Annotated in this window: 61 protein-coding genes and 2 pseudogenes; 44 read left to right on the forward strand and 19 right to left on the reverse strand. The window is 45.4% G+C overall.

The genetic code is table 11. The annotated features are described in order from the left end of the window. Positions 1 to 10: 10 nt before the first annotated feature. The 3 genes and pseudogenes from PL85_RS05200 to PL85_RS05210 all read right to left on the reverse strand — a co-directional run. Positions 11 to 982: pseudogene (locus tag PL85_RS05200) on the reverse strand (tyrosine-type recombinase/integrase); the annotation flags it as partial. A 92-nt stretch (positions 983 to 1074) separates the two neighbouring features. Beyond that, positions 1075 to 1407, reverse strand: a pseudogene (bcp, locus tag PL85_RS05205) (thioredoxin-dependent thiol peroxidase); the annotation flags it as partial. Between the two features lie 13 nt (positions 1408 to 1420). Beyond that, the gene (locus PL85_RS05210; RefSeq protein WP_017042763.1) at positions 1421 to 1963 is read right to left on the reverse strand and encodes a glycine cleavage system transcriptional repressor; all 543 of its coding nucleotides are present in this window, start codon (positions 1961 to 1963) and stop codon (positions 1421 to 1423) included. 282 nt (positions 1964 to 2245) lie between these two features. On the opposite strand from PL85_RS05210, the gene dapA reads away from it, so the two are divergent. Together dapA and bamC are read left to right on the forward strand one after the other, a co-directional pair. After that, positions 2246 to 3124 (forward strand): 4-hydroxy-tetrahydrodipicolinate synthase, encoded by an 879-nt coding sequence (gene dapA, locus PL85_RS05215; RefSeq protein ID WP_026028067.1) that lies wholly within the window; start codon positions 2246 to 2248, stop codon positions 3122 to 3124. Positions 3125 to 3175: 51 nt separating this feature from the next. Then, positions 3176 to 4195, forward strand: a complete 1020-nt coding sequence (bamC, locus tag PL85_RS05220; protein WP_088729052.1) for an outer membrane protein assembly factor BamC — start codon at positions 3176 to 3178, stop codon at positions 4193 to 4195. A 43-nt stretch (positions 4196 to 4238) separates the two neighbouring features. On the opposite strand, the gene PL85_RS05225 is transcribed toward bamC, so the two are convergent. From PL85_RS05225 to PL85_RS05240, 4 genes are read right to left on the reverse strand one after another with little or no spacing between them, the layout of a single operon-like run. Beyond that, a complete protein-coding gene (locus PL85_RS05225; protein ID WP_170906945.1) occupies positions 4239 to 4418 on the reverse strand; it encodes a DUF2897 family protein in 180 nt (59 codons plus the stop codon). A gap of 1 nt (position 4419) precedes the next feature. Next, positions 4420 to 5103: a M15 family metallopeptidase gene (locus PL85_RS05230; RefSeq protein WP_088729051.1), complete on the reverse strand. Its 684-nt coding sequence runs from the start codon at positions 5101 to 5103 to the stop codon at positions 4420 to 4422. 3 nt (positions 5104 to 5106) lie between these two features. After that, on the reverse strand, positions 5107 to 6240 hold the full coding sequence (gene dapE, locus PL85_RS05235) for a succinyl-diaminopimelate desuccinylase (protein ID WP_010320483.1): 1134 nt from the start codon (positions 6238 to 6240) through the stop codon (positions 5107 to 5109). Positions 6241 to 6256: 16 nt separating this feature from the next. After that, positions 6257 to 6604 (reverse strand): ArsC family reductase, encoded by a 348-nt coding sequence (locus tag PL85_RS05240; protein WP_017047857.1) that lies wholly within the window; start codon positions 6602 to 6604, stop codon positions 6257 to 6259. A 203-nt stretch (positions 6605 to 6807) separates the two neighbouring features. On the opposite strand from PL85_RS05240, the gene PL85_RS05245 reads away from it, so the two are divergent. After that, the gene (locus PL85_RS05245) at positions 6808 to 7095 is read left to right on the forward strand and encodes a winged helix-turn-helix domain-containing protein (RefSeq protein ID WP_010318729.1); all 288 of its coding nucleotides are present in this window, start codon (positions 6808 to 6810) and stop codon (positions 7093 to 7095) included. Between the two features lie 21 nt (positions 7096 to 7116). Here the strand turns inward: PL85_RS05245 and PL85_RS05250 are convergent, their stop codons facing one another. Then, a complete protein-coding gene (locus PL85_RS05250) occupies positions 7117 to 7470 on the reverse strand; it encodes a DUF4156 domain-containing protein (RefSeq protein ID WP_115339200.1) in 354 nt (117 codons plus the stop codon). A 4-nt stretch (positions 7471 to 7474) separates the two neighbouring features. Then, positions 7475 to 7816: a DUF2956 domain-containing protein gene (locus PL85_RS05255; protein WP_115339199.1), complete on the reverse strand. Its 342-nt coding sequence runs from the start codon at positions 7814 to 7816 to the stop codon at positions 7475 to 7477. Between the two features lie 179 nt (positions 7817 to 7995). Between PL85_RS05255 and PL85_RS05260 the strand changes: the two genes are divergently transcribed. From PL85_RS05260 to flhB, 27 genes are all read left to right on the forward strand, one after another. Then, entirely contained in the window at positions 7996 to 8463 is a 468-nt protein-coding gene (locus PL85_RS05260) for a DUF2919 domain-containing protein (protein ID WP_115339198.1), read from the forward strand. 66 nt (positions 8464 to 8529) lie between these two features. Next, the gene (locus PL85_RS05265) at positions 8530 to 9432 is read left to right on the forward strand and encodes a Dyp-type peroxidase (protein WP_017048866.1); all 903 of its coding nucleotides are present in this window, start codon (positions 8530 to 8532) and stop codon (positions 9430 to 9432) included. Positions 9433 to 9561: 129 nt separating this feature from the next. Further along, entirely contained in the window at positions 9562 to 10695 is a 1134-nt protein-coding gene (locus PL85_RS05270) for a flagellin (protein WP_115339197.1), read from the forward strand. Positions 10696 to 10938: 243 nt separating this feature from the next. Beyond that, entirely contained in the window at positions 10939 to 12072 is a 1134-nt protein-coding gene (locus tag PL85_RS05275) for a flagellin (protein WP_019281599.1), read from the forward strand. Positions 12073 to 12357: 285 nt separating this feature from the next. Continuing rightward, on the forward strand, positions 12358 to 13488 hold the full coding sequence (locus PL85_RS05280) for a flagellin (RefSeq protein WP_026028066.1): 1131 nt from the start codon (positions 12358 to 12360) through the stop codon (positions 13486 to 13488). 74 nt (positions 13489 to 13562) lie between these two features. Then, the gene (flaG, locus tag PL85_RS05285) at positions 13563 to 13991 is read left to right on the forward strand and encodes a flagellar protein FlaG (protein WP_013856302.1); all 429 of its coding nucleotides are present in this window, start codon (positions 13563 to 13565) and stop codon (positions 13989 to 13991) included. A 22-nt stretch (positions 13992 to 14013) separates the two neighbouring features. Then, entirely contained in the window at positions 14014 to 16014 is a 2001-nt protein-coding gene (gene fliD / locus PL85_RS05290) for a flagellar filament capping protein FliD (protein WP_115339196.1), read from the forward strand. Between the two features lies 1 nt (position 16015). Further along, entirely contained in the window at positions 16016 to 16321 is a 306-nt protein-coding gene (locus PL85_RS05295) for a flagellar protein FliT (RefSeq protein WP_013856304.1), read from the forward strand. 10 nt (positions 16322 to 16331) lie between these two features. Next, positions 16332 to 16742 (forward strand): flagellar export chaperone FliS, encoded by a 411-nt coding sequence (fliS, locus tag PL85_RS05300; RefSeq protein WP_010318718.1) that lies wholly within the window; start codon positions 16332 to 16334, stop codon positions 16740 to 16742. 248 nt (positions 16743 to 16990) lie between these two features. Further along, positions 16991 to 18457: a sigma-54 dependent transcriptional regulator gene (locus PL85_RS05305; RefSeq protein WP_017045739.1), complete on the forward strand. Its 1467-nt coding sequence runs from the start codon at positions 16991 to 16993 to the stop codon at positions 18455 to 18457. Positions 18458 to 18586: 129 nt separating this feature from the next. Then, complete coding sequence (locus PL85_RS05310) at positions 18587 to 19645, forward strand: sensor histidine kinase (protein WP_013856306.1); 1059 nt, start codon at positions 18587 to 18589, stop codon at positions 19643 to 19645. Next, positions 19645 to 21054, forward strand: coding sequence for a sigma-54-dependent transcriptional regulator (locus PL85_RS05315; protein ID WP_026028065.1), 1410 nt, complete (start codon positions 19645 to 19647; stop codon positions 21052 to 21054). Before PL85_RS05310 ends, PL85_RS05315 begins: the two co-directional genes overlap by 1 nt. Before the next feature lie 84 nt (positions 21055 to 21138). Beyond that, positions 21139 to 21450, forward strand: coding sequence for a flagellar hook-basal body complex protein FliE (fliE, locus tag PL85_RS05320; RefSeq protein WP_026028064.1), 312 nt, complete (start codon positions 21139 to 21141; stop codon positions 21448 to 21450). Between the two features lie 14 nt (positions 21451 to 21464). Continuing rightward, complete coding sequence (gene fliF, locus PL85_RS05325) at positions 21465 to 23207, forward strand: flagellar basal-body MS-ring/collar protein FliF (protein WP_017042743.1); 1743 nt, start codon at positions 21465 to 21467, stop codon at positions 23205 to 23207. Next, positions 23200 to 24243 carry a flagellar motor switch protein FliG gene (gene fliG, locus PL85_RS05330; RefSeq protein ID WP_017042742.1) on the forward strand — a complete coding sequence of 348 codons (1044 nt, stop codon included), beginning with the start codon at positions 23200 to 23202 and terminating at the stop codon, positions 24241 to 24243. Before fliF ends, fliG begins: the two co-directional genes overlap by 8 nt. A 30-nt stretch (positions 24244 to 24273) precedes the next feature. Further along, positions 24274 to 25077 carry a flagellar assembly protein FliH gene (gene fliH, locus PL85_RS05335; RefSeq protein WP_017042741.1) on the forward strand — a complete coding sequence of 268 codons (804 nt, stop codon included), beginning with the start codon at positions 24274 to 24276 and terminating at the stop codon, positions 25075 to 25077. After that, a complete protein-coding gene (fliI, locus tag PL85_RS05340) occupies positions 25077 to 26399 on the forward strand; it encodes a flagellar protein export ATPase FliI (protein ID WP_013856312.1) in 1323 nt (440 codons plus the stop codon). Before fliH ends, fliI begins: the two co-directional genes overlap by 1 nt. A gap of 3 nt (positions 26400 to 26402) precedes the next feature. After that, positions 26403 to 26855, forward strand: coding sequence for a flagellar export protein FliJ (gene fliJ, locus PL85_RS05345; RefSeq protein WP_010318709.1), 453 nt, complete (start codon positions 26403 to 26405; stop codon positions 26853 to 26855). A gap of 172 nt (positions 26856 to 27027) precedes the next feature. Then, entirely contained in the window at positions 27028 to 29079 is a 2052-nt protein-coding gene (locus PL85_RS05350; protein WP_115339195.1) for a flagellar hook-length control protein FliK, read from the forward strand. 33 nt (positions 29080 to 29112) lie between these two features. Continuing rightward, positions 29113 to 29610 (forward strand): flagellar basal body-associated protein FliL, encoded by a 498-nt coding sequence (gene fliL, locus PL85_RS05355; protein WP_017042738.1) that lies wholly within the window; start codon positions 29113 to 29115, stop codon positions 29608 to 29610. 7 nt (positions 29611 to 29617) lie between these two features. Next, the gene (gene fliM / locus PL85_RS05360) at positions 29618 to 30670 is read left to right on the forward strand and encodes a flagellar motor switch protein FliM (protein ID WP_017042737.1); all 1053 of its coding nucleotides are present in this window, start codon (positions 29618 to 29620) and stop codon (positions 30668 to 30670) included. A 17-nt stretch (positions 30671 to 30687) separates the two neighbouring features. Next, entirely contained in the window at positions 30688 to 31098 is a 411-nt protein-coding gene (gene fliN / locus PL85_RS05365; protein ID WP_010318705.1) for a flagellar motor switch protein FliN, read from the forward strand. 33 nt (positions 31099 to 31131) lie between these two features. After that, positions 31132 to 31512, forward strand: a complete 381-nt coding sequence (gene fliO, locus PL85_RS05370) for a flagellar biosynthetic protein FliO (protein WP_013856319.1) — start codon at positions 31132 to 31134, stop codon at positions 31510 to 31512. Continuing rightward, positions 31499 to 32398, forward strand: coding sequence for a flagellar type III secretion system pore protein FliP (fliP, locus tag PL85_RS05375; protein WP_038171200.1), 900 nt, complete (start codon positions 31499 to 31501; stop codon positions 32396 to 32398). The genes fliO and fliP overlap by 14 nt, the downstream gene beginning before the upstream one ends. Positions 32399 to 32409: 11 nt before the next feature. Beyond that, positions 32410 to 32679, forward strand: coding sequence for a flagellar biosynthesis protein FliQ (gene fliQ / locus PL85_RS05380; protein WP_013856321.1), 270 nt, complete (start codon positions 32410 to 32412; stop codon positions 32677 to 32679). 8 nt (positions 32680 to 32687) lie between these two features. Continuing rightward, positions 32688 to 33470, forward strand: a complete 783-nt coding sequence (gene fliR, locus PL85_RS05385; RefSeq protein ID WP_017042735.1) for a flagellar biosynthetic protein FliR — start codon at positions 32688 to 32690, stop codon at positions 33468 to 33470. Between the two features lie 9 nt (positions 33471 to 33479). Beyond that, positions 33480 to 34610, forward strand: coding sequence for a flagellar biosynthesis protein FlhB (gene flhB, locus PL85_RS05390; RefSeq protein WP_017042734.1), 1131 nt, complete (start codon positions 33480 to 33482; stop codon positions 34608 to 34610). Positions 34611 to 34666: 56 nt separating this feature from the next. Here flhB and smrB read toward each other — a convergent pair whose 3' ends face one another. Then, positions 34667 to 35197 (reverse strand): endonuclease SmrB, encoded by a 531-nt coding sequence (smrB, locus tag PL85_RS05395; RefSeq protein ID WP_013856324.1) that lies wholly within the window; start codon positions 35195 to 35197, stop codon positions 34667 to 34669. A 63-nt stretch (positions 35198 to 35260) separates the two neighbouring features. Here smrB and prmB point away from each other — a divergent pair, with 63 nt between their 5' ends. Next, positions 35261 to 36193: a 50S ribosomal protein L3 N(5)-glutamine methyltransferase gene (gene prmB, locus PL85_RS05400; protein WP_013856325.1), complete on the forward strand. Its 933-nt coding sequence runs from the start codon at positions 35261 to 35263 to the stop codon at positions 36191 to 36193. 184 nt (positions 36194 to 36377) lie between these two features. Beyond that, positions 36378 to 37463, forward strand: a complete 1086-nt coding sequence (aroC, locus tag PL85_RS05405) for a chorismate synthase (protein ID WP_026028357.1) — start codon at positions 36378 to 36380, stop codon at positions 37461 to 37463. A 151-nt stretch (positions 37464 to 37614) separates the two neighbouring features. On the opposite strand, the gene PL85_RS05410 is transcribed toward aroC, so the two are convergent. Beyond that, complete coding sequence (locus PL85_RS05410; RefSeq protein ID WP_026027295.1) at positions 37615 to 38238, reverse strand: trimeric intracellular cation channel family protein; 624 nt, start codon at positions 38236 to 38238, stop codon at positions 37615 to 37617. 234 nt (positions 38239 to 38472) lie between these two features. Here PL85_RS05410 and PL85_RS05415 point away from each other — a divergent pair, with 234 nt between their 5' ends. The 3 genes from PL85_RS05415 (at position 38473) to PL85_RS05425 (ending at position 39941) form a co-directional block, all read left to right on the forward strand. Continuing rightward, on the forward strand, positions 38473 to 39003 hold the full coding sequence (locus tag PL85_RS05415; protein WP_017042731.1) for an elongation factor P hydroxylase: 531 nt from the start codon (positions 38473 to 38475) through the stop codon (positions 39001 to 39003). Positions 39004 to 39035: 32 nt separating this feature from the next. Beyond that, entirely contained in the window at positions 39036 to 39299 is a 264-nt protein-coding gene (locus tag PL85_RS05420) for a YfcL family protein (RefSeq protein ID WP_013856329.1), read from the forward strand. Positions 39300 to 39416: 117 nt separating this feature from the next. Beyond that, the gene (locus tag PL85_RS05425; protein WP_026027294.1) at positions 39417 to 39941 is read left to right on the forward strand and encodes an NADPH-dependent FMN reductase; all 525 of its coding nucleotides are present in this window, start codon (positions 39417 to 39419) and stop codon (positions 39939 to 39941) included. 114 nt (positions 39942 to 40055) lie between these two features. Here the strand turns inward: PL85_RS05425 and mnmC are convergent, their stop codons facing one another. After that, positions 40056 to 42083 (reverse strand): bifunctional tRNA (5-methylaminomethyl-2-thiouridine)(34)-methyltransferase MnmC2/FAD-dependent 5-carboxymethylaminomethyl-2-thiouridine(34) oxidoreductase MnmC1, encoded by a 2028-nt coding sequence (gene mnmC, locus PL85_RS05430; protein WP_115339194.1) that lies wholly within the window; start codon positions 42081 to 42083, stop codon positions 40056 to 40058. Between the two features lie 127 nt (positions 42084 to 42210). On the opposite strand from mnmC, the gene fabB reads away from it, so the two are divergent. The 3 genes from fabB (at position 42211) to PL85_RS05445 (ending at position 45791) form a co-directional block, all read left to right on the forward strand. Next, positions 42211 to 43422, forward strand: coding sequence for a beta-ketoacyl-ACP synthase I (fabB, locus tag PL85_RS05435; RefSeq protein ID WP_115339193.1), 1212 nt, complete (start codon positions 42211 to 42213; stop codon positions 43420 to 43422). Between the two features lie 226 nt (positions 43423 to 43648). Then, the gene (locus PL85_RS05440) at positions 43649 to 44794 is read left to right on the forward strand and encodes a 4-phosphoerythronate dehydrogenase (protein WP_115339192.1); all 1146 of its coding nucleotides are present in this window, start codon (positions 43649 to 43651) and stop codon (positions 44792 to 44794) included. Beyond that, positions 44778 to 45791: an aspartate-semialdehyde dehydrogenase gene (locus PL85_RS05445; RefSeq protein ID WP_115339191.1), complete on the forward strand. Its 1014-nt coding sequence runs from the start codon at positions 44778 to 44780 to the stop codon at positions 45789 to 45791. Before PL85_RS05440 ends, PL85_RS05445 begins: the two co-directional genes overlap by 17 nt. A 115-nt stretch (positions 45792 to 45906) precedes the next feature. Here PL85_RS05445 and fcrX read toward each other — a convergent pair whose 3' ends face one another. Then, positions 45907 to 46356, reverse strand: coding sequence for a ferric iron uptake transcriptional regulator FcrX (gene fcrX, locus PL85_RS05450; protein WP_010318689.1), 450 nt, complete (start codon positions 46354 to 46356; stop codon positions 45907 to 45909). 214 nt (positions 46357 to 46570) lie between these two features. On the opposite strand from fcrX, the gene PL85_RS05455 reads away from it, so the two are divergent. Continuing rightward, a complete protein-coding gene (locus PL85_RS05455) occupies positions 46571 to 47089 on the forward strand; it encodes a DUF4442 domain-containing protein (RefSeq protein WP_115339190.1) in 519 nt (172 codons plus the stop codon). Here PL85_RS05455 and PL85_RS05460 read toward each other — a convergent pair. After that, positions 47086 to 47970 (reverse strand): LysR family transcriptional regulator, encoded by an 885-nt coding sequence (locus PL85_RS05460; protein ID WP_026028359.1) that lies wholly within the window; start codon positions 47968 to 47970, stop codon positions 47086 to 47088. The two genes, PL85_RS05455 and PL85_RS05460, sit on opposite strands and share 4 nt — an antisense overlap. A 117-nt stretch (positions 47971 to 48087) precedes the next feature. Here PL85_RS05460 and PL85_RS05465 point away from each other — a divergent pair, with 117 nt between their 5' ends. Further along, on the forward strand, positions 48088 to 48534 hold the full coding sequence (locus tag PL85_RS05465; RefSeq protein WP_115339189.1) for a CidA/LrgA family protein: 447 nt from the start codon (positions 48088 to 48090) through the stop codon (positions 48532 to 48534). Then, the gene (locus PL85_RS05470; RefSeq protein ID WP_013856339.1) at positions 48531 to 49232 is read left to right on the forward strand and encodes an LrgB family protein; all 702 of its coding nucleotides are present in this window, start codon (positions 48531 to 48533) and stop codon (positions 49230 to 49232) included. Before PL85_RS05465 ends, PL85_RS05470 begins: the two co-directional genes overlap by 4 nt. Before the next feature lie 70 nt (positions 49233 to 49302). On the opposite strand, the gene fldA is transcribed toward PL85_RS05470, so the two are convergent. From fldA to PL85_RS05485, 3 genes are all read right to left on the reverse strand, one after another. After that, positions 49303 to 49836, reverse strand: coding sequence for a flavodoxin FldA (gene fldA / locus PL85_RS05475; protein WP_013856340.1), 534 nt, complete (start codon positions 49834 to 49836; stop codon positions 49303 to 49305). 48 nt (positions 49837 to 49884) lie between these two features. Beyond that, positions 49885 to 50106 (reverse strand): DUF2788 domain-containing protein, encoded by a 222-nt coding sequence (locus PL85_RS05480; RefSeq protein WP_010318683.1) that lies wholly within the window; start codon positions 50104 to 50106, stop codon positions 49885 to 49887. 108 nt (positions 50107 to 50214) lie between these two features. Further along, on the reverse strand, positions 50215 to 50985 hold the full coding sequence (locus PL85_RS05485) for an alpha/beta fold hydrolase (RefSeq protein WP_017045728.1): 771 nt from the start codon (positions 50983 to 50985) through the stop codon (positions 50215 to 50217). 92 nt (positions 50986 to 51077) lie between these two features. Between PL85_RS05485 and seqA the strand changes: the two genes are divergently transcribed. Then, the gene (gene seqA / locus PL85_RS05490; protein ID WP_010318681.1) at positions 51078 to 51623 is read left to right on the forward strand and encodes a replication initiation negative regulator SeqA; all 546 of its coding nucleotides are present in this window, start codon (positions 51078 to 51080) and stop codon (positions 51621 to 51623) included. Positions 51624 to 51733: 110 nt separating this feature from the next. Further along, positions 51734 to 53380, forward strand: coding sequence for a phosphoglucomutase (alpha-D-glucose-1,6-bisphosphate-dependent) (pgm, locus tag PL85_RS05495; RefSeq protein ID WP_115339188.1), 1647 nt, complete (start codon positions 51734 to 51736; stop codon positions 53378 to 53380). A gap of 68 nt (positions 53381 to 53448) precedes the next feature. Here the strand turns inward: pgm and PL85_RS05500 are convergent, their stop codons facing one another. Continuing rightward, complete coding sequence (locus PL85_RS05500) at positions 53449 to 54207, reverse strand: DUF1853 family protein (protein WP_017048880.1); 759 nt, start codon at positions 54205 to 54207, stop codon at positions 53449 to 53451. 86 nt (positions 54208 to 54293) lie between these two features. On the opposite strand from PL85_RS05500, the gene PL85_RS05505 reads away from it, so the two are divergent. After that, complete coding sequence (locus tag PL85_RS05505) at positions 54294 to 55049, forward strand: Nif3-like dinuclear metal center hexameric protein (protein WP_115339187.1); 756 nt, start codon at positions 54294 to 54296, stop codon at positions 55047 to 55049. A gap of 85 nt (positions 55050 to 55134) precedes the next feature. On the opposite strand, the gene PL85_RS05510 is transcribed toward PL85_RS05505, so the two are convergent. Next, positions 55135 to 56424 (reverse strand): citrate synthase, encoded by a 1290-nt coding sequence (locus PL85_RS05510; RefSeq protein WP_115339186.1) that lies wholly within the window; start codon positions 56422 to 56424, stop codon positions 55135 to 55137. Positions 56425 to 56532: the final 108 nt, after the last annotated feature.

Genomic DNA, 56532 nt, shown 5'->3' on the forward strand with positions numbered 1-56532 from the left:
AATTTTAGTTGACCACTACATTACGAGGCTTACTGCCTTTTGTGCGAGTAATTTTGATTGGTACTGAGTCCAAATCACTGTAGTCAGCCTTTCCTATGTCGTGAGCGGGGAAGTGAATGGCTTCGTCAATTCTGAGTCCCGCGTCGGCGCATAGCCGATAAATTAATTCTGTCGACTTTGGGAGTGACGTTACATGTTCATTAAATAAAGCCTTGTGCTCAGGGTGCATGGGCTTGAGCTTTTTATGGGCGGGTGTGTTCTCTTTTTTAGGAAATATCCTCATGATATTGGAGGTTTCATAAGTACGTTCAGAGCCTGATTTTGTGTGAGCCAACATATCGTGCTGGTTTAACTCTTGATGCACAGTTCCAGTTGTGTAGTGGGTAACAACATTCCGATCGTTATTTTTGATGTAGCCGTATTTTTGCATCCATTTATAGAATCCAATCACGGCACTCATGTAACTTCTAGCGGTAGATAAACTAAAAGCTTCATCGCCATTAGCACCTTCAATATTATTGCAGTTCGCAAGCAGAAACTCAGCAAATCGCCAAGGTGCTCCTTCTTCCTCATATTTGGTTAAAGATTTATAGCTCAAATATTCAGGAGGAATGATATTCCCATCTTCGTCTTCTTGCTCTACGCAGGTTGAATCTAAGAATCGAGTAAAGGCGAGTAGACCCTTAGCAATTGAACTAGTGTCTTTTACTTTTGCTTCACCGCGTAACTTAGACACTAGGTATAGGGATTGAGGATAGACAACCAACCCATTACGACCAATGATGATATTGGTTTCTTTGATGAACTGCTTTAAGGTGGATGGATCTAATGAGGATGGTTCTAATAAGGCTGAAAAAGCAACTTCTCCTGATTCAGTATCAGTGCTGCTTCTTATTTTGAGCTTGGCTAACGTATCAACCTTTATTGGTAATAACCAACAGTCATCATAAATGTCTAAGTATGTATTATTAGTTTCTATCAAAAAACAACCCTCAATATGTTTACTCACATATTAAAGATAGTTTTGTCATAAAAACCAATCAAGGTTATTTGTCATGAAAATTAACTAAGGGTAAACTTCTTCTCACCCCATACGCCGAACTGTTCAGCAACCACGTGGTCTTCATCGGATAATAAAGTAAAGTTTAAGTGATCACGTTCAATGAATTTACCTAAACGCTTCACGGGATCGGTGCTGACTCCGAGTACCACTACGTTATGAGCATCGAGTTCTGCTTTTACATCTCGAAGGCCTTGAGCCTGAACAGTACAACCTGGTGTCATGGCTTTAGGATAAAAGTAGAACAACACCTTTTTCCCTGAGAAATCAGCAAGGGAAACGGTATTTCCATCTTGATCTAAAAGTGAAAAAGCAGGTGCTGGCGTGCCTGCAGTAAGCGTTTTCATTATTCTTCCTTTTTTATTGACTGTTTTTTATAAAGTTAAGAGAACCTTGTACATCCAGTGTCTTGCATAAACTGTCAAATTCTTCTTGTAGTTGCATTAAGTTACACCCTGAATCGACACTGGCGGTAATGGCAATATGAAATTGGTCGTGATCAAGGCGTAACTTTGATTTATGAATCGTCTGCGCACTCAGTGAAGCCATACCAATATTACGATTGGCAAAAAATTGAGTGAATTTCTCTGTTAGGCCAATTTTGTCTTCAGACTCAACAAACACTTCAACCGTATAGGCATTATCTTGATAATCATGAGGTGATGTACGTTTCATGATGGTGATGAGATCATGTTGTTGGCCTAATAAAGGTAAGGTTGTCTCTACTCGGGTGATGTGGTTTGTATTGCCAGAGACCAGCATGATGAGCGTGAACTCTTTGCCAAACAAAGCAATTCGGCTATCGATGATATTGCAGCCTGATTGCGTAACTAAACGTACCACTTCATTACAGATACCAGGGCGGTCTGTCCCTACAGCAGTGATCACTAGATGCTGAGTCATAATATCGCTTCACTTTTATCGTTTTGGGCATGTTATCACAGTTAAATTATAGAGGAACGGTGGTGGAATAGCTTTTTAAGAACTCCGTCTTGAAAATAACGTGTTGTTGACATCGACATATTCAGATCCGCTATAAAGTTTGCCCTTAATTGATGTTGTTTGTTAAACCTCTAACATCTGATAAATATTCATCCAAATGGGCTGATTAAGCGAATTTAATCCCTTGTGTTTTTCAATCGCCTTACAGTACCATGCAGAAAGTAACAAATTAGGGAGATGGACATGTTTTCAGGAAGTATCGTAGCGCTCATTACACCGTTTAATCATGATGGTGAGGTTGATTTTGTTAGTTTGAAGAAGCTGGTGGACTTTCACGTGACAGCCGGAACTGACGCCATTGTTGCCGTCGGAACAACGGGTGAATCTGCCACGCTAACCGTTGAAGAGCATGTCAAAGTTGTCGCAAAAACCGTCGAGTTTGCCGAAGGACGTATTCCTGTGATTGCGGGAACGGGTGCGAATGCTACTCATGAAGCGGTAACGTTTAGCCGTTTATTAAATAATACAGGTATTGCTGGCTGTTTAAGTGTGACTCCTTATTACAATAAACCAACCCAAGAAGGTTTATTTCAACACTACAAAGCAATTTCTCAAGAGACTGATATCCCTCAGATTCTCTATAATGTACCAGGCCGTACAGCGGTTGATTTGCGTCCTGAAACCGTCGCTCGCCTTGCTGAAATTAAAACGATTGTCGCCTTAAAAGATGCAACGGGTGATTTGAGCCGAGTGGCTCTGCATCGTGAACTTTGTGGAAAAGACTTTATCTTATTAAGTGGTGATGACGCGACAGGTTTAGAGTTCGTTAAATTAGGTGGACAAGGTGTTATTTCGGTGACGAATAATATTGCCGCTAAAGATATGGCGCAGATGATGCACTTAGCATTAGAAGGCCGGTTCGACGAGGCTGAGCTTATTAATCAACGTTTGATGCCTTTGCATAAAGGTCTATTTGTTGAGTCGAGCCCGATCCCAGTGAAATGGGCTGCTCACAAAATGGGATTGATTACAAATGGTGATCTACGTCTACCTTTGACTGAACTGTCTGAACCTGTACGTTCAACGGTTGCCCAAGCCATGACCGAAGCTTGTATCTTCTAAATCGATTCAATATTGTGCCGAGGCTTTTTCCTCGGCAGTCTAGGAGTTTGAATGAAATTTACTCATCAGCTAGTTATCAGTTCACTAGCTGTTTTTGTTTTAAGCGCATGTGCTGGTAACGCTTCTCAGCGTCGCCAAGCAAAAGATGATTTTGCTTATTTAGAAACCCCGGCTCTAAAAGAGTGGCAACTTCCTGAAGGAGCCACTCCGCAGTTTTATCTTAACTACCAAATACCAGAAGGTGACTTCCAAGGTGGCATTGGCCGTACTGTGGATATTCGTCCTCCTCAACAAGTATTAGAATTGATCCCTGGCGCGCGTGCCGAGCGCCAAAATGGCGAAGTGACATTATGGATGATCAAGCAAGATGAAGCCGACAAGGTGTGGCAAACTGCGTTAGCCATGCTTAAAGAGCGAAACATTGGTATCGCTGCACAAAGTGAAAACCAGATTGATACTGATTGGGTGACTTGGGTTTCTGAAGATGAAGAAGTTGAGATTGGTAGCCGCTACCAAATCTCACGAGTGATGGCGAATAATCGTTTTGGCTTTAAGATTTCATTGACTGGTTGGCGTGAAGGTGGCAAAGAGATGCCAGTGAGTGCTACCAATAAAGAGCGTTATAATGCGTTCATGACCAATTTGGTCACGGCTCGTTACGATACCGATCTACGTCAAGAAGCAGCACGTAAAGCTCAACAGTTGGTTAAACAGATCCCCATTACGATGGGCAGTGACCGTAGTGGTTTCCCTGTCATTATTGCTCGTACCTCTTACGATGTTCTGTGGCAACGTTTGCCTAATCTTATGCCGCAGTTCGGTTTTACGCTCGAAGAGCGCAACCAATCTCAAGGTACAATAAAAGCGAAATACTCCGCGCCAGATGACGCCTTTTGGCAAGACATTGGCGTGAAACCTATCTCGCTGAAAAGTGGAACTTACACCTTCTTGTTAGGTGATCTAGGTAACCGTACCTCGATCAACGTGACCAATTCAGCTGGCAAACCGGTGGAAGAGGAGCTATTGAAAGATATGGTGCCTGTACTGTCGGCGATTGCCGAGCGTCAGTAATTGTGATGACGAATCCATGAAAAATAAAGGGACGAAAGTCCCTTTATTTTTGCTCTGAATCTGAGTCTTCGTGCTTATCAAGTTCGTTGAGTTTATCCAGATCACTCTTCTTCCCTTTCAAGCCAAATTTCATGTTAGCCGTGTATTTCAGCGCGGCAATATTACCGATAAACACCGCTAAGATTACAATAGTGATAACCCAAGGGTTGGTAATGAATTCCATATCAGGACTCCGGTTGGCTGATGTTAACAATGTACTGAGTGTAGATCCGATCTAAGTTCTCTTGTACCGTCGACACACCTAGGAGCGGCATGTTTTCAAGCTGTGTCGCCAATACGCTTGGCGTCAACAGGTCAAGGCAGTCTTTAGCCGCTGTTTTGTGGCTAATATGCCAAGGTTCAAACGCAACACCGCCTTTCTTTCCTTGGTAGGGGAAGAAAAAACCAAACTTAGGTAAATGCTTTTTCATCCATTGATAAAAAGGAGCTTGGTGGCCTGAGAGATATTCCCACGGTTCAAGCTTGAGCGTGACACCTGTCGGTAATGCTTTGCGATCAAAAACATCAAAGTCACAACCCCAATGGTGGCGACTGCTACCGGGCAGCGCTGACCAGCGCAAAATCGTGAATATCTTTTGTTCTTCGCTTAACTGAGCAGGGTTTACCGGTTGACTGTTATTATCAAGTAATTCGGCTTGCCCTGACATTTTCCGATTCCAGATGTTCAACTGGCGTTCAAAATCACGAAACCCACTGGCGATATGGAAATCAAAACCAGCATCGTCAGCCGCTTGCTTTAAATCGAGCAAATCTTGGATCACCCCGGGGTGAACCAAGAAAGATTTCTGCCCAATCAGCACTGATGTTAAATGGGAGTCGGTTTGTCCGGTCAACTGCTCTGGAGTCATGGGTTACACCAATAAATTCTCTAAGGTTTTTTGGTACATATCCGTCAGTTTCTCTAAATCGGCGATCTTAACGCACTCGTTAACTTTATGAATTGTCGCGTTAACAGGACCAAGTTCGACCACTTGTGCGCCCATCTGGGCAATAAAGCGTCCATCAGATGTGCCCCCTGTCGTCAATAGCTCTGGGGATTTGTGGTTCACCTCATCGACGGCTTTAACGACGGCAGTCAGTAATGAACCCGTATCGGTCAAGAAAGGTTGGCCGCTTAATGTCCAGCGTAATTCATAATCCAATCCATGGGCATCTAAGATAGAATGCACGCGGCGCTTGATCTCTTCATCGGTTAACTCGGTACTGAAACGGAAGTTAAACTGCACGTCAAACTCACCGGGGATGACGTTTGATGCCCCCGTACCAGCTTGCAAGTTTGGAATTTGGAAGCTGGTCGGTGGGAAATAAGCGTTCCCTTCATCCCATTTTATTGCCGCAAGTTCGGCTAGCGCAGGCAAGGCTTGGTGAATCGGGTTATTAGCAAGGTGAGGATAGGCAACGTGTCCTTGAATCCCTTTTATCTGTAGATCGCCTGTAATTGAACCTCGACGGCCATTTTTTATCACATCGCCCACATTTAATGTACTCGATGGCTCACCGACGATACACATCTCAATTGGCTCATTACGCGCCATTAACGTATCGACTACGCGAGTGGTGCCATTGATGAATGGCCCTTCTTCATCTGAAGTGATCAAAAAGGCAATCGAGCCTTGATGGTTAGGGTGCTGTTCAATAAAGCGCTCGACAGCGACAACCATGCAAGCAAGCGAGCCTTTCATATCTGCCGCCCCGCGCCCATGTAAATAACCATCAATTACAGTCGGTTCAAACGGCGCTGTATGCCACTGCGCTAAAGGGCCCGCGGGAACCACATCCGTATGGCCAGCAAAGGCAAAAAGAGGCGATTGAGTACCGCGGCGAGCCCAAAAATTAGTGGTATCTTCAAAGACCATTGTTTCCACTTCAAACCCTAGCGCTTGTAAGCGTTTAATCATCAGGTCTTGGCAACCTGCATCCTCAGGAGTTACTGATTGGCGACTAATGAGATCTTTTGCGAGCGCCAGTACAGGGCTGTCTGTCATCCTTGAAATCCTTGTATTAAGAGAAAATAGCAGCGTATTGCTGAGCATTAAAACCGAGATGGTAATGGGTATCGACCAATAAGATAGGTCGTTTGATCATAGCTGGTTGTTCAACCAACAAAGTCACAACACTGTGAGCATCTAACGACTCTTTTTGTGACGGCGTGAGCTGACGAAAGGTTGTACCGCGTTTATTGAGTACATTTTCCCAACCAAGCGCTTGGCAAAACTGAGCCACGAGCTCGGCATCAATACCTTGTTTGCGGTAGTCATGGAATTGGTAATCCACCCCCGCAGCTTCCAACCATTTCCGTGCTTTTTTAATGGTGTCGCAGTTGGGAATGCCATACATAGTGATCGTCATAAAAATCCTTGTTGAGGCGTATTATTTTTTTAATGGTCAAATCCTATCAGGAAGCGCTGTGGCTTACAAAATAGAGATGCTTTTATTTCGTTGTTTAAAAAAAATGTGTTTCAGTTGCTTACGATTGGAAAGTTATTGATCGAACGCAACACTCTAAATGTGAAAACAGAAATAATGAAGCGGCACAGTAATAGGAGGTGTCAATGGAACTGAGTCCTGTTTTTGCAAGGCGACTGTATTTAGCTTTGTTAGTAGAAAGCCTTGAAAGACCAAACGTGCCCAAACTCATCGAAAAAACGGGGTGGCCTCGCCGTACGATTCAGGATGTCCTGAAAGCACTGCCAGGAATAGGGATTGAACTGATGTTTGTTCAAGATGGAAGGCGTCACAATGATGGTTACTATCAACTCTCTGATTGGGGGCCATTTGATAGTCAATGGGTATTAGATCGTCGCTGTGATATTGCGACTAGCCTTGGATTTAGTGCATAAGCCAGCATTTGCTGGCTTTTTTTATGGTGTTTTCATATCCACATTGGGTAAGCAACGATAAACAGTACCGAAAATCGTGACAGAGGTTTTGAAATAATTGGAGTAGTCGAGCGTTACTGTATCGCCTCCCAGTTGATGAGCGTGAGTTTTTAGCTCGTTTACCGCCCTTCGAATCAATCTGTCATTGGGAATGAGCCAAGAGCTGAACCAGTAACCTTCACTGCCTGTCACATCCCCTAACCAGTCACACTGACCAGCATCAAATCCGGCATCAGTACGAATCTGAATGCGATCTGCATCGTTTGGGAGTGGGCTGTGTGATGAGCTACAGCCTATCATTAGCGCTGCCAGTAATAATATAGACAGTCTTTTCATCAGTTTAACCTTTCAGAACTAGATAAGAGATAAAACCAAGCCAGCTCACGATCAGCAGTGCCCAAGGTAACCATGAGGTCGATACCAAGCTGGATGACGTTTCAATATGTGTGGGTTCTTCTTCTGTATTTTGTGCGGTTTTCTTTAGCTGCAATGCTCTTTTTTTGGCTTTATCTGCCTGTCGGCTTTTCTCTTTTTGCTGCTTTTTATACAAGGCTATGCCTTTCTCAATGCCTTGAGCGATCAGCTTGGTTTGTTCTTTCGTTTGCCCTTGCTTTTGAGTGGCTAAGGCGACTTTCATGGCTTGTTGCTGAGTTTGTTCTGAGGGAATAATCGTTTTATTCATAACGTTTACAAGCGGCTATAGACAGGCGCTCACCCTATCACGTATCGTCATCCTTCACTATTGAGATTGATCACTATGCGTGATGTTCAAGTTAGAAACTGGTCAAGAGCAAAAGATCTGGCTAGCTATTTGAAATCGATTCGCTAAAGTAAAAACGTTTTTTTAAAAGAGCGAAGGTATTGATGCGTTATGCGTTAGAGCGATACGACCAGCATGGTTTTCTTAAAGCCCCTAAACTTATCTGGCTTGGTTGGTTATTTTTGGCAAAAGCTTGGATTGTTTTCGTGGTGGCAGGAGCAAGCCGAGATAATGGCACGACGATTTTAACCATTGTTTACCCAGACCATTCGATGCTTTATTTGGGGTTGATTATGGGGTTGCCAAGTATCATTCTGATGTGGCTTATCAGCTTACGTGCTCCTGAACGATCGTGGCTAAACCGCATCGTCAGCATGGGAAAACCGCTGACGTTACTTATGGTTATCTTGCAATTTATACAAACGCTTTATCATATCCATTTAGAGTACGGCGTTTTTAATTGGGCCAATGCAAGCACACTGTTGGTGCTGTTATGGTTTGGTCTATATCTACTGAAGAGTAAAAGTGTGCGTGATTGTTTTTCTATCCCGCTCATAGACAAGGCGTGATCCCAATCAAGGTCGCCCCAAAAAACTGAATTACACTGAGCAAAAATAAGTAAGTGAGGATATTTTATGACACAACCTCAAACCGCGATTCTGCCTGAAGCAGGTCCGTTTGCACTGTTTAGCCTTTTAAAAGTAAAGCAAAATCCGGCGCATGTTTTAGCGCAATTGAAAGCATTGCCCGCTTTAGTCAATGAGATAAATCAACATCAACCCGGCGCTGAATTAACCGTGTCGGTCGCGTTTACTCGCACCTTTTGGCAGCGTTTAAACCAAAGCATACCACAAGAGCTGATTGATTTTCCTGAGCTTGGTAAAGGCGAAACCATAGCACCAAGTACCGAGGTAGATGTGTTGATTCACTGTCATTCTCAGCGTCATGACTTGCTGTTTTATGTGTTGCGTAAATGGATGGAACCCGTGGCTGAGTTGGTTGAAATGGTGGATGAAACCTATTCATTTCGTTACCTCGATGCGCGAGATATGACGGACTTTATCGATGGCACTGAAAACCCTAAAGCCGAAAAACGTCAAGAAGTGGCACTGATTGCTGATGGTGAATTTGCTGGCGGCAGTTATGTGATGTTGCAGCGTTTTGTGCATAACCTTCCAGCGTGGAATCGCTTAAATGTGGCGGCGCAAGAAAAAGTGATTGGGCGCACTAAGCCTGATTCGATTGAGCTTGATAATGTACCTGCAGCGTCTCACGTTGGCCGTGTCGATATCAAAGAAGAGGGGAAAGGGCTGAAAATTGTTCGTCATAGCTTACCTTACGGTACGGTGAGTGGTGAGCACGGTTTACTATTCATTGCTTATTGCCATACGCTGCATAACTTTAAAGTGATGTTGGAAAGTATGTATGGTGTGGCGGATGGTAAAACAGACCAACTGCTGCGCTTTACCAAAGCCGTAACGGGTGCGTACTTTTTTGCCCCTTCAGCTGAGATGCTGCAACATCTTGAACTAAAGTAAGTTTCAATACTGACCTACTATCGGACCGAGCCTTGTGCTCGGTTTTTCTTTTTTAAGCATTTTATGTAAAGAAAAGCGTCTACTGTCCGATAAAGAGATCATTCATTCATTCTATGGCATGGGTCTGTTATGGCAATTACCGTTAATACCAATGTTTCCGCTTTGATTGCGCAGCGCCACTTAGGCTCAGCAAGCGAAATGTTGAATCAATCTTTGGAGCGTCTTGCTTCCGGGAAGCGTATTAATAGTGCCAAAGATGATGCTGCGGGTTTACAAATTTCGAATCGCCTTGAGTCGCAAATGAGGGGCTTAGATGTCGCTGTACGCAATGCTAATGATGGCATTTCAATCATGCAGACTGCTGAAGGTGCAATGCAAGAGACCACCAGCCTGCTTCAGCGTATGCGAGATCTCTCTTTGCAGTCGGCGAATGGCGCGAACAGTAAAGCGGATAGGCAAGCTTTACAGGAAGAAATGAGCGCCTTGAACGATGAATTAAACCGAATCGCTGAAACCACCTCTTTTGGTGGTCGTAAGTTACTGAATGGTTCGTTTGGTCAATCCTCATTTCAGATAGGGGCGAGCTCTGGCGAAGCTGTGCAAGTTTCGTTAAAAAACATGCGTTCAGACAGTTTGGATATGGGGGGCTTTAGCTATGTTGCGGCAGGCATGGCGGATAGCCAGTGGCGGGTGACACAAGATAATCGGCAGCTCACCATGAGCTATACCGGCGCCAAGGGAAAACAGCACAATATTCAAATCCAAGCAAAAGTAGGGGACGATATTGAAGAGTTGGCAACCTACATCAATGGGCAAACCGATAAAGTATCGGCGTCAGTCAACGACAAAGGACAGCTACAGCTGTTCATGGCGGGTAAAGAAACCTCTGGGACTATTGATTTTAAAGGTAGCTTAGCCAATCAGTTGCAAATGAATGTGACGGGATATGAAGCAGTAGACACTCTTGATATTACCGAAGTCGGTGGTGCGCAGCGGGCGGTTGCCGTCATTGATACCGCAATGCAGTACGTTGATAGCCATCGCTCTGAGTTAGGCGCGTTGCAAAACCGTTTTAACCACGCCATCAACAACCTCGACAACGTACATGAAAACCTTGCTTCTTCAAACAGTCGAATTAAAGATACTGACTATGCGAAAGAGACCACCCAAATGGTAAAACAGCAAATCCTACAACAAGTCAGTACCTCTATTCTTGCGCAAGCCAAAAAACAGCCAAACCTAGCATTGGCCTTACTTCGCTAGCGATAAAAATCAACAATTATCGACCTTTATCAACAACTCTTTAGCGAAATTATTACCTTTTTGGTGGGTTTTTGACCTCTCGTCCTGTTTTTTACACTAAACACATTTTTTTTAAGAAAATTGAAAAAAAATCCTCAAGCTTTGGAAAATACCGCCGTTATAAAAAGTAACTTTGAGAGAACTATTTGGTTTTCCGAGACGTCGGAAACCGGAAACATCGGAAAATCAATTGGAGTAATCACCATGGCAGTTAATGTAAATACCAACGTATCAGCGATGACAGCACAGCGTTACCTAAACAGCGCTAGCAATGCACAACAAACATCAATGGAACGCCTATCTTCTGGCTTTAAAATCAACAGCGCAAAAGATGATGCGGCAGGCCTACAAATCTCTAACCGTTTGAATGTTCAGAGCCGCGGTCTTGACGTAGCAGTACGTAATGCGAATGACGGTATTTCTATTGCACAAACCGCTGAGGGTGCGATGAATGAAACGACCAACATTTTGCAACGTATGCGTGACTTGTCACTGCAATCAGCTAACGGTTCAAACTCAAAAGCAGACCGTGTAGCGATTCAAGAAGAAGTCACCGCTCTGAATGACGAGTTAAACCGTATCGCAGAAACCACATCATTTGGTGGTAACAAATTACTTAACGGTACTTTTGAAACTAAGTCATTCCAAATCGGTGCGGATAACGGTGAAGCCGTCATGCTTAGCCTAAACAACATGCGTAGTGACAATGCTATGATGGGCGGCACAAGCTACCAAGCGGCGAACGGCAAAGATAAAGATTGGTCAGTTCAAGCCGGCAGCAACGATCTACAAATCACCCTGAAAGATACTTCAGGTACAGATCAGACTATCAATATCTCAGCTAAAGAAGGCGATGATATTGAAGAGTTGGCGACTTACATCAACGGCCAAACTGATATGGTGAAAGCATCAGTTGATGATGAAGGAAAACTACAAGTCTTCGCTGGCAGTAATAAAGTAGAAGGCCCTGTAACATTCGCAGGCGGTCTTGCTGGTGAGCTCGGCATGCAAGCTGGTCAAGCTGTTACCGTAGATGTCATTGATGTGACCTCTGTGGGTGGCGCTCAAGAATCGGTTGCCATTGTTGATGCTGCACTGCAATTTGTAGATAGCCACCGCGCACAATTAGGTGCATTCCAAAATCGCTTTAGCCATGCAATCAGCAACTTAGATAACATTAACGAAAACGTGAGTGCTTCTAAGAGCCGTATTAAAGATACTGACTTTGCCAAAGAAACAACAGCGCTTACTAAGTCGCAAATTCTTTCTCAAGCATCAAGCTCAGTGCTGGCTCAAGCAAAACAAGCGCCACAAGCGGCACTTAGCTTACTTGGCTAAAAGAGCCCAATAGCTCAAGAGTTACCCTTAATGAAAATCCAGCCTCGGCTGGATTTTTTTGCTTAGCGGCAAAGTGGAAAAAGTGTTAGTTGATGCAGCATTATCTTTCTTACTTTTTGACGCTAATCACATTTCTCATGCTCGCTGCATAAATTTTAAAAAAAGGCTTATTTTTTTCTAAAGGATATAAATCTTTCGCCGTTAAAGGATACGAGAGAAATGAGGTGTACCTACGTGAGGTGAGAGACACGGAAGTACATCAACACAATGCCTAAGGAGATCAATATGGCAATTAATGTAAGCACTAACGTGTCTGCAATGACCGCACAGCGTTATTTAAATAACGCCGCTGATGGTACGCAGAAATCGATGGAGCGTCTGTCATCGGGCTATAAAATCAATAGCGCGCGTGATGATGCAGCGGGTCTACAAATCTCAAACCGTTTAACGTCACAAAGCCGTGGCTTAGATATGGCGGTAAGAAACGCAAATGATGGTATCTCCATTGCACAAACCGCAGAGGGTGCAATGAATGAAACCACCAACATCTTGCAACGTATGCGAGATCTTTCTTTGCAATCAGCAAACGGTTCTAACTCAAGTTCAGAACGCCAAGCGATCCAAGAGGAAGTCTCAGCACTCAATGATGAATTAAACCGTATTGCTGAAACAACCTCGTTTGGTGGTAATAAACTGCTAAATGGTTCGTTTGGTAATAAATCTTTCCAAATTGGTGCCGATTCTGGTGAAGCTGTGATGCTTTCCATGAGCGACATGCGTTCTGACACAAAAGCGATGGGCGGTAAGAGCTATGTCGCGACAAATGGCAAAGCGCCTGACTGGTCAGTCACCAATGCGACGGATCTGACTCTGAGCTATACTGATAAACAAGGAGAAGCTCGCGAAGTCACCATTAACGCTAAAGCGGGTGATGACTTAGAAGAGGTCGCTACTTACATTAATGGTCAAAATGGTGACATCAAAGCTTCAGTCGGTGATGAAGGTAAATTGCAACTGTTTGCCGCCAATCAAAAAGTCTCAAGCGATGTCACTATTGGTGGTGGACTGGGTACTGAAATTGGTTTTGCTGCAGGTAAAGACGTAACCGTCAAAGACATCAATGTCACAACGGTTGGCGGCTCTCAGGAAGCTGTAGCTTTGATTGATGGTGCACTAAAGGCCGTTGATAGCCAACGCGCCTCGTTAGGTGCATTCCAGAACCGTTTCGGTCATGCCATCAGTAACCTTGATAACATCAACGAGAACGTCAACGCTTCTCGTAGTCGAATTAAGGATACTGATTATGCCCGTGAAACAACCCAAATGACGAAGTCGCAGATTTTGCAGCAAGCGAGTACGTCAGTTTTGGCACAGGCGAAGCAGTCACCATCTGCAGCTCTTAGTCTATTGGGTTAACCGATAGGCGAATGGAGCTTTGTGGGGAAAGCAGTGTTTTCACTGCCAACCTATGAGGTGGAAGGGAGATTGTTATGGAAATACCATCCTACACATCGAACATCCAGCCTTACGGCTCGCAAAGTGGCATTAAATTTGCTTCAGAAAACGATGGCGCGACACGCGCTTCCTCGAAACAAAATGAGGTGAATCGTACTGAACAGTTAAGAAATAGGCAAAACCAAAGCGTTGAAGCGGCAATCGAGCTTGCACAGCAACGAGAGCAGATCAACAAATCGGAAAGAGCCAAGATGGTAGAGCAGATGAATGAATTTATCTCATCTATCAACAAAGACTTAGCGTTTAGAGTCGATGAAGAATCAGGACGGGATGTTGTGACGATTTATGAAGCCAGTACTGGTGACATTATTCGTCAGATCCCGAACGAGGAAATGCTAGAGGTTTTGCGACGCCTTGCCAGACAAAAAGACCACAGTACAGGTTTATTGGTTGCTAAGGTGTAATCGTAGTTTTTGAGGTGATTTAATGAGCTTAGGCCCGATGGGTATGAATACTGGCATGGATATCAATTCCTTGGTCAGCAAAATTGTCAATGCAGAGCGCGTTCCTAAGCAGCAACGTATTGATAATGAGCTTGGCCAAATTGATGCCAGTATCAGTGCCTACGGCCGGCTCAAAGAGTCGCTGGATACGATGAAAAATCTTATGACGAATTTTCGTCAGGAGAAGGCTTTCGCTTTGCGAAAAGTCGATACTACTGATGAAAATGTCGTCTCCGCGACAGCCACCACTGACGCAATAGCAGGTAAATATGCTATCGATGTGTTGCAGCTTGCACAGAGCCATAAAGTTGCCTCGGATGTTTTAGAGAAAGAGGCAAAATTTGGTCCTGGTAAGCTGCAGATTTCACTTGGTGATCAGAAGTTTGATGTTGATGTCCAAGCCAATTCAAAATTGATTGATATCGTTCGCGGTATCAGCAGCACTAAAACCAATCCCGGAGTTCGTGCTTCGGTAATCAATGATGTTGAAGGACCACGTTTGATTGTGGCCTCTAATCTATCTGGAAAAGATCATGACATTAAAATTAATGCTCAGTCTGATGCCGGAAATCCGCTCAAAAATCTAGAATACAAAACGCTGGAAGAACGCGTTAAAGATTTAGAAAAAGCACGCGCTGCGGCGCAACAAATCATTGCACCACTCACGCCAGCTCAACAAGCTATCGCTGCAAAAGTCGCCGAGAAAATAGGTGCGGCGGCACGCGAAGTTGACCAAAGTATGGCGAGTGGTGTTCAAGAAGTCGCCGGGCAAGTAGCTTCCGACGGTAAAGTTGCTAATGCTGCCGGTGAATTAACCGACGCCGCTGTCAAAGCTGCCGCCGCCGCCGGTGTTGCTGCCAATAAGTATCAGAAACCGCAAGATCGTATTCCAGGGTGGACTGAAACCGCCTCTGGCACCTTGCTCGATTCCTACTATGAACCTGAGCCAGAGCTTGATGCAACCGCGTTAGAAAAAGCGCCAGATGTGCCCGGTTGGACCAATACTGCTTCTGGTACTTTGGTTGACTCCTATGTCACTCCCAAAGAAGCGCAAGCCAAGCTTGAACAGCAATTAGCAGTTGAAAAAGCCGCGGTTGCGGCGGCGGTGCGTAGTGGTGAACTGACGCCAGAGCAAGCCAAGCAGAAAGAGCGTGAAAAGCTTGACCCGCAAGAGCGTGAGTATTTAGATAAAGTGGACAAAGCAGATGCTGAACTTAGAGCGGCACAAGCATCGTTTGACGCCTATCAAGGTATGACTCAAGTACAAGCAGGCCAAGATTCCGTGGTGGTTTTGGACGGTGTGGCGACCCTTTCTAGCAACAACAACGTGATTGAAGATGCAATTGAAGGGGTTGATTTGACCCTTAAAGGGCAAACGGCCAAAGGCAAACCACCGGCTGAAATTGGCATCGAATATGACCGCAAAACCGTGCGCGATGATATTGAACAATTTGTCGCGGCGTATAATCAGTTTTATCAGGTCTCTAAAGAACTTGGAGGCGTTGACCCTCGGACTGGCCAAGCTGGGCCACTGGCGGGTGACAGTATTGTGCGCAGTGCAGATTCCCGCCTACGTAGTGTTTTTTCGACTAGAATTGAGCAGGCCCCCGAAGAGATCAAAAGTCTGATTGAGTTTGGTATTACCACCACACGCCAAGGGACACTTGAAATTAACTACGACATGCTAGATCGCCAACTCAATAACAACTTTAATAAGCTAGGTGAGTTCTTTGGTGGAAACCAAGGATTTGCCAAACGGGTTGAAGATGCTATTCAGAGCATGACGGGGGTTACAGGGTCGATTCGCACACGCGAAAAAAGCTTAGTAGAACGCAACTACCGTGTGGCGGACGACCAAGCGGCACTCGATCGCCGCATGGACAGTTTGGAGAAGCGAACGCATTCTAAGTTTTCAGCAATGCAAGACGCGACCAGTAAAATGCAGAACCAATTAGCTGGTATGATGAATGCGTTAGGCGGCTGATATGGAACAGCAACTCGACCTTTTAAGTGATCTAGATCACCAAATAAGAGCAATGCTTGTCATTGATGAAATTAATACTGAAGAAATCAATCATCTTGTCGATAAAAGGGAACGGATATTGCAAAACTTACTGACGCATGCGTCAGAAAATCCACAGTTTGCAATGTCGAGCCAATGGCGAGAGGCTATTGATGAAACTAAACATCTTGTTGAACTGATGCAGTCAAAAACGGTCGAGATCGGTAGAACGCTCCAAAAATACCGACACGGTAATAAATCCGTTCAGCAATACAAAAAGTTTTTATAAGAGGAAGACTATGCGCGGTTCTTTACAGGCATACAAAAAGGTATCAGTGGATAGCCAGCTCAGTGCGGCCTCGCCGCATAAAGTCGTACAAATGTTGATGGCGGGTGCCATTGAACGCCTTATTCAAGCAAAAGCAGCAATGCTACAGGGGAATATTCCAAGTAAGGGTGAACGCCTTGGTAAAGCATTGGATATCATTATTAGCTTACGCAGTTGCTTATCGATGAGTGATGGCGGGGATATTGCAAAAAATTTAGATCAGCTTTATGAATTTATGATCACTCAGATCACCGAAGCGAATCATCAAAATGACCCGCAACCACTGGATGATGTGATCGACATCATTCGAGAAATTAAATCAGCATGGGATCAAATCCCTCCTGAATACCACAATCTGACGGCAAGCGAAGTGGGCATATAAGTTATTTATAAAACTTTAGGCACTTATTTTTTAAAGTTTTAACTGATGTCACACCAGCTCATTGCTTGGTTGCCTTATTTTTTTTATTCCATAGAATAGAAGCCATTACTAGCCTAATGGCTTTTTTTGTTGCTGAATTCCACAAATTGTCTATCGTTTAATCAAGTGATTATAGAAAAACAAAACTGAATAACGATTTTCAGAAGTGCGGCCACAATTTCTCTGATTTAAGGCAAATATTCTCACCTATGCAAGGTTTAGCAAAACTGCTTGTGATAGAAGACGATCCGCAGATCCGTCTCAATCTAAGTAACATTTTAGAATTTGTTGGAGAGCACTGCGAGGCGATCGAGTCATCCCAAATCAAGGATATTGATTGTTCAAGATTGTGGGGGGGCTGCATTATTGGATCGCTAAAAAGTGAGCAGTTAACTGATGAGATAGCTCAGTGGTTGACTAAGGCCAACTATATTCCACTTCTAATGGCAAACAAGCAGCCATATTCATTGGAAGAATTTACTCAATACGTCGGTGAACTTGAGTCACCCCTTAATTACCCTCAACTGAGTGACGCATTACGACATTGCAAAGAATTTTTAGGACGTAAAGGCGTGCAAGTTCCCTCTACATCGCGTAAGAATACCTTATTTCGTAGCCTTGTAGGCCAAAGTCATGGTATCCAAGAAGTTCGTCATTTGATTGAGCAAGTCTCAGGCACAGAAGCTAATGTGCTGATCTTAGGTGAATCTGGAACGGGCAAAGAAGTGGTTGCGCGTAACATCCATTATCATTCTGCACGCCGCAACGGCCCGTTTGTGCCGATTAACTGTGGTGCGATTCCGGCTGATTTACTTGAAAGTGAATTATTTGGTCATGAAAAAGGGGCGTTTACCGGAGCGATAACCGCGCGTAAAGGTCGTTTTGAGCTTGCCGAAGGCGGTACTTTATTTCTCGATGAGATCGGTGATATGCCGATGTCGATGCAGGTAAAGTTGTTGCGTGTGTTACAAGAGCGCTGCTTTGAACGTGTGGGCGGTAACACCACCATTAAAGTGAATGTGCGTGTGGTGTCAGCGACTCACCGCAATTTAGAAAACATGATTGATGATGAATCATTTCGTGAAGATCTTTACTATCGACTCAATGTTTTCCCAATTGAAATGCCAGCGCTAAAAGATCGCAAAGACGACATTCCATTGCTGTTACAAGAACTCATGACACGTATGGAAGCGGAAGGTGGACAGCCATTTTGTTTTACCCCGCGAGCCGTCAATTCGTTAATGGAACACAATTGGCCGGGCAATGTTCGTGAGCTAGCGAATTTAGTTGAGCGGATGATCATTCTCTATCCAAATAGTCTCGTCGACGTCAATCATTTACCAACTAAATACCGCTATAGTGATATTCCAGAATTCCAACCAGAGCACAGCTCCTATGGCTCTGTTGAAGACCAAGAACGTGATGTGCTGGCGGGTATTTTCTCTGAAAACTTCAGTTTTGAAGACGTCGAAGAGATGCACGAAAATCTCAACGCACCGCAGTCATTGCCTCCTGAAGGCGTGAATTTGAAAGAGCTATTGGCGGACTTGGAAGTCAATATGATCAACCAAGCCCTTGAAGCTCAAGGCGGAGTGGTAGCGCGTGCCGCTGATATGCTGGGTATGCGCCGTACCACCTTGGTTGAAAAAATGCGTAAATACAATATGCAACGGTGATTCAAAAACAGCATGGGTAAAGTTTAGTCAATATATTGGCAATGGATTAATTCTTTGATTTTAAAGAAAAATAGCCTGGCATGTATTTTGCGTGTTAGGCTATTGTTGTTTTATAGGTAGAATTTCGACATGCAGTCTCCTGACACACCCATTAATCAATCTCACTTAGATTCTGTAGAGGATCAAGTTGAGCGCTATAAACAGGTTCTTGATGTGATGCCTGCTGGCGTCATTTTGCTCGATACTCAAGGCGTAGTCAGAGAAGCTAACCCTGAAGCTCAGCGGTTATTGCAAGTCCCATTGGCGGGTGAAAAATGGTATTCCGTCATTCAAAGTGCTTTTGCGCCGAGAGAAGATGATGGGCATGAAATCTCGCTGCGCAATGGTCGTAAAGTTAGATTAGCCATTTCAGCATCAGCAACAGGCCAATTGATATTAATCACCGATTTAACCGAAACTCGGTTACTTCAATCACGCATCAGTGATTTACAGCGCTTATCCTCACTCGGTCGAATGGTGGCGTCTTTGGCACACCAAGTTCGCACACCGTTATCCAGCGCTATGCTCTATGCCTCAAATTTAGGTGCGCCTAACTTGCCAAACGCTACAAGAGAGCGTTTTCAGTCTAAGCTGATGGATAGGCTTCATGATCTTGAAAAACAAGTCAATGATATGTTGTTGTTTGCCAAAGGTGGTGACAATAAAGTCATTCAGCCGTTTACAGTGACAGACTTGGTCAGCGAATTTGTTCCCATGGTGGAAACGGCATTAAAAAATAGCGCAATTGATTATCATCAGGAAGTGGAACAAGAAGGGACAGTGGTGTTAGGCAATGCAAATGCCATTGCCTCTGCACTGAGTAACTTAGTGATGAACGCAATACAAATTGCGGGTAAGGCGTCGCAAATTGATGTCTTTTTTCGCCCGGTAAATGGTGAGCTGAAAATCTCGGTACAAGACAGTGGCCCGGGAGTCCCTGCTGCGCTGCAAAGTAAAATTATGGAACCGTTTTTTACCACTCGCTCACAAGGAACGGGGTTAGGGTTAGCGGTGGTACAAATGGTCTGCCGCGCCCATGATGGGCGATTGGAATTAATTTCAGAAGAAGGGGAGGGTGCTTGCTTTACTATGTGCATTCCACTCGAGCGTCATGCCCCTTCTTCACCAACAGAGACTGGAGAAGGATGATGGCTCAAAGCAAAGTCTTAATCGTTGAAGATGATGAAGGTCTACGCGAAGCGTTAGTCGATACCTTGGCGCTGGCCGGTTATGAATGGCTGGAAGCTGATTGCGCCGAAGATGCACTGATTAAACTCAAAGCACATCCTGTTGATATTGTTGTCTCTGACGTTCAAATGGCTGGCATGGGTGGCCTTGCACTGCTGCGCAACATCAAACAGCATTGGCCCAATTTACCCGTGTTGCTGATGACGGCGTACGCCAATATTGAAGATGCTGTCTCGGCGATGAAAGAGGGCGCCATTGATTACATGGCAAAACCCTTTGCCCCCGAAGTGCTGCTCAACATGGTTAGCCGTTACGCGCCAGTGAAATCGGATGATAACGGTGATGCGGTTGTTGCCGATGAGAAAAGCCTGCGCTTATTGTCACTTGCCGACAAAGTGGCAAAAACCGATGCTAACGTCATGATTTTGGGCCCAAGTGGCTCAGGAAAAGAGGTCATGTCTCGCTACATTCATAACTCATCTCCGCGTAAAGATGGGCCATTTGTGGCGATCAACTGCGCCGCCATTCCAGACAACATGCTCGAAGCCACCTTATTTGGTTATGAAAAAGGGGCATTTACAGGAGCGGTACAAGCTTGTCCGGGCAAATTTGAACAAGCACAAGGTGGGACCATTTTACTCGATGAGATCAGCGAGATGGATCTGAACCTACAAGCAAAACTGCTGCGTGTACTCCAAGAGCGTGAAGTGGAACGCTTGGGGGGGCGTAAAAGCATTAAGCTTGATGTCCGCGTATTGGCGACCAGCAACCGCGACCTAAAGCAGTATGTGCAGGAAGGCAATTTCCGTGATGATTTATATTATCGCCTCAACGTCTTCCCAATCTCATGGCCAGCGCTACGTGACCGCAAAGGGGATATTGAACCGCTGGCTCACCACCTTGTAGAGCGTCACTGCACTAAGCTTGGTTTACCTGTGCCTCGTATCGCGCCGCAAGCCATTAACAAGTTGCTTAGTTACGCTTGGCCGGGCAACGTCCGTGAACTTGATAACGTCGTGCAACGCGCGCTGATCTTGAGCGAGCAAGGAGACATTGCAAGTGAACATATCTTGTTGGAAGGGGTTGATTGGCAAGATGCTAGCAGCCTGCAACAAGTCGTAGAGCGCAGCGATATTGCCACACCAGAGATTAAGCCTGTAGCACAAGCCGAAGTGAACAAGCTGTTTAATAACAATGGCGCTGCATTGGGTGATGAGCTGAGAGATCAAGAGTACACCATTATCATGGATACTTTAGTCGAGTGCCAAGGCCGCCGTAAAGAGATGGCTGACAAGCTCGGAATTAGCCCTAGGACACTGCGTTATAAATTAGCGAAAATGCGTGATGCAGGAATTGATATCCCGAATTAACCCCAAAGTGGGTGATGGCATATAAATTGCTGCATCACAGAAAGAAGCAGCACAGCAGTCAAAGATTTGGCGTTAGAGGTAGCAATGAGACTTGATGGTTTAAACAGCGAAATGCAAACAATGATGTTGGAAGCAACCAATGCTCGTCCTACGGCAACTGGACAAAGTGTGAGTGCTGATTTTGGCGACATGCTTTCCAAAGCCATTAATAACGTGAACAGTTTGCAAAAGACCTCAGGTAATTTACAAACCCGCTTTGATCGGGGAGATGAAAATGTCTCACTATCGGATGTGATGATTGCTCGTAACAAGTCGAGTGTAGCCTTTGAAGCGACGATTCAAGTTCGAAATAAACTTGTCGACGCCTACAAAGAACTCATGAATATGCCCGTATAAATTAGGTAGCCGCCGTGGCAGAAGATAAGCAAACAACCGATCTTACCGTGACCAGTGGTTCTGACCACGCTTTAATGGCGAGCTCAGATCTAGACATGGACACGCAAAACCCAGATCTTGAAGAGAAGAGTTCATCCAAAAGTGATTTTGCGATGGGCGACTTGGACTTGTTGCGCCAGGTGGTGTTAGTCCTCTCTATTTCCATCTGTGTGGCACTGATTGTCATGTTGTTCTTTTGGGTTCGAGAACCTGAAATGCGCCCGCTTGGCGCTTATGAAACCGAAGAACTTATTCCTGTCCTCGATTATCTTGATCAGCAGAAACTGACCTATAAATTAGATGGTAATACTATCTTAGTGCCATCCAGTGAATACAACAGCTTAAAACTCAACCTCGTCCGTGCAGGGTTAAATCAAAACAAGCAAGCGGGCGATGAAATCTTGATGCAAGACATGGGCTTTGGTGTTTCTCAGCGCCTTGAGCAAGAGCGCCTTAAACTTAGCCGTGAACGTCAGCTTGCCAAAGCGATTGAAGAGATGAAGCTCGTCAACAAAGCTCGTGTGTTATTGGCGCTGCCTAAGCAAAGCGTATTTGTTCGTCATAACCAAGATGCATCCGCATCTGTCTTTCTTACCTTACGAACTGGCGCGAACCTCAAACAAGAAGAGGTCGACTCTATTGTCGATATGGTCGCCAGTGCCGTGCCAGGGATGAAACCCAATCGAATTACCGTAACTGATCAACATGGCCGTTTGCTCAGTTCAGGCTCTCAAGACCCCGTGTCTTCTGCTCGTCGTAAAGAACAAGAACTTGAACGCAAGCAAGAAGAGGCGCTGCGTGAAAAAATTGATTCGGTATTAATACCAATTCTAGGTTTTGGTAATTATACCGCCCAAGTGGATATCCAACTGGATTTCAGTGCCATTGAACAAACGCGTAAACGTTTTGATCCCAATACTCCCGCAACTCGCAGTGAATATACGCTTGAAGATTATAACAACGGTAGTATGGTCGCTGGTGTCCCGGGTGCATTAAGTAATCAACCCCCAGCGGATGCTTCGATCCCTCAAGACGTTGCGCAGATGAAAGATGGTTCGATACTCGGGCAAGGTTCTGTGCACAAAGAAGCCACTCGCAATTTTGAACTCGATACCACCATTAGCCATGAGCGCAGGCAGTCCGGTGTTGTTAACCGACAAACGGTGGCGGTGGCGATTAAAAACCGATCATCGGTTAACCCAGAGACTGGCGAAGTCACCTATACTCCATTGAGCGAAAGTGAAATTAGCGCCGTGCGACAAGTCTTGATTGGGACGGTTGGCTTTGATGAAAACCGTGGCGATTTGTTGAATGTCTTGAGCATGCAATTTGCCGTGCCTGAAGTTGAGTCAATGGTTGATGTCCCTATTTGGGAACATCCAAACTTCAACGATTGGGTACGCTGGTTTGCTAGTGCCTTGGTTATTGTGGTTGTTGTGCTGGTGCTGGTTCGCCCTGCACTGAAAAAACTGCTCAACCCTGCTGCGGATGATGATGACCCAATGTACGGACCTGATGGTTTACCCATTGGTGCTGATGGTGAAACCAGTTTAATTGGCAGTGGTATTGACGGCGGTGATCTCTTTGAGTTTGGTTCCGGTATTGATTTGCCAAACTTACACAAGGATGAGGATGTACTGAAAGCGGTGCGTGCTCTGGTGGCCAATGAGCCTGAACTTGCGGCTCAAGTAGTGAAGAATTGGATGCAAAATGCCTGAAGATAAAAATGGAACTGAAGTGGAAGAATCAAAGATCGATATATCAACGATTTCTGGTGATGAAAAAGCGGCTATTTTGTTGTTGAGCTTAAACGAAGAGGACGCCGCAGGCATCATCCGCCATCTTGAACCTAAGCAGGTACAACGAGTCGGTAGCGCGATGGCGAAAGCGAAAGAGCTTAGCCAAGAAAAAGTGGGCGCGGTGCATCGTGCTTTCCTCGAAGATATTCAGAAATACACCAATATCGGTATGGGCAGCGAAGACTTTATGCGTAACGCGCTTATCGCTGCATTAGGTGCCGATAAAGCCAATAACTTGGTCGATCAAATTTTGCTTGGTACGGGTTCAAAAGGGTTGGATTCATTGAAATGGATGGATCCGCGACAAGTGGCGAGCATCATTGTTAATGAACACCCACAAATCCAAACCATTGTTTTATCGTATTTAGAACCGGATCAATCGGCTGAAATTTTGGCGCAGTTCGCACAGCGTGACAGTTTAGATTTACTAATGCGTATTGCTAACCTTGAAGAAGTACAACCTTCAGCATTAGCTGAACTAAATGAAATCATGGAGAAACAGTTCGCAGGCCAAGCGGGTGCGCAAGCAGCGAAAATTGGTGGCTTGAAAGCCGCGGCCGATATCATGAACTACCTCGATAATAATCTTGAGGGTTTGCTCATGGATCAGATGCGTGAGCAAGATGAAGACATGGCAACGCAGATCCAAGATCTGATGTTCGTGTTCGAAAACTTAGTCGAAGTCGACGACCAAGGCATTCAAAAATTGCTGCGTGATGTACCGCAAGATGTGCTGCAAAAAGCACTCAAAGGTGCTGATGATGCCTTGCGCGAGAAGATCTTCAAAAACATGTCAAAACGTGCAGCTGAGATGATGAAAGATGATCTTGAAGCCATGCCACCCATTAAAGTCTCTGACGTTGAAGCGGCGCAAAAAGAGATTCTGGCGATTGCACGTCGCATGGCCGACAGTGGCGAAATTATGCTGTCTGGCGGCGCAGACGAATTCTTATAATCTAACCCTGACTCAACAATAGGTAGCATTATGTCTGGAGAAAGAAAACGCGGCTTTTTACGTTTAGATGCAGACGCTAATATTGAACAAGCCAAAAAGTGGGGGTTGCCGGACTACGGCGCAGAGATCAATAAAAAAGCCAAAGAAACGGCAATGAACTACGACCCCGGTTGGATGCCAAGTTTTGATGAGCCAGTGGCTGAAGAGCCGCTGCAACTCAGCGAAGAAGAGATTGGCCAGATCAAACAAGGGGCTTATCAAGAAGGTTTGCATCAAGGTCAAGAAGCCGGATTCAAACAAGGTTATGAAAAAGGCAAAGAAGAAGGTCTGATTGCAGGACACCAAGAAGGTGTTGAGCAAGGCAAAACCGAGGGTGTCGCTGAAGGGCAAATTCTCATCCAGCAGCAGGTTGATATTTTCGTTGGTCTTGCCAATCAATTTGCTCAACCGCTAGAGTTGATGAATGCCCAAGTCGAAAAACAGCTGGTCGATATGGTTTTAACCTTGGTCAAAGAAGTCGTTCACGTTGAGGTACAAACCAATCCGCAAGTGATCTTAGATACCGTCAAATCGTCGGTTGAATCCCTGCCTGTATCCGGTCATGCCATCACATTAAAACTCCATCCAGAAGATGTTGACGTGATTCATTCTGCTTATGGCGAAAAAGAACTGGATTTCCGAAACTGGACATTGGTCAAAGAACCAGCATTAAATCGCGGTGACGTCCAGATTGAAGCTGGTGAGTCGAGTGTGAATTATCGAATGGAAGATCGCATTCGTAGCGTGTTGAAAAGTTTTTGTGGCACCAATCGTCACCAACAAGGTGATCAATAGTGTTGTCTCTTGCCGATCGCCTTAGTCAATACAAAACTGAAGGGTTAACCTGCCGCCCAATGGCATCGGGCAAATTGGTCCGTGTGGTTGGTTTAACCCTTGAGGCTACTGGTTGTAAAGCCCCTATTGGTAGCTTATGTAAAGTAGAAACCATGTCCGGAGAAATGGAAGCGGAAGTGGTTGGCTTTTCTGGCGATAACCTCTATCTGATGCCCAGCGAACAGATAACAGGCGTACTGCCCGGAGCTAAAGTTACCCCAATGACAGGGGATGCGGGGCTACCAGTCGGGATGGAGCTGCTTGGACGGGTGATTGATGGTGTCGGTAATCCACTCGATGGGCTGGGGCCTATTTATACCGAAAAGCGCGCATCGTTTAATGCTGACCCCATCAATCCATTAGCTCGCAAACCCATAACAGAACCTCTGGACGTTGGCCTAAAAGCGATCAACGGTTTACTGACGGTGGGTAAAGGGCAGCGGATTGGTTTATTTGCTGGTTCTGGTGTCGGTAAATCTGTAACGCTTGGCATGATGACTCGTGGCACAACCGCTCAAGTGGTGGTGGTGGGGCTGATTGGTGAACGTGGCCGCGAAGTAAAAGAGTTTATAGAAGAGATTTTAGGCGTTGATGGACGTCAACGTTCAGTTGTAGTAGCCGCGCCTGCGGACTCCTCACCGCTGATGCGTTTAAAAGGCTGTCAAACCGCGTTAGCGATTGCGGAATACTTTCGTGATCAAGGGTTAGATGTATTGCTACTAATGGACTCGTTGACTCGTTTTGCCCAAGCGCAACGTGAAATTGCGTTATCTGTCGGTGAGCCGCCAGCCACAAAAGGTTATCCGCCGTCGGTGTTTGCTAAACTGCCCGCCTTGGTTGAACGAGCGGGAAATGGAGGTCCTCACCAAGGATCGATTACCGCTTTCTTTACCGTGCTCACCGAAGGGGATGATCTACAAGACCCGATCGCTGATGCATCGCGAGCCATTCTTGATGGTCACATTGTTTTATCACGTGAAATGGCCGATGCCGGACATTACCCTGCGATTGATGTAGAGAAATCGGTCAGCCGTGTCATGCCACAAATCACCACCGATGAACATCTGTTGATGTCGAAAGCGGTGCGTCAAATACTCTCCATCTGCCGGAAAAATCAAGATCTCGTCTCTATCGGTGCTTACAAGCCGGGGACGGACCCTGCGATTGACAGTGCATTTACGCTAAAACCTAGGCTGGATGAATATTTGCAGCAAGGGATGAAGGATTCGGTTCCTTACGACATGTGCGTCAATATGCTCAAGCACGTTTTGCAAGTGGGGTAATCGATGGATAACGCACTCGAGTTTTTGCTTGATCAAGCCAAAGACAAAGAAGAAAAAGCCGTGATGGCGTTATCTAAATCGCGTGATGAGCTAGAGAGTTATTACAAGCAGCTAGCGCAGATTGAACAATATCGTCTTGATTATTGTCAGCAGCTTATGGAGCGCGGCATGTCGGGTTTGACGGCGAGCCAATATGGACACTTAAACCGATTTCTTACCCAGTTAGATGAAACCCTTGTCAAACAAAGAGATGCAGAACAACACTTCAAAAATCAGGTAGAGAACTGCCAAGAGCATTGGATGGAAGTGAGAAAACAGCGACGCTCTTACGAATGGCTCATTGAAAAAAAACAGATAGAAGCGCAACGTCTGCAAGATAAACGAGAGCAGAAGCAGATGGATGAGTTTTCTACACTGCTCTTTAGTCGGCAACGTTCTAATCAACACAAGTTTTAAGCAACATAAGTTTTAATCAAAATAAGTTTTAAGTCACTGACGCCTCAAGTCGTCAACGTGTCCAATAAGATGGGTGTCATACTTTCTTATCGATATTGAAGGCTTGGCTCATTTCTTGCTTCTGACTAATCACGGAGTTCATTAGGTTAATCCACTGCGCCATCGTCAAAAAATGATGAAACATGGCTTACTGGCCAATAATGAATCCGCGTCATCCTCTGTTTTTAGTGCGAGCATCATGGATATGAATGTAAATATTACAACACCATCCGACACATCTAAAATGGCCAGCGTGAGTAAAGCAGGCTCTGATGCGGTGAGTGAAGGTTCTGAATCCCAAGGTTTTTTTGAAAAACTGACCACCCTCATTATGGGTCGTAGCACTGAATCTTCGGCAGAAACTGACTTTAAGGCGCTGGATGAGGGAGCTGTGCTCACCGATGACGTGGCAGCCCAAAGTAGCGATGCCTTGTTAGATAAAGAACTTGGTGAGGCATTGAGTGAAGAGGCTGATCTTGCTACCGTGCAAACAAAATCACCCCCTTCAGCAGAGGTTGATGACTCCGCTCTTCAGCAGAAAACAGCACAAGTGATGAGCGATGGCGATGAAATCCTTGGCCGTTTAAATAGCGCCAATCAAGCACTTGCTGACCAAAACGGCAAAACCTTGCCACAAAACACTCATCCGGTAGACGTGCAAATCGACGACAACGCAGGTGACTCCTCGGATCAAGTGGAGCAAAAAGCGCCAGCGGCTGCGCAAATATCAGCACAGGATGTATTCGCTAAACCCACTACTGAACCAGTAGCACCGACGTCAGTGAATGAGCAAGCTCCATTATCTGATCAGCACATCACGGAACAAGATGCAGAGCGTGTGCTGCCTATTCAGCAGGGCAAAGAGCGTTTGATGGCTGCGGAAGGTTCACCTACGGCATCAAGCTTAAACGCAGAGACCGAAGAGAATAGTGAACTCATCCTGCCGGAATCAGTCCGAAAATTCATTCAGCCGCCTCAAGATACAAAGTCAGTGCAAGCAAGCGCTTTGTCGCAAGCGATAGAAGATGAGGCCACTTTACTTGCCACAACTGAAGTTGGCGATGCAACAGTCAACGCGGTGGCAAAAAGTGACAACGCCATGCCCATAGAGTCATCACCTTTGGTTGAAGCGCAAGCACTTGATTCACAATTGACGACAAATTTAGCAGAGGGCAAGCTACCTATTTCCCCATCCCCATCGGCGAATACACCTCAAACCGATTCGGAAAATGATCAGCAAGGACTGCCCACAGAGGCGTTACTGACTGCCGCTGCCATTCCTTGGGCGAACACAGTTGTTGCCGAAGGGCAAGCATTACCTCTAGATGTGGCACAAAGTGAAGCGGTCCTCAAGGGTAAAAATACGCCAGTTTCATTAGCCCATTCTGTTCAGCAAGCCTTAGCTCAGCAACAATCTCAAACCATGCAGACTGCCGTGGCGGCAGATAAAGCCGCACTAGCATCGTCACCTCTTGTGACAGCAAGCAATGAGTTATCCAATGTACAAATACAACAGTTAGCGAATGCGGCCGCGATACCAGCTGCAACCCATGCAGAATTGCCACTCAACCCCGCGCTATTCAAAGCCGGATTAGGCGCGAAAGCGTTATCGGGTGTGAATGATGCAGGGTCGGCTCAAGAGCAAAAAGAGGGCACATTAGCGCAGCAGCTTTCGAGTGCTTTGGGGCAACATGGTTTGAACGCGACGCAGAGCCGTGCTGACAACTTGCAAGCCGCGCAACAGCCTCCTTTGTTGCTTAACCGAGAAATGGCCAGTGAGCAAATGGCGGAACGGCTGCAAATGATGATGTCGAAAAACCTTAAACATGTCGATATTCGCTTAGATCCACCGGAATTGGGGCGTTTACAAATTCGTATGAATATGAATGGTGATCATACGACGGTTCATTTTACGGTCGCTAACCATCAAGCACGTGATGTGATTGAACAATCTATGCCAAGGCTACGAGAAATGTTGGCACAACAAGGTGTGCAGTTGGGTGAGACCTCTGTCCAACAACAGAGCGCTGGTCAGCAACAAGCGCGCTACACTGCTGACGGGGATGCTCAATCTGGTCAATTGGCGCGCAACGGAAGCTATTTAGACGAAGAAAACCTTGATACAGACGTCAAACTTGATTTGAATGTCGCATCAAAGCGTGATGGAATCAGTTATTACGCTTAAACTAACATTAAAATAACGACATAGAGAAACATTATGGCTGATGAAGAGTTAGGCGCGGAAGCCCCCAAAGGGAAGAAAAAACTGCTGATTATCGTTATTGCTGCCGTAGTGTTACTGCTTGGTGGTGGTGCAGCTTTCTTTTTGATGAGCGGAGATGAGGCTGAAGCCACGAGTGAGCAAGCCCCCGCAGCGCAGCAAGCTTTGCCAACGGATCCTGTGGCTTACGTTAATATTGCACAGCCGTTTGTGTTTAACGTCACGGGTGATAAGAAAGATCGTTTGGTGCAAATCAAAGTGCAGTTGATGGTGCGAGGTTCAGAAAACGAAAGCCTTGCACGTTACCATTCACCTTTAGTGGAAAGTTCTTTACTGGCCACTTTTGCGTCTGCCACTGTGGAACAGCTTCGTAGCCCTACCGGGCGAATTGAGCTGAGAGATAAGGCGACAGATGATATTAAAGCGGCACTCACTAAAGCGGTTGGGCAACCTGTGATCGAAAAAGTGTTGTTTACCGATTTTGTAATGCAGTAGGTGAGAAGTGACTGATTTATTAAGCCAAGACGAAATTGATGCCCTGCTCCATGGTGTAGACAGTGTTGATGAGGCGGAAGACGATGACGATGTTGACGGTAAGCCGGCGATTAATTTTGACTTCTCTTCACAAGACCGCATCGTTCGTGGGCGTATGCCTACGCTGGAGCTTATCAACGAACGTTTTGCTCGTCATATGCGCATTAGCTTGTTTAACATGTTGCGCAAAACCGCCGAGGTGTCGATTAACGGCGTACAAATGATGAAGTTTGGTGAATACCAAAATACGCTTTATGTTCCGACTAGTTTGAACATGGTGCGTTTTCGTCCATTAAAAGGGACCGCGTTGGTCACGATGGAAGCGCGCTTGGTGTTCATTTTGGTAGAGAATTTTTTTGGTGGCGATGGCCGTTTCCACGCTCGAATTGAAGGGCGAGAATTTACACCAACAGAACGGCGCGTCATTCAATTACTGTTAAAAATTGTCTTTGGCGACTACAAAGAAGCTTGGTCACCAGTGATGGGCGTTGAGTTTGAATACTTGGATTCTGAAGTGAACCCAAGTATGGCTAACATCGTCAGCCCAACGGAAGTGATCGTGGTGAGCTCGTTTCATATCGAAGTCGATGGCGGCGGTGGTGATTTCCACGTGGTCATGCCTTATTCTATGGTTGAACCCATTCGTGAGTTGCTCGATGCGGGTGTCCAGTCGGATAAAATGGAAACCGATGTGCGTTGGAGTTCTGCATTGCGCGAAGAGATCATGGATGTGCCCGTCAATTTCCGAGTCAATTTATTAGAGCAAGATATTTCATTGCGTGACTTAATGGATCTACAAGTAGGCGATATCATCCCAATTAAAATGCCCAAAAACGCAACGATGTTTGTTGAAGAGCTGCCTACTTACCGAGTGAAAATGGGTCGCTCTGGCGAAAAAATGGCTGTTCAAGTCTCTGAAAAAATCAAACGCCCTGATGTAGTAAAAACGGATCTCGCCTTTTTAGGCAAAGACATCATGTCTGAATTTGAAGATGATGACGAAGAAGATAACGAAGAATAATAGAGTAGGTAACGAAGATGGAACCAAGTGACGACCAAAGATTGGCAGACGAATGGGCAGCCGCATTAGGGGAAGACCCATCCGCGCCTAGTATTGATGTAGATGAAATTCTGGCCGCGCCTCTTGATGAATTAAAAGATACTTCGCCACCGATCACCGAAGATGAGCGCCGCAAACTTGATACGATCATGGACATTCCAGTGACCATTTCGATGGAAGTGGGGCGTTCGAAGATCAGCATTCGTAACTTACTGCAATTGAACCAAGGCTCAGTGGTTGAGCTTGATCGCATCGCGGGTGAGTCATTGGATGTGATGGTAAACGGCACCTTGATTGCTCATGGCGAAGTGGTAGTGGTTAACGATAAATTCGGTATTCGTTTAACCGATGTAATCAGCCAGACTGAGCGTATTAAAAAGCTGCGTTAGCATAACGTCAGTTTACGAGAAAGAAGTATTTGGATGAAAAAACTGATCGGTTTATTGCTCTGTTCAAGCCAGGCGATGGCAGCGCCGAATGATCACTTAGATTTAGCGACCACTTTCGGGTCGCTTTTGTTCGTTATTGCGCTAATTCTCTTTTTGGCTTGGGTGTTAAAACGCATGCGAGTGCCCACGTTCGGTAATCAAAAAGGGCTGAGCATTGTACGTCAACTGCCGGTGGGTACTAAAGAGCGTATCGTTATTGTGCAAGCGGGAGAAGAACAATTTCTCGTCGGAGTCACGTCACAATCCGTCCAATTGATCGCCAAATTAGATGCCCCACTCAAACAGGAGGAGGCTGAGGTCAGTCCGTTTGCCGGTCAACTGACTCAGCTGCTAAAGAAAAATGACAAGAAATAGTCGCACGGCCTCATTGGGTTACCTTGCTCATCTATGGCATCTTTCTATGTTGCTGGTGGCATTATTGTTTACCCCGTTTGCGTTTTCAGAGCAAGAGTTAGCCACGCCAATTCCTTCCAGCGCCGTAGGCGCAGAAACGGTGACAGTAACGGCGATGAATAAAGACAGTGGTGCCTCTAAAACGATAGCCGCTGGTAGCGTCAGTGGTGGTGGCGGTATTCCAGCATTTACCATGACGACCAATCCAGATGGCAGTCAAGATTACTCGATCAATCTACAAATTTTAGCCTTGATGACCATGTTGGGTTTTTTGCCTGCCATGGTCATTTTGATGACTTCCTTTACACGTATCGTGATTGTGATGTCGATCTTGCGCCAGGCAATGGGCCTGCAACAAACGCCGTCAAACCAAGTAATTATCGGCATCGCTATTTTTCTCACTTTTTTCATTATGTCACCAGTCATCAACGCCATTAATGAGCAAGCTGTGCAGCCGTATCTCAATGAGCAGATGACGGCGCGTCAAGCGTTTGATACGGCTCAAGAGCCACTAAAAGCCTTCATGCTGAAACAGACGCGAGTCAAAGATTTAGAAACCTTTGTTGAGATATCGGGCTCTGACGCAACCAATCCTGAAGAGGTCTCGATGGCAGTGCTGATCCCTGCGTTCATCACCTCGGAGCTAAAAACGGCGTTTCAAATCGGCTTTATGCTATTTTTACCCTTTTTAATCATTGATTTAGTGGTGGCGTCTGTTTTGATGGCGATGGGTATGATGATGCTTTCGCCGATGATCGTCTCGCTGCCTTTTAAACTCATGCTGTTTGTACTAGTGGATGGATGGAACTTGATCCTCTCAACGCTAGCTGGCAGTTTTGCTTTATAGCGGGGGCGCGAATGACTCCTGAAGTCTTTGTTGAGCTGTTTCGAGACGCACTGTGGATGGTGCTTATCATGGTGTGCGCCATCATCATCCCGAGTTTGTTGATTGGTTTAGTGGTCGCCATTTTCCAAGCCGCGACCTCAATTAACGAACAGACGTTGAGCTTTTTACCGCGTCTCATTGTGACGTTACTGGCACTGATGTTCTTTGCCCATTGGATGACGCAGATGTTGATGGAGTATTTCTTCTCTATCGTTGAACGGCTACCACAGGTACTGTACTAGGAGCTTGAATGGAGTACCCAACAAGCCTCGTTTTAGAGTGGATTGCTAGCTATTTTTGGCCCTACACTCGTATTTCCGCCATGCTGATGGTGATGTCAGTCACTGGTGCCCGCTTTGTTCCGACCCGAGTGCGGCTCTACTTAGGTTTGGCTATTACCTTCGCCGTGATGCCCGCGATTCCTGCCGTTTCAGAGACCGTTGAACTACTTTCATTTAAAGGTTTTTTGACCACCTTTGAGCAGATTATTATTGGCGTTGCAATGGGCATGATCACCCAGTTTATAATCCAAACCTTTGTTATGCTTGGTCAAATATTGGGTATGCAAGCCAGCTTAGGTTTTGCTTCAATGGTCGACCCCGTAAACGGGCAAAACACCCCTTTGCTTGGTCAATTGTTTATGTTTTTAGCGACCTTGTTCTTCTTAGCAACCGATGGTCATTTAAAGATGATCCAACTGGTGGTATTCAGTTTCAAAACCTTGCCTATTGGCGATGGGGCATTAACGACCGTGGATTTTCGTGAGCTCGCATTGTGGCTGGGAATTATGTTTAAAGTGGCGCTGAGTATGTCTCTTTCTGGCATCATTGCGCTATTAACCGTCAACTTATCATTTGGTGTGATGACTCGTGCAGCCCCTCAGCTCAACATTTTCTCATTGGGTTTTGCGTTTGCGCTTTTGGTCGGCTTGCTACTCTGTTGGTATATTTTAGGCGGCTTGTATAGCCACTATGATCTATTTTGGTTAGAAGGCGAGCAGCAAATTTGTCGCCTAATCCGCATGAACTGTTAGGAGGCGCGTTTGGCAGAGTCAGACGGTCAAGAACGTACCGAAGACGCCACGCCCAAGCGATTGGACGAGGCGCGAAAAAAAGGTCAAGTCGCTCGTTCAAAAGAGTTAGCGTCCGTTTCGGTACTGGTGGTGGGTGCGATTGCATTGATGTGGTTTGGCGAATCGTTAGCCCGAGCCTTGTACGCTTTGATGGGTCGAATCTTCAACTTAAGCCGAGAAGAAGTGTTTGATCTCGGAAAGTTGTTTGATATTGCGGCTGGTTCTCTTGCGACCCTGGTATTGCCACTCTCGCTTATCTTAATTACGTTATTTATTGCTGCATTAATTGGCGCAGCTGGCATTGGTGGAATTAACTTTTCTGTCGAAGCTGCGATGCCAAAGCCCTCCAAAATGAACCCGCTCAGTGGCTTAAAACGTATGTTCGGTTTGCAAAGTTGGGTTGAGTTATTTAAGTCCATTTTAAAAGTACTGCTTGTTTCTGGCGTTGCTTTTTATCTGATCAATGCATCGAAAGAAGATCTATTTCAACTGAGCATGGATGTCTATCCACAAAATATTTTCCATGCGCTCGATATTTTGCTCAACTTTGTGTTGCTGATCAGTTGTTCTTTATTGGTCGTGGTCGCCATCGATATCCCATTCCAAATCTGGCAGCACGCTGACCAATTAAAAATGACCAAGCAAGAAGTAAAAGACGAATACAAAGATACGGAAGGAAAACCTGAGGTTAAAGGTCGAATTCGGATGTTGCAGCGTGAAGCGGCTCAGCGGCGGATGATGGCGGAAGTGCCACAAGCGGATGTAATCATCACCAACCCAGAACACTTCTCAGTTGCGCTGCGCTATAAACAAAATACGGATAAAGCACCGATTGTGGTGGCTAAAGGCGTCGATCACATGGCGATGAAAATTCGTGAAGTAGCACGTGCGCATGATATACACATCATCCCCGCACCGCCTTTGGCTCGAGCGCTTTATCACACAACCGATCTTGAACAGGAGATCCCCGACGGGCTTTTCGTGGCGGTTGCGCAGGTACTGGCTTATGTCTTTCAGCTTAAGCAGTATCGTAAACGCGGTGGCCAAAGACCCAAACTCGATGAAAATAACATGCCGATTCCACCGGATTTACGACATTAATCCTCATCGTTATGCTGGAGCAAAAGCGTTAATGCTGAAGTTAGCGTCAGTTTAAATCACTTATCAGGAATAGAAAGCAGCACCAACACCGCGCCATGCCCGCCAAATTCAAGAGGGGCTTGATGAAACGCCATCACATCAGGATGTTGAGCGAGCCAGAGAGGAACTTTTTGTTTGAGAATGTGTTTACCAATCCCATGTTGGACACAAGCGCAGTGAATATTTTCCTTCACACAATAAGCAACCATCGCCCCTAGTTCTCGTTTCGCTTCTTGCTGCGTCATGCCGTGCATATCCAAAAATACATCTGGCACATAGACGCCACGTCTTAACCGTTTAACTTCATATTTCGACACATCATCACGAGCATAGCGCGTCGGGCCTTCATCGCTGAGTTTTGGTATAAACTCATCGGAAAAATAAAATTCGGTATCGCTGGCTTCCCGCGCAATACGGCGGATTTCTTTTTGTTTGGGGTTTCTGTTTGGCGGCTGGATTATGGTATCCTGTCGCAACTTTTTAACGCCCTTTACTGCATCCCGAAACAAGTCGAAAGCGTCATCGTGTTCGGTCTCTTTTTGGCTCATTGGGTTTGGTCATTTTCTAACAGATCGATATTGGCAGTATTGTAGCGCTTTTCGGAGGCAATTTTGGATAAGATTTTTGTAGAAGAGGCGGTTTCTGAACTTCACACGCTTCAAGATATGATTCGTTGGACGGTCAGCCGTTTTAATGCCGCCAACTTATTTTATGGTCATGGGACCGATAATGCGTGGGATGAAGCCGTTCAGCTAATCCTACCGACACTCTATCTTCCGATTGATGTTCCTCCGCATGTACTGAATTCTCGTTTAACAGGCAGCGAACGTCTGCGTATTGTTGAACGGGTGATTAAGCGCATTAATGAACGTACTCCTATCGCCTATTTAACCAATAAAGCCTGGTTCTGTGGCCTTGAATTTTATGTGGATGAGCGAGTACTGGTGCCACGTTCACCGATTGGCGAATTGATTGAAGCGCAGTTCCAACCTTGGTTGATCGACGAGCCTGTACGCATTATGGATTTGTGTACTGGCAGCGGTTGCATCGCCATTGCGTGCGCCCACGCGTTCCCTGATGCTGAAGTGGATGCGATTGATATCTCAACCGACGCACTGCAAGTGGCGGAGCAAAATATTCAAGATCATGGTATGGAGCAACAAGTTTTCCCGATCCGTTCCGATCTATTCCGTGATTTGCCAAAAGAGAAATATGACCTAATCGTGTCGAATCCACCGTATGTGGATCAAGAAGATATGAATAGTTTGCCCAAAGAGTTCAAACACGAACCAGAACTCGGCTTAGCCGCCGGTACCGATGGTTTGAAATTGGTGCGTCGTATTTTGGCCAATGCGGCGGGGTACCTCACTGATAACGGTATTTTGATCTGTGAAGTGGGCAATTCGATGGTGCATATGATGAACCAATACGACCACATTCCGTTTACTTGGCTTGAGTTTGAAAATGGTGGGCATGGCGTATTCATGCTGACTCGCCAGCAGTTGGTTGATTGCGCTAGCGACTTTGCGCTTTATATCGACTAATGCCGTACGCATAAGAAAAACGCCAGCCACAGTGCTGGCGTTTTTTTATCCATTAGAAAAATACACATTGCTTTATTTTGGGGCTTTACATCATTTCGTAATAAAGCCACTATGAATCCACGAACAATAGAATGAAGCGGTGATAGGGAGCATGTCGCTCTGTGTCATCAATATTGAGGAAGTAATGGCAGGAAACAGTATCGGACAACATTTTCGGGTGATGACATTCGGAGAAAGTCACGGTATCGCACTAGGATGTATCGTCGACGGATGCCCTCCGGGCTTAGAAATTACAGAAGCTGACTTACAGATAGACCTAGATCGTCGCCGTCCTGGCACATCTCGCTATACAACGCAGCGCCGTGAAGCGGATGAAGTCAAAATTCTTTCTGGTGTATTTGAGGGGAAAACCACAGGTACATCGATCGGTCTATTAATTGAAAATACCGACCAACGTTCAACCGATTATTCAGACATTAAAGACAAGTTTCGCCCCGGTCATGCCGATTATACCTACCACCAAAAATATGGCATTCGCGACTATCGTGGTGGTGGCCGTTCATCAGCACGAGAGACAGCGATGCGAGTGGCAGCGGGAGCCATTGCGAAGAAATATCTCAAACAAGAATTTGGGGTTGAAATTCGCGCTTACTTGTCACAAATGGGTGATGTTTGTATCGATAAAGTGGATTGGAATGAAATTGAGAATAACGCCTTTTTCTGTCCAGATGCAGACAAAGTGGCGGCATTCGACCAACTGATCCGTGATTTGAAAAAAGAAGGTGATTCGATCGGTGCAAAAATTCAAGTTGTCGCGACCAACCTGCCTGTTGGTTTAGGTGAGCCGGTATTTGATCGTCTAGATGCGGATATTGCGCATGCTTTGATGAGCATTAATGCGGTGAAAGGGGTAGAGATTGGTGACGGTTTTGATGTCGTGCAGCAAAAAGGCAGCCAGCATCGAGATCCTCTAACACCGAACGGCTTTCGCTCAAATCATGCTGGCGGTATTTTAGGCGGTATTTCGACTGGACAAGATATTGTTGCCAGTATTGCACTTAAACCCACGTCAAGTATTACAGTACCTGGCGATACCATTACTCGCACGGGTGAACCCACACAACTTATCACGAAAGGTCGCCATGATCCTTGCGTTGGTATTCGCGCCGTGCCCATTGCCGAAGCAATGCTGGCGATTGTGTTGATGGACCACTTACTTCGTCATCGCGGGCAGAATTTTGCGGTTCAAACAGAAACGCCTAAAATCTAATCCAGCATAACCGAATTAAAATGAAAAGCGCCCTTCTTGTTAGGGCGCTTTTGTTTTAAGCAATTTTCTGTTTGGCCAATTTCCGCGGCTGAATGAATTTTTTATCGAAACAAGTCAGCTAACTAACTAAATATCTAACATCGGATTGTGGCTAATGAATCTGATTTTCAGCATCAAGCTGGAAAGAAGGCAAACGCCATTTAAAACGCACTGCCGCCATACGCAATAAATAACCCACAATAAGCGTTACTATCGTGCTGGTGACATCATTGATGCCGAATGCGAGTAAGGTTAAATAAAGCCCTGAAGCGACTAATGAAACCGAAGCGTAGAGTTCTTCATGCAGTACCAGTGGCGTTTGTCTGCAGATTAAATCGCGTAATAACCCACCAAACACCCCAGTGACCAACGCAGAAACCATACAAATGCCGGGATGCAAACCCATGCCCATTGCGACTTTTGTGCCTATGATACTGAACACAATTAGCCCCAATGCATCTAAACGAATGAACAACCCTTTGAGTTTGATTACCCATTTAGCTAAGCCTGTGGTGAGAACGCCTGCGATACAGGTAATGGCTAAAAACTCCGGATTCTTCACCCAACCTAGCGGATAATGGCCGAGTAAAATATCCCTCACCGTACCGCCTCCAATCGCAGTGGCACTCGCTACTAACATCACACCGAACCAATCCATTTTTCGACGGCCTGCACTCAATGCGCCAGTCATCGCTTCGGCAGTAATACCAATAATATATAAAACACTGAGCAACATAATGCGGTACTCCGACAGCACTTCCTTAGGTATATAAGAACCGAGAAAGCGGTTGAACTTAAAAATGGAGGCGCAAGTGTAGTAGTAAAGTCAGGCGATGGCGAATGAGATTTTATGCCAAGAAACCGTTTGACCGATTAATAAAACTAATGAAGTGGGGCGATTGAATGGCTTTACCTGACTACAGAAAAATAAGAGAATGCGTTGAGAAATTTTTGCCTGCATGACTGAGCGATGACACATCAATACCAAGACTTGATCTCCCTGTTCAATGACACTTTTTTTGAGCCATTCAATACGCGTTTAGAGCTCGGTGGTGATGAGCCGATTTACTTGCCTGCTGATGCGCAAATCAATCATCACCGCATCATTTTCGCACGAGGCTTCTTTGCCTCGGCACTGCACGAAATCGCGCATTGGTGTGTCGCCGGCCCTGAACGACGATTGATGGAAGATTTTGGCTATTGGTATCAACCAGACGGGCGAACCGCGCAAGTTCAAGCCGAATTTGAAAAAGTAGAGGTTCGCCCTCAAGCGTATGAGTGGATTTTATCGGTCAGTGCTGGCTTTCCTTTTACTGTGAGTTGTGACAACCTACACGGCGCTTTTGAACCAGACCGTATCGCCTTTATGACTCAGGTACATCGTGAGGTAGTCGCTATCTTACAGGTTGGACTTCCACCCCGAGTGAAGATGCTGTCAGATGCATTACGTGCTTTTTATGGTACGACAGAATTAAGGCTAGAGCACTTTATTATCAGGTAACTAGCTAAATAATAAGAGAAAATGAGAGTTGTATGATTATTGGATTTGAAGAAAAACTGCTGGAAATGATTGATGCACGTATTGCGACGGCATCGGACGATGAATTGTTTGCGGGTGGTTATTTGCGAGGTCATATTTCTTTGTCTGCAGCCGCGTGTGAAGATGAAGGAATTGACGATCTATCTCTGTTTAAAGCACGAATTGAGCAAAGCCTAGAGCAAGCGCGCACAGAGCTTACGCCTGCCGACCGCGTGATTGTGTTCGATTTATGGACCGAGCTTCACAACCAAGCTTAAGATGAGCACACTTAACTCATTCGAATTCTTTGAATGAGTCCGTAAAATTTTTATGGTTGTTGTTAATTTGTGCGATCGCTATGCTTAAGCCATATTCGAACACACAAGGGCAACACCATGAAAGTCATCGCATTTGGAGCATCAAACAGCTCAACTTCAATCAATAAAGCATTGGCCACTTACACCGCTCACCTCATCGAAGGTGCAGACGTGGTGGTGCTTGATATTAACAACTATACCGTTCCTATGTTTAGCGAAGATCTTGAAAAAGAGCTTGGTCAAGCCGAAGGCGCTCAAGCTTTTCTGCGTGATCTTGCTCAAGCGGATGCGTTTGTTATCTCTTTTGCTGAGCATAATGGTCACTACCCAGCGGCGTACAAAAATTTATTTGACTGGGCAACACGCATTGACCGTGAACTATTCAAAGGTAAACCTGCTGTTTACCTAGCCAGCTCTCCTGGTCCTGGTGGCGCGCAATCGGTTTTGGCGGCGGCAAATAATTCTGCTCCTTATTTTGGTGGTAATGTAAAAGCGTCTGTCTCGGTACCGAGTTTTTATGACAATTTTGACTTGGCCACGGGTCAAGTGACTAACCCAGAAGTGGCTGCACAATTGAAAGACGCGGTTGCGAAGCTCGTATAGTTTTCTTGTCTCGTTTTAAATTCGTCTCACGTTAAGTTTCACGCCTTTTCGCGTGAAAAAGTGAGCATTAAAAAAGCCTTGCTGGATAAGCAAGGCTTTTTTCTATGATGGGTTTTATCGAGGAGTACGTTCGGTGATGGCTTTGCCTTTTTTGAGTTTTCTCACCCACATTCGACTTGGATGAAGCGTTTCGAGTACATCAACAGCAAGTGGTAGCGGATCGCCACTCATTTGTGAAGCCAGCAACTCAGCCATTAATGGCGCAGAACTTAGCCCTCGCGATCCTAGCCCGAGCATGCAGTACAAATGAGGATAGTGAGCCACAGATGGAGTCTGTTGCGGATCTTGGGACGTTAACGGCTGGTAGTCGAGCTTGATCTGTTCAAAGTTGCCCACATTCCCGACAAACGGCAAATGATCGCGGCTGACACAGCGAACGCCTTGGCGAGATTGATTGCTAGATGTATCGACTTGCTGTGTCCAGTTTTGGTCGTTAATACAACGGGTTAAGCGTTGTCCATTCTCTTGCTGCGCCGCCGCATCGAATGCTTGGTTGATTTGACTTCGGTCATAACTTGCGCCAATGCAGTGCTGTTGAGTGTTGGGGTTGTGCGGCGTCATATAGCCGTCATAACACAACACGCTGCTCAGCTTTTGCAATGTTTCTGTGGTTGGAATATGGCTCACTTGTCCTTTCACTTTGCCAAGTGGCAACGCTTGTGTTTGCTCGAAATGGTCAAATTGATGACCGTTTGCAATGACCACACACTGATGGTGCTTTTCGTTACCATTAACACATAATGTCCATTGCCGCTGTATTTCATCCCAGCGCAAAGACTCCACCTTGTGATTGAAATAGACGTTGAATCGCTCACTTTGGCTTAATTGGTCAAACAGGCCTTGTGTCAGTTGAGCAGGGCAAAGCCATCCTCCTAGTGGGTAATGTAAGCTGTCCATGTCAGTCGGTAAGCCGACGTTTTGTAACGTTGCTTGTTGATCGCAGTAGTGCATTAGCTGAGGGTTAAATTTCCCTTCAAGCATCGCCATCTGTTTTTGGGTCGATTTTTCATCCCACATCAATTGGGTCACACCACACCAATCATGATCAAAAGGGACGGTTTGCGCCATTTGTTCAACAAATTGCCGAGCAAACAGAAAAGCGGGCGCAAAAACACGCGATACACCACTGTGGTTTTTATTCAGCAGTGGGTAAACCGCACCTTGTCGGTTACCTGAAGCACCTTGAGCGGCCTGAGGATCGGCGCAATACAGGCTGACATTGATACCGCGGCGATTGAGCATTTTAGCTAATGTGGCACTAGCAATGCCGCCGCCGATGATCGCCACGTCGGTAATATTGGTTGTCGGCGCAATCGCAAACCAAGGTTTTATATTGCTGTACGGCGTTTTGTGTTCCAGTTGACCAGCAATCATCTCTCTTTTGGTGCCAAAGCCTTTCACTTTTTTCATCGAAAAGCCTGCTTCTATCAATCCGCGTCGTACAAAACCTGCGGCGGTAAAAGTGGCGCACGTGGCTTTGTGTTTCGCCAGTTTGGCCATATTCTCAAACAGCGTTTGATTCCACATTTCAGGGTTTTTACTGGGAGCAAAACCATCCAAAAACCATGCGTCTACCACGCCTTGCTCGGTTGTGGGAACTTGCGGCATACACTCTTTGATATCACCGAACCAAAGATCAAGGGTAATGGCGCCATCATCAAGAACAATGCGATGACATTCTGGTACTGCAATCGGGTAGTGTTGTTGAAGCTTTTTCGCATAAGTCGCTAATTCAGGCCACGCTTGGTGCGCTGTTATCAAGTCGTGTTTATTGAGCGGATATTTTTCAAAACTGATAAAATGCAGCGCTTGCAATGGCGCATTTGGGTTTTGTTGCCTAAACGCATCAAATTCTTGCCATACAGCGAGAAAATTTAACCCAGTGCCAAACCCCGTTTCGGCAATGACGAATCGTTTTTGGTCATATTGGTGCCATCTTTGTGGTATATGATTTTGGGAAAGAAACACGTAACGCGTCTCTTCTAGGCCGTTAACGTTGGAAAAGTAAACGTCATCGAATTGGTCGGAAACGGGTGTGCCCGCTTCATTCCAACCCAGTGTTGCGTTGGTTATGCTGGTCATAATGGTGTAATTCTGTGAAATCGGGCGATATATAGCTCGAGATTGTACGAATTTCTGGGAAAGCTGACCACTTTTGTTATTCTTCTTAGTTATTATCTAAGCGAATTTTGAATTATAGGAATGTCACATGAAACGAGTCGTAATCACCGGTATGGGTATTGTTTCAAGTATCGGTAACAACGTCGAAGAAGTTTTAGCGTCTCTAAAAGCAGGCAAATCAGGTATTACCGCTTCTGAGCAGTTCAAAGAGAACGGTTTACGCTCTCAAGTGTGGGGTAGCCTGAAAATGAACCCTGCTGACCATATTGATCGCAAACAGATGCGTTTTATGGGTGATGCGGCCGCGTTTGCATACCTATCAATGGAACAAGCGATTGCCGATTCAGGTTTAGCACCAGAGCAGGTCTCTAATGACCGCACTGGTATTGTGGCTGGTTCTGGCGGTGCGTCGTCGTATAACCAAGTTATTGCTGTCGACACATTGCGCACAAAAGGCGTGAAGCGCGTTGGTCCTTACATGGTTCCACGTACTATGTCTTCGACTGTTTCAGCCTGTCTTGCTACGCCATTTAAAATCCGTGGCGTCAACTACACCATGAGCTCCGCTTGTGCGACGTCGGCTCACTGTATTGGTCACGCAATGGAACTTATCCAATTGGGTAAGCAAGATGTTGTGTTTGCAGGTGGTGGTGAAGAGCTCGATTGGTCTTTAACTATGATGTTTGATGCAATGGGTGCGTTGTCAACTAAGTACAACGAAACACCAGAAAAAGCGTCACGTACTTACGATGCTGACCGCGATGGTTTCGTGATTTCAGGCGGCGGCGGCATGGTTGTGGTTGAAGAGCTTGAGCATGCACTGGCTCGCTGCGCAAAAATTTACGGTGAAATCGTCGGTTACGGTGCGACATCCGATGGCTACGACATGGTGGCTCCATCAGGTGAAGGTGCTGTGCGTTGTATGAAGATGGCAATGCAAGCGGTAGATAGTGTGGATTATGTCAATACACATGGTACTTCCACACCTGTCGGTGATGTAAAAGAGTTGGGTGCCATTCAAGAAGTGTTCGCTGGCAACAGCCCAGCTATCTCGGCAACAAAAGCAATGACTGGCCACGCATTGGGTGCGGCAGGTGTGCATGAAGCCATCTACTCTACCTTGATGCTTCACCACGGCTTTATCGCGCCAAGCATCAACATTGACAATTTAGATCCAGCGGCTGATGGCCTTGATATTGTGACCGAAATGCGCGAGCAAGAGCTAACCACTGTGATGTCTAACAGCTTTGGTTTTGGCGGTACCAACGCGACGCTAGTGATCAAAAAGTATCAAGGCTAATAAGCCTACACACCTCTTATAAAAAGGTTTCCAGAGCGGGTCAGCTTAGCTGATCGAACAGACGCAGACTCTGTCCCATGGAGAGCGGGACGGGATCCTTTTGTTCTGGGTTTTTGCCCGGTTTCCGTGAGGAGCCGGGCATTTTTATGGAAAGCGGGATTTCTTCTCGACAGTCTGTGCGCTTTTCTGCACAATTCCTTCAATTTCGAAAATTGTGAACTCCGCTATGAAAATCCTTATTGATGAAAACATGCCTTATGCTGAATCGTTATTTAGCCAGCTTGGTGAGGTGGTGTTGAAACCCGGTAGAAGCTTAACGGCTGATGATCTTATCGACGTTGACGCCTTGATGATTCGTTCTGTTACGAAAGTAAATCAAGCACTATTAGCGAAAGCCAATAAATTAAAGTTTGTTGGTACGGCGACGGCAGGTATGGACCACGTTGATCAAGCGCTTTTGGCTGAAAGAGGCATCTTTTTTACTGCCGCACCGGGGTGTAATAAGGTGGGAGTGGCTGAGTATGTTTTCAGTGTATTGATGGTGTTAGCACAGCAGCATGGTTTTTCTGCCTTAGAGAAAACCGTTGGCATTATTGGTGCTGGTCAAGTCGGCAGCTATTTAGCCGAGTGTTTAGCGGGGATTGGCATCAATGTACTGCTCAACGATCCCCCAAAACAAGCACAGGGTGATTGCCGCGAGTTTACTCATCTTGATGTTTTACTTGATAAAGCGGATGTCATTACGCTGCATACACCCATTACTAAAAGTGGTGAATGGCCAACTCATCACTTGATTGATGAAGTTCGACTTGCCCAGTTGCGCAGTGATCAGATCTTGATCAACGCGGCTCGTGGCCCTGTGGTGGATAACCAAGCGCTGAAACAACGCCTACAGAAGAATGATGGTTTTATTGCCGCTTTAGACGTGTTTGAATTTGAACCTGAAGTGGATATGGAACTGCTGCCTTTGCTCGCGTTTGCGACGCCGCATGTGGCTGGCTATGGGTTAGAAGGTAAAGCCCGAGGCACGACCATGATTTTCAATAGTTTTTGTGAGTATCTTGGTGATGACCATTGCGCGAATGCCAGTAGTTTATTACCCGAGACCCCCATTGCCAAAGTGTATTTATCACGCGGTTGGGATGAAGAAACATTACGCAGTTTAACCCAATTGATTTATGACGTACGCAAAGATGACGCCTTGTTTCGCCGTGAAATTGGCAAACCAGGTGCTTTTGATCAAATGCGTAAACTTTATTGGGATAGAAGAGAATATAGCGCGATGACTGTCGTCGGTAGTGAGTCGTGTGATCTCACTCCCTTAGCTAAATTAGGTTTTAAAACAGAGGTAACAAATGAGCCAAGAATTTAATATCGCTATTTTAGGAGCAACCGGCGCGGTTGGTGAAACCATGCTTGAAGTGCTCAAAGATCGCAAATTCCCCGTTGGTGAACTTTACCTACTTGCCAGTGAGCGTAGTGAAGGTAAATTCTACCGCTTCAATGGTAAGACCATACAAGTACAAAATGTTGAAGATTTCGATTGGTCACAAGTTCAGATTGCACTGTTTTCCGCTGGTGGTGAATTGTCCGCAAAATGGGCACCTATTGCCACAGAAGAAGGCGTGGTAGTCATCGATAACACCTCACATTTCCGCTATGAGTACGATATCCCACTTGTTGTGCCTGAAGTGAACCCTGAAGCGATTGCGGATTTCCGTAACCGCAATATTATTGCGAACCCAAACTGCTCAACCATCCAAATGTTGGTGGCGTTAAAGCCGATTCACGACGCTGTGGGTATCGAGCGAATTAACGTATCAACTTATCAGTCCGTTTCAGGAGCTGGGAAGTCAGGCATTGATGAGTTGGCGGGACAAACCGCAAGGCTGTTAAACGGTGTTTCGGCCGATCCTGATGTGTTTAGCCAGCAAATTGCGTTTAACTGCATCCCACAAATCGACCAGTTTATGGATAATGGCTACACCAAGGAAGAGATGAAAATGGTGTGGGAAACGCAAAAAATATTCAATGACTCAACCATTATGGTCAACCCAACTTGTGTACGCGTGCCAGTTTTTTACGGCCATGCTGAGTCACTGCATATTGAAACACGCTTACCGATTGATGCTGAGCAAGTTATTGAGTTATTAGAGAAAACTGAAGGTATTGAAGTATTCAGCGGGAATGATTTCCCCACGCAAGTTCGCGATGCGGGAGGGAAGGATACGGTTCTTGTAGGGCGTATTCGCAACGATATCAGTCACCACAGTGGCATTAACATGTGGGTAGTGGCAGATAACGTGAGAAAAGGCGCTGCAACAAATACGGTACAAATTGCGGAAGTGTTGATTCGAGATTATTTCTAATTAATACCTAGTAAAAAGGAGTGGCTTACCACTCCTTTCTCTTTACACAAAAAAGCCGAGTGATTGATTCACCCGGCTTTTTTATTATCGTCCAGCTCAAGGCTGAGAATGATGGCTATCTTTTTGACTTGTGCGCGTTAGGGTTCTGCTTGCAACTGCCGTCGGCACATTTACCATATAGATAAAGGCTGTGATTGGTGAGCTGTACATTATATTGCTCAGCAATCTCTCTTTGGCGTTGTTCGATCACCTCATCTGAAAACTCAATCACTTCACCACAATCTAAGCACACTAAGTGGTCGTGGTGGTGTTGTGTTGAAAGTTCAAAAACGGATTTTCCACCTTCAAAATGGTGACGAGTGACAATACCCGCATCATCAAATTGGTTTAATACTCGATAAACAGTCGCAAGACCGATTTCTTCACCAAGATCAATCAATTTCTTATACAGTTCTTCAGCGCTGATATGTTGGCATTCAGGCTGCTGTAGCACTTCTAAAATTTTTAGCCTAGGAAGGGTAACTTTAAGACCTGCATCCTTGAGCGCTTGGTTATTATCTGACATACACTTTCCTGTTGATGATCTGCAGCAGTTAACAGAATTCATAATTGCGATCATTATAGGGGAGTCACTGCTAACAATAAACCACGAAGTTCAAAGGGTTACTTTATATTTGTCACAAAGCCGCGCAATATCACTGATATAACAGCTCTTACCAGTTACAATTGCGTAACATTTATTAGTGATTGAGTCGATAGGTTTAAAAGGTGAGCACGGAATGAATCACTCTTTAGCAAGATTTTATAAGCCAAATATTGTTAAGTGGGCGTTAAATAGCTGGCCTCCTTTTTGGGGCGCTGGTATCCACATTGATGAAATTAGTAACGACTTCCGTCAGGTGAAAATGCGCCTAAAGCTGCGGTGGTGGAACAAAAATGCCAATCGCACTCAGTATGGTGGCAGCATTTTCTCTCTCACGGACCCTGTTTACTCTTTGATGTTAATGGGGATTTTGGGTGAGCAATATTACGTATGGGACAAAGAGGCCAGCATCAACTTTATCAAACCGGGCCATTCTGATTTGTATGCGGAGTTTCTGATAACGCAAGACCAACTGGATTCAATCTTAGTGAGCACGGCCAATGGGGATAAATGCTTTCCGGAATTTGTTATCCATGTTAAGGATGCCAAAGGCGAAGTGGTCTCTGAAGTGCAACGTAAATTGTACGTGCGCAAAAAACCTAAATACAGAGAAGAGAGTGATGCAGACAAAATGGTTACTTTTTGTGACCGCTAAGGCTGTTCGTTCTGCATTTGGCACAGCTCAATCCAAGCTTCGGCGGTGCGAGAAACGTACCGTTCCGCGTGCCATATTAATCCTAAGTGCCAATCAATACTGGGTGTCATCGGTTTGACTAAGACGCCTTCTCCTTGAATTCGTCGACAAAGTGGTTCGGGTAGAAAGGCAACACCTACGCCACTTTTGACCAACGCGACTAAAAAATCCCACTGGCTACTGCGCGCTGCAACTTGTGGTGTAAATCCGTGTTGTAGGCAGAATGAGTGGATGTAGTCACTCAGCGTAAAATCATGGGTATAGAGGTAAAATGGCTCATTTTGTAGTTGCTCCCAACCGATGGCTTCTTGCTGCTTCCAAGGAGATGAATCGGGGAGTACGGCGCAAATGGGGTAACTGTCTAAGGAGAGTGACCGCAGATTGTCAATCGGATGAGGCGAAAGCATGGTGACGGCTACGTCAATTTCGCCATTGAGAATAGCTTGCTCTATTTTACGTCCGCCATACTCAACGATGGTGAGCTCTACATGAGGGTAGGTTTGACGGTATTGGCGGATCAGACCTGCGTAAAGGTGTCCAACCATTGGTGGAATACCGAGATGCAGTTGTCCCCGCTTTACCTGATTGAGATCGACCAATTCGGCTTCTAACTGAGACATCTGCGCTAAGATCTCTAGCGCTCTTTGATAGACAACCTCTCCTGCATCGGTAAGCCAGAAACGTCGACCTTCACGATGTAATAGTGGCTGTTCAATTTCCTGCTCTAGACTGCGGATCATCTTACTGATGGTGGGTTGGGTGACGAACAGTTGCTCGGATGCGCGGGTAAAGCTTTGTTGATTGACCAACTCAACAAAATAGCGCAGTGCTTTAATATCCATAATATCTCCTTTTTATCATTCCATTTTGGCATGAAAATGATAATAAAAAGTCATTTTACGATGGTTTTATGGCTTAATATAATGTGACTAATTTCACAAAACGGCATTAGTCTCATCATGCAAAGAATAAGAAACAGCCAAAGAGTAAAAAACAATCTGCAAACAGCGGTACAAGTTGCTGCGCTATCAATGATCTGGTTTTTGGCGGATTTTCTAGTCAGCACTTTTCATATTCCTTTACCAGCAAATTTAACTGGCATGCTATTGCTGTTAACTTTAGTGATTATGCGAGTTGTAAAAGTTGATTGGCTGCGCAAGGGAGCAACTTGGTTATTGGCGGAAATGCTGTTGTTCTTTGTACCAGCGGTCATTGCGGTCGTTAACTATCAAGAGTTAATGCAACAGCAAGGGTTACGAATTATGGCGGTACTTGTCATCAGTACCATCATGGTCATTGCTATTACTGCTTGGACCGTTGATAAAATGTATCGTTTAGAGCTGATACTAGCGCGTAGAAAAAGCAACCGGGCAATACGCCTAACTAAAGTGGAGCGTTCATCATGAGCTCACTACTTACCTCAACGCTGCTTGGTGTATTTTGCTTGCTGTTAACCTTGGCCTTTTACTATGGCAGCAAGTGCCTTTATCAACGTAAACGTTCTATTTTCTTAATGCCGCTGCTATTGGCCCCTATATTGTTAGTGGCTGTTGTGATGATCTTTCACATCCCTTACCAAACCTATATGGCAGAATCTCATTGGTTATTGTGGCTACTTGGTCCGGCGACAGTGGCTTTTGCTATTCCTGTCTATGACAACCGATTGTTGATCAAGCGCCACTGGCTCTCTCTATCCGTGGGAGTGATCGTATCGGTTGTGGTGGCTGTGGGGAGCACGGTTTTGTTGGCTCGTTGGTTTGAATTACCCGATATGCTTCAGCGCAGTTTAGCGATGCGCTCGATTACCACGCCTTTTGCTGTTGAGGCGACGAAGTCAATTGGTGGGCAAAGTGATCTGACTGCTCTGTTTGTGGTACTTACTGGGGTGATAGGCATGGCGGTAGGTGAAGTGGTGTTAGCGTTATTATCCATTCGCTCTGGGCTTGGTAAAGGAGCCAGTCTTGGCGCTTCCGCGCACGGTGCAGGAACGGCAAAAGCGTATCAAATTGGCAATGCTGAAGGGGTAGTGTCGAGTGTGGTGATGATGATTGCGGGCATGGTCACTGTGTTGCTTGCTCCATTTATCGGCCGTCTACTTTGGTAAAGAAAAGAGTGCTGTTGTATACGGGTCAATAAAAAATCCCCTCGCAAGGGGATTTTTTATGTTTAAGAGATTAGCCTTCAAGTTCAGCTAAACACATCTCTTCATAAATCTGCTTAACCCATGTGCTGACGCGCTGTTCAGTCAACTCTGGTTGACGATCTTCATCGATGCATAAACCAATAAAGTGGCTATTGTCACCTGCAACCAAGGCTTTAGAGGCTTCGAATTCATAACCTTCAGTTGGCCAGTGGCCAATAATCGTTGCACCTTTGCTTTCGATAATGTCACGCACTGTACCCATCGCGTCACAGAAGTATTCAGCGTAGTCTTCTTGATCGCCGCAACCGAAAATAGCAACTAATTTCGTCGAGAAGTCGATCGCTTCTAACTCTGGGAAAAAATCATCCCAATCACACTGCGCTTCACCGTAGTACCAAGTAGGGATACCCAGTAACAATAAGTCAAAATTATCAATGTCTTCTTTGCTGCTTTTCGCAATATCTTGAACGTGAACGAGCTGCTTACCCAGTTGCTTTTGAATCATTTTCGCAACGGCTTCAGTATTACCGGTATCGCTACCAAAGAAGAGGCCTACACTTGCCATAGAATCATTACCTTTAATTTGTCATTTTCTGGCGGATGAGCGTGTTCTTTACCCCAGTCCGGTGCCTTCCCAACTGAGTTGGATAAGTCCTTTAAGGATAAAGCCAGCACAACCTAAAAACAGAACTAGCCATACAATACGGCGCCCAAATGGCGGTACATTACCTTGCTTAAGGACATCTTTTATTGCCATACCGATAAGGAAAAATATAGACGCAAAAAGAAGATCGAGTCCAATCGACTCAAGCATGTTCATGTAGTCGTACAGCATGGGTATCCTTTATGCCAATTTGCTTGAGCGCACTATAACACTGTTATTCGTCAAAGTTAATGCGCGCATTGGTACCTATTTCACACTTGTTGTTTCACAGTAAAGCGGCTAGCTGCCAATGAACTTCCTGATCGCTCGTAAAACTTCAACGGGCTTTTCTGCGTGTAGCCAGTGCCCTGTGTTGGCGATGACGTGCGCTTTCGCTTGGCTAAACTGCTGCTGGATCATTTCTTGGTGTTCCGCTAGTAGATAGTCAGAGTTGCTGCCTTTAACCAATAAGGTTGGAACAGAGCTGCAAGGGATTGGTTCCCAGCCTAAAATATTCCAGTAATTTTTTTCAATGGCGGGAACATTAAAACGCCAGCTCATTACACCATCTTCTCGTTTAAATAACGATTTACTGAGAAATTGTCGTACGCCTTCTAGCTCAATATGTTGCGCTAAAATGGCCATGACCTCTGCTCGCGAGGTAGGCTGCTGCGCAATAACCGCGTTGAGCCCCGCCAGTACGTTATCATGTTTCCGATGCTGATAGCTGACGGGTGCCATATCTAAAACCACCAGTTTGGCGACTTTGGATGAGGCGATGTCAGCCAGCTTCATGGCAACTTTACCGCCCATTGAATGACCAATCAGAGTGACTGAATCACAAGCTAACTCTTCGAGTAAACTAGCAACATCGAATGCCATGCTCGCGTAATCATGTTCCTCACTGTGAAATGATTGACCGTGATTACGCAAGTCAATACTCAATACTTGGTGATCGGCTTTTAGGTCTCTTGCAAGTAAACCTAGGTTGTCTAAATTGCCGAATAAACCATGGATCAAAACAACGGTGTGACCTTCACCTTCGAGTTTGTAATTAAGAAGTGCTGACATTTTATCTTATTAGTGATTGGTTTAACGTAGAGTATCAGTGAAGATCTCGCTATAATCCCTCAGAGTTTAAACATTGAGATTGTGAAAAGCGAATGAAAACAATTGAGGTTGATGAGGATCTATACCGTTATATTGCCAGCCAAACCCAACATATTGGAGAAAGCGCGTCGGATATTTTACGCCGTTTGCTCAATGTTGACGGTAAAGTGTCTGCAGCAGCGGTCGTGACGCAAGTAAGTACCGAGCCCAAGGGCATTGTTGTGAGTAAAGATGCCGTACAAGAGATACAGATTGATAGCGTAAAAGAGATGCGTTCTTTGCTCATTTCTGATGAATTTGCGGCTTTGAAAAAAGCAATTGATCGTTTTATGTTGGTGCTTTCAACCTTATACCGTATCGATCCAGTAAGTTTTGCTGAAGCGACCTTAGTGAAAGGACGTAAGCGTGTGTATTTTGCTGATAACGAGCAAACCTTGCTTGCTAGTGGGCAGACAACCAAGCCAAGAGCGATTCCAAACACACCATTCTGGGTCATTACCAATAACAATACTAGCCGCAAACAACAGATGATCGAGCAGCTGATGGTATTGATGAATTTCCCGAGTGACATTATTGAGAAAGTGACGCACTCAATCTGATTTGTGCCCATTCATAGATAAAAATCTGATTCAAGCCTCATACTGCGGACCACTAAGTCCGTATCATGAGGCTTTTTATTTCGTTGTTATTTTAAGAAAGGATGTCAAAAATGGCTATGCACCCACGCGCCGGACAAAAAGCACGGCAGGAAGACTTACATAATATCCCTGCGCTCGTTGCAAACTACTTTTTACTTCAACCTGATGCGGCTAACCCAGACCATAAAGTACAATTTGGTACTTCGGGGCATCGTGGTTGCGCGGATAAATCGACATTTAACGAAAACCACATTCTTGCTATTGCTCAAGCGGTAGCAGAAGTGCGCGCTCAGCAAGGAACCACTGGGCCGATTTTTGTCGGAAAAGACACGCACGCACTCTCTGAGCCTGCTTTTTCTAGTGTACTTGAAGTACTGATCGCTAATGAAATTGAAGTGATCGTTCAACAGGATAATGGCTATACGCCAACGCCGGGTATTTCACACGCAATCTTGACTCATAACTTGAAGCACGCGCAAAAAGCTGATGGTATTGTGATCACACCTTCTCATAATCCACCACAAGATGGTGGTATTAAATACAATCCTACCCATGGCGGCCCTGCTGAAGGGGAAATCACCCAAGCGATAGAAAACCGTGCCAATGAGATCATTGCAGAAGGTATGCAAGGCGTGAAGCGTCTGCCTATTATGTCGGCAAAGCAATCGCCGCTGTTTAAACAAGTTGATCTTGTGAAACCTTATATTGATGACTTAGTGAATGTGATTGATATGGAGGCCATCCAAAAAGCCAATCTAAAACTGGGTGTTGATCCGCTCGGTGGCAGTGGTATTGACTACTGGCGTCAAATTGGCAAAGCGTATCAGCTTGATTTAACACTGGTGAGCGAAGCGGTGGATCCGACATTCCAATTTATGTCACTCGATAAAGATGGTGTAGTGCGTATGGACTGTTCTTCTCCTTATGCAATGGCGGGGTTATTAGCGTTAAAAGATCAGTATGATCTCGCGTTTGGTAATGACCCTGACTACGACCGCCACGGCATTGTCACTCCGAAAGGTTTGATGAACCCAAACCATTTCTTAGCCGTATGCATCGATTATCTGTATCGTCACCGCAAACAATGGCGTAAAGAAGTGGCTGTTGGTAAAACGTTAGTATCAAGTGCATTGATTGACCGTGTGGTCGCCGATCTTGGCCGTGAGCTGTGTGAAGTACCTGTCGGCTTTAAGTGGTTTGTTGATGGCTTATACAGTGGTCACTTCGGTTTTGGTGGTGAAGAGAGCGCAGGTGCGTCATTCCTGCGTAAAGACGGAACGCCTTGGTCAACGGATAAAGACGGTATTATCCTTTGCTTACTGGCGGCGGAAATCACCGCTGTCACAGGTAAAAATCCGCAGCAATATTATGAAGATCTGGCCGCGAAACATGGAGAGTCTAAATATAGTCGTATTCAAGCTGTCGCAAATGGCCCACAAAAAGCAGTGCTGAGCAAATTATCACCAGAGATGGTCTCCGCGAAAACATTAGCGGGAGATGAGATCACAGCCCGCTTGACGCATGCTCCCGGCAATGGCGCAGCCATCGGTGGATTAAAAGTGACCACTGATTATGGCTGGTTTGCTGCTCGTCCATCAGGCACAGAAGATATTTATAAGATCTATTGTGAAAGTTTTAAGGGCGATGAGCACCTCAAGCAAATCGAAGCGGAAGCGCAACAGATTGTTAATCAAGTCTTTGCCGACGCTGGTTTGTAAGCAAACTTATCAATTAAAATAGGCGGCCAGAGGCCGCCTATTTTATATTTAGTCGTCTACTATCTTGGTTAAAGCTGAGGCCAACTGTCGGGAACGATGAACCAGAACTTTCCGCTGTCACTTTGGCAATGCACAAAACCATGCTCTTCATTTGCTGTGTAACGTGTGCAGTTTTTACCTTTCCCGCTAATCCATTGAGGCTTTTCCAGTAAGAATAACGCTTCATCTATTTGATGTGACTGGCTTTGATAACACCAAAAACCAGCAATTTGTGACGGGTTGAGTTTATAACCTAGGCATTCACTAGGAACAGGCTCATCGTGAAAAGGGTTTACATATAAGCGCCCTTGCATCAGTAAATGACGGCTAACGTCACGCCAAAGTGGGTAAGCCGCACTAAATTGGGCTGATTGGGAAAGGGTCAATTGGTGGTTCAGCATATGTTCAAGTTTGAGATCTAATCGATCTTGAGCATTGGGACCATACCACAGCCCTTGATGTAGTAGGTAAAACTTCACTGCGACTTCCCAATGCTCATAACGCTGACTGCGTTTATTTTTGATGACAAAATCTAGCGAACCTAGTGTACTTCCTGCCTCGTTCAGTTGAATTTCTTCAGAAACGGCGGAATAAGTGGGGTTTAGCGTAAACAATAAAGAACATAAATGCTGGTAGAGAAAGCCTAACCTAGGGTTCCCTCTGTATTCTTCTTTCAATATCGGAACATTGGGTAAAAAAGGAGTACGCGCCGCGACTACACCCTCTCCTTGGAAAAGAGTAGGGGTTGTCGACACCCAGTGTGCCAGTGTGTTGAGGTCCATTGTCATTAATTGTTCTCGTCCTTATTTTTCGACATTCTAGCTTGAAATTGTTATAACCACGCTAATGATAAAACTCAATTTTGGAATGAAAGATGGATAATTTAAAACTTGAAGCTCTGCTCAATCAAAAGCTTAATCCTCAATTGATTAAAGACTATTGCCCTAATGGATTGCAAGTTGAAGGTCGCACTGAAATCAAAAAGATTGTAACGGGTGTGACGGCCTCGCAAGCGCTGATTGAACAAGCAATTGAACGAAATGCTGACGCTTTATTAGTGCATCATGGTTATTTTTGGAAAAGTGAGCCTGAGTCCATCCGTGGAATGAAAGGGCACCGGATCCGAGCTTTGATACGAAATGATATAAATTTATACGCGTATCATTTGCCGTTAGACATCCATCCAGAATTAGGTAATAACAAATTGCTAGCTGATTTATTGGGGATTCATGTTGATGGCGGATTAGAAGGGCACCCGCAGTCGGTCGCCATGTTCGGCCATTTTGAACAAGCGTTGACAGCCGATGAGCTCAGTCAACGAATCGAGCAAGCTTTACAACGACGGCCACTGCACGTAGTTCCGAGCTCAAACAGAATCATCAAAACGGTGGGTTGGTGTACTGGTGGTGGACAAGATTTCGTCGATCTAGCGGCGCAGCACGGATTAGATGCGTTCATCTCTGGTGAAATATCAGAGCGGACTACCTACTCAGCAAGAGAGCAAAATATTCATTATTTTTCTGCAGGGCACCATGCCACAGAGCGTTATGGTGTGAAGGCACTGGGAGAATGGTTAGCGAGCGAATATGGCTTTGAGGTTGAGTTTATCGATATCAATAACCCTGTGTAGCGGGTTTGTTTCTGATCAATGTATCAAATGAAAAAAGAGCGAGTGGGAACTCGCTCTTTTCTATTAGGTACTATGACTGGGTTTGCTATTCGCGTTCGTGTAACGGTTTAAAGTTACGCATTTTTTGACCAGTGTAAAGTTGGCGAGGACGGCCAATTTTATTATCTGGATCACTGTGCATTTCATTCCAGTGGGCAATCCAACCGATAGTGCGAGACATTGCGAAGATAACGGTAAACATAGAGATTGGAATACCGATAGCCTTCAGAATAATACCTGAGTAGAAATCCACGTTAGGGTAGAGTTTTTTCTCAACAAAGTATTCGTCAGAAAGCGCGATGCGCTCAAGTTCCATCGCCACATCCAATAGTGGGTCCTGAATATTGAGCTCTTTGAGTACATCATGGCAAGCTTCACGCATTACCGTTGCTCGCGGATCGTAGTTTTTATAAACACGGTGACCAAAACCCATTAAACGGAATGGATCATCCTTATCTTTTGCTCTGACCACATACTCAGGAATGTTATCAACGTTGCCTATCTCTTCTAGCATACGCAGACAGGCTTCGTTAGCACCCCCATGAGCAGGCCCCCACAACGAGGCAATGCCAGCCGCAATACAGGCAAACGGGTTAGCACCAGAAGAACCGGCAAGGCGAACCGTTGAGGTTGACGCGTTTTGTTCATGATCGGCATGCAGTGTGAAAATTTTATCCATCGCGCGTGCAACCACAGGATTCACTTCATACTCTTCACACGGCGTTGCAAACATCATGTGTAGGAAGTTCTCGGCATAGCTTAAGTCATTACGCGGGTAGATAAATGGTTGGCCGACAGAATACTTGTAGCACATCGCCGCCAATGTTGGCATTTTTGAGAGTAGGCGGTAAGCCGCTATTTCTCGGTGTATATCATTATTAATATCAAGTGAATCATGGTAGAACGCAGCAAGCGCTCCAACCACACCACACATTACAGCCATTGGGTGAGCGTCACGGCGGAAACCGTGGAAGAAACTTGCAATTTGCTCGTGGACCATAGTGTGACGCGTCACCGTATGTTTAAACTCTTCATATTGCTTACGATTAGGGGCTTCACCGTAAAGAAGAATATAACAAACTTCCAAGTAATCAGCGTTATTGGCTAATTGATCAATAGGGAAGCCGCGGTGCAGTAACACCCCTTTTTCGCCATCGATATAAGTAATTTGAGATTCACAAGATGCAGTGGCAAGAAAACCAGGGTCAAAAGTGAAATATCCGTTGGCTCCTAGCTTACGAACGTCGATTACTTGTGGGCCTACAGTCCCATCCATAATCGGCAGTTCGATTGGCGCTTTCCCTTCGATATGAAGGGTCGCTTTCTTATCTGCCATAACAATCTCCTTTGTTTATTATTTAATCCGTCCAGGATGTTTGTGTGACATTTTTTTACGTGTGTTCTTAATTAAAGTCAATTTTTCTCGTCTGATGTGTGCACTTGT

This window comes from Vibrio anguillarum (assembly GCF_001989995.2).
Classification (GTDB): Bacteria; Pseudomonadota; Gammaproteobacteria; order Enterobacterales; family Vibrionaceae; genus Vibrio; species Vibrio anguillarum.

Coding starts and splice junctions, on each gene's coding strand:
- PL85_RS05210 (WP_017042763.1), bottom strand. CDS start 1,963: ATGACTCAGCATCTAGTGATCACTGCTGTAGGGACAGACCGCCCTGGT.
- dapA (WP_026028067.1), top strand. CDS start 2,246: ATGTTTTCAGGAAGTATCGTAGCGCTCATTACACCGTTTAATCATGAT.
- bamC (WP_088729052.1), top strand. CDS start 3,176: ATGAAATTTACTCATCAGCTAGTTATCAGTTCACTAGCTGTTTTTGTT.
- PL85_RS05225 (WP_170906945.1), bottom strand. CDS start 4,418: ATGGAATTCATTACCAACCCTTGGGTTATCACTATTGTAATCTTAGCG.
- PL85_RS05230 (WP_088729051.1), bottom strand. CDS start 5,103: ATGACTCCAGAGCAGTTGACCGGACAAACCGACTCCCATTTAACATCA.
- dapE (WP_010320483.1), bottom strand. CDS start 6,240: ATGACAGACAGCCCTGTACTGGCGCTCGCAAAAGATCTCATTAGTCGC.
- PL85_RS05240 (WP_017047857.1), bottom strand. CDS start 6,604: ATGACGATCACTATGTATGGCATTCCCAACTGCGACACCATTAAAAAA.
- PL85_RS05245 (WP_010318729.1), top strand. CDS start 6,808: ATGGAACTGAGTCCTGTTTTTGCAAGGCGACTGTATTTAGCTTTGTTA.
- PL85_RS05250 (WP_115339200.1), bottom strand. CDS start 7,470: ATGAAAAGACTGTCTATATTATTACTGGCAGCGCTAATGATAGGCTGT.
- PL85_RS05255 (WP_115339199.1), bottom strand. CDS start 7,816: ATGAATAAAACGATTATTCCCTCAGAACAAACTCAGCAACAAGCCATG.
- PL85_RS05265 (WP_017048866.1), top strand. CDS start 8,530: ATGACACAACCTCAAACCGCGATTCTGCCTGAAGCAGGTCCGTTTGCA.
- PL85_RS05270 (WP_115339197.1), top strand. CDS start 9,562: ATGGCAATTACCGTTAATACCAATGTTTCCGCTTTGATTGCGCAGCGC.
- PL85_RS05275 (WP_019281599.1), top strand. CDS start 10,939: ATGGCAGTTAATGTAAATACCAACGTATCAGCGATGACAGCACAGCGT.
- PL85_RS05280 (WP_026028066.1), top strand. CDS start 12,358: ATGGCAATTAATGTAAGCACTAACGTGTCTGCAATGACCGCACAGCGT.
- flaG (WP_013856302.1), top strand. CDS start 13,563: ATGGAAATACCATCCTACACATCGAACATCCAGCCTTACGGCTCGCAA.
- fliD (WP_115339196.1), top strand. CDS start 14,014: ATGAGCTTAGGCCCGATGGGTATGAATACTGGCATGGATATCAATTCC.
- PL85_RS05295 (WP_013856304.1), top strand. CDS start 16,016: ATGGAACAGCAACTCGACCTTTTAAGTGATCTAGATCACCAAATAAGA.
- fliS (WP_010318718.1), top strand. CDS start 16,332: ATGCGCGGTTCTTTACAGGCATACAAAAAGGTATCAGTGGATAGCCAG.
- PL85_RS05305 (WP_017045739.1), top strand. CDS start 16,991: ATGCAAGGTTTAGCAAAACTGCTTGTGATAGAAGACGATCCGCAGATC.
- PL85_RS05310 (WP_013856306.1), top strand. CDS start 18,587: ATGCAGTCTCCTGACACACCCATTAATCAATCTCACTTAGATTCTGTA.
- PL85_RS05315 (WP_026028065.1), top strand. CDS start 19,645: ATGGCTCAAAGCAAAGTCTTAATCGTTGAAGATGATGAAGGTCTACGC.
- fliE (WP_026028064.1), top strand. CDS start 21,139: ATGAGACTTGATGGTTTAAACAGCGAAATGCAAACAATGATGTTGGAA.
- fliG (WP_017042742.1), top strand. CDS start 23,200: ATGCCTGAAGATAAAAATGGAACTGAAGTGGAAGAATCAAAGATCGAT.
- fliH (WP_017042741.1), top strand. CDS start 24,274: ATGTCTGGAGAAAGAAAACGCGGCTTTTTACGTTTAGATGCAGACGCT.
- fliJ (WP_010318709.1), top strand. CDS start 26,403: ATGGATAACGCACTCGAGTTTTTGCTTGATCAAGCCAAAGACAAAGAA.
- PL85_RS05350 (WP_115339195.1), top strand. CDS start 27,028: ATGATGAAACATGGCTTACTGGCCAATAATGAATCCGCGTCATCCTCT.
- fliL (WP_017042738.1), top strand. CDS start 29,113: ATGGCTGATGAAGAGTTAGGCGCGGAAGCCCCCAAAGGGAAGAAAAAA.
- fliN (WP_010318705.1), top strand. CDS start 30,688: ATGGAACCAAGTGACGACCAAAGATTGGCAGACGAATGGGCAGCCGCA.
- fliO (WP_013856319.1), top strand. CDS start 31,132: ATGAAAAAACTGATCGGTTTATTGCTCTGTTCAAGCCAGGCGATGGCA.
- fliP (WP_038171200.1), top strand. CDS start 31,499: ATGACAAGAAATAGTCGCACGGCCTCATTGGGTTACCTTGCTCATCTA.
- fliQ (WP_013856321.1), top strand. CDS start 32,410: ATGACTCCTGAAGTCTTTGTTGAGCTGTTTCGAGACGCACTGTGGATG.
- fliR (WP_017042735.1), top strand. CDS start 32,688: ATGGAGTACCCAACAAGCCTCGTTTTAGAGTGGATTGCTAGCTATTTT.
- smrB (WP_013856324.1), bottom strand. CDS start 35,197: ATGAGCCAAAAAGAGACCGAACACGATGACGCTTTCGACTTGTTTCGG.
- aroC (WP_026028357.1), top strand. CDS start 36,378: ATGGCAGGAAACAGTATCGGACAACATTTTCGGGTGATGACATTCGGA.
- PL85_RS05410 (WP_026027295.1), bottom strand. CDS start 38,238: ATGTTGCTCAGTGTTTTATATATTATTGGTATTACTGCCGAAGCGATG.
- PL85_RS05415 (WP_017042731.1), top strand. CDS start 38,473: ATGACACATCAATACCAAGACTTGATCTCCCTGTTCAATGACACTTTT.
- PL85_RS05420 (WP_013856329.1), top strand. CDS start 39,036: ATGATTATTGGATTTGAAGAAAAACTGCTGGAAATGATTGATGCACGT.
- PL85_RS05425 (WP_026027294.1), top strand. CDS start 39,417: ATGAAAGTCATCGCATTTGGAGCATCAAACAGCTCAACTTCAATCAAT.
- mnmC (WP_115339194.1), bottom strand. CDS start 42,083: ATGACCAGCATAACCAACGCAACACTGGGTTGGAATGAAGCGGGCACA.
- fabB (WP_115339193.1), top strand. CDS start 42,211: ATGAAACGAGTCGTAATCACCGGTATGGGTATTGTTTCAAGTATCGGT.
- PL85_RS05440 (WP_115339192.1), top strand. CDS start 43,649: ATGAAAATCCTTATTGATGAAAACATGCCTTATGCTGAATCGTTATTT.
- PL85_RS05445 (WP_115339191.1), top strand. CDS start 44,778: ATGAGCCAAGAATTTAATATCGCTATTTTAGGAGCAACCGGCGCGGTT.
- fcrX (WP_010318689.1), bottom strand. CDS start 46,356: ATGTCAGATAATAACCAAGCGCTCAAGGATGCAGGTCTTAAAGTTACC.
- PL85_RS05455 (WP_115339190.1), top strand. CDS start 46,571: ATGAATCACTCTTTAGCAAGATTTTATAAGCCAAATATTGTTAAGTGG.
- PL85_RS05460 (WP_026028359.1), bottom strand. CDS start 47,970: ATGGATATTAAAGCACTGCGCTATTTTGTTGAGTTGGTCAATCAACAA.
- PL85_RS05465 (WP_115339189.1), top strand. CDS start 48,088: ATGCAAAGAATAAGAAACAGCCAAAGAGTAAAAAACAATCTGCAAACA.
- PL85_RS05470 (WP_013856339.1), top strand. CDS start 48,531: ATGAGCTCACTACTTACCTCAACGCTGCTTGGTGTATTTTGCTTGCTG.
- fldA (WP_013856340.1), bottom strand. CDS start 49,836: ATGGCAAGTGTAGGCCTCTTCTTTGGTAGCGATACCGGTAATACTGAA.
- PL85_RS05480 (WP_010318683.1), bottom strand. CDS start 50,106: ATGCTGTACGACTACATGAACATGCTTGAGTCGATTGGACTCGATCTT.
- PL85_RS05485 (WP_017045728.1), bottom strand. CDS start 50,985: ATGTCAGCACTTCTTAATTACAAACTCGAAGGTGAAGGTCACACCGTT.
- seqA (WP_010318681.1), top strand. CDS start 51,078: ATGAAAACAATTGAGGTTGATGAGGATCTATACCGTTATATTGCCAGC.
- pgm (WP_115339188.1), top strand. CDS start 51,734: ATGGCTATGCACCCACGCGCCGGACAAAAAGCACGGCAGGAAGACTTA.
- PL85_RS05500 (WP_017048880.1), bottom strand. CDS start 54,207: ATGACAATGGACCTCAACACACTGGCACACTGGGTGTCGACAACCCCT.
- PL85_RS05505 (WP_115339187.1), top strand. CDS start 54,294: ATGGATAATTTAAAACTTGAAGCTCTGCTCAATCAAAAGCTTAATCCT.
- PL85_RS05510 (WP_115339186.1), bottom strand. CDS start 56,424: ATGGCAGATAAGAAAGCGACCCTTCATATCGAAGGGAAAGCGCCAATC.